Source organism: Citrobacter sp. U14242, from assembly GCF_046555775.1.
In the GTDB taxonomy this organism is placed as follows: Bacteria; Pseudomonadota; Gammaproteobacteria; order Enterobacterales; family Enterobacteriaceae; genus Citrobacter.
The window spans coordinates 172,309-229,979 of the sequence record NZ_JBKGLW010000004.1; the positions used below are offsets into that span (position 1 = coordinate 172,309).

Below are 57,671 nucleotides of genomic sequence, written 5' to 3' on the forward strand. Positions count from 1 at the left end.
CAATCGGTGTTGGCGGGGGTAATGAACATACTCTCTCCGAGAAAGGGTTCTGCTCTCCATACATGCTTAACTGAACGGCATTACGCTATGCGAGGAGCTCATCCGGCTCCCGCAGCCACTCTTTATTCAGCGTCTCACTATCCCCCAGGTAGTCCAGTAACCAGCTCAGTGCAGGCGACGTATCATTCTGTTGCCAGGTCAGGCAACACGCGGCATCCGGGAACGGATTTTCCAGCTGTAACGCCACCCATTTTCCGCTATCGATCCACGGTTTTGCAAAATGCGTCGGTACCATCCCGACACAGAGTCCGGCTGACAAGCAGGTGGCCGAGGATTCCCAGTCAGGAACCACGACGCGTTTTTGGTTGTGCAGCAACCATGTAATACGTTTCGGCAGCGTGCGGGACGTGTCTTCGCGCACCAGCGATGGCCAGTTGCGCAACGTATCGTCACTGAGCGGTCCCGGCATTGTCGCCAGCGGATGATGACTGGCTACCACGCAACTCCAGCTCAACATTCCCATATCCCGGAACGTATAGCGTCCCCCTACCGGAATGGCCTGCGTTGCTCCGATAGCTAACTCCACACGACCGTCCGAAAGCGCGTCCCAGACGCCATTAAACACCTCCTGAAAGACCAGAAGCTCCACATCATCGAAATGGCGGTAGAAATCCACAATCATCTGTCGGGTTCGTTCCGGGCGAACAATATTATCTACCGCAATCGCCAGCTGTCCTCGCCAGCCATTGGCGATTTGTTGACATTGCTGACGGGTGATCTGCATTTTTTTGATAACAGACCGACCTTCTTTTAAAAACCACGCGCCAGCAGGCGTTAATTCCACGTCCCGGTGACGACGTTCAAAAAGAGGTACAGCCAGCCACTCTTCCAGTTGGCGCACAGTGTAGCTTACCGCCGAAGGTACGCGGTGCAACTCCTGAGCAGCCGAACTAAAGCTACCGTTACGCGCCACCGCATCAACAACTTCAAGTGAATATTCCGACCACATGCTCTGCCTGCAAAAAATTTGAAATCAGTAAGCAAATATTAGCGTTTCACAGCGAGAATTACACTCACTACACTCAGCGGCAATGTTCTATTGCTAAAAAGAGAAACGATAATGCAACCAGGAAAAGGGTTTTTAGTCTGGCTGGCAGGTCTTAGCGTGCTAGGTTTTCTGGCAACCGATATGTATTTGCCCGCCTTTGCTGCTATTCAGTCCGATTTACAGACACCCGCTTCTGCCGTGAGTGCCAGCCTTAGTTTGTTCTTAGCCGGTTTTGCCGTTGCACAACTTTTGTGGGGGCCACTTTCCGACCACTATGGTCGTAAACCGATTTTGATGCTGGGCTTATCCATCTTTGCGCTGGGCAGCCTGGGCATGTTGTGGGTAGAAAACGCCACCGGCTTACTGGTGCTTCGCTTTATTCAGGCCGTTGGTGTCTGTGCGGCTTCGGTTATCTGGCAGGCGCTGGTTACCGATTATTATCCTTCACAAAAAGTAAACCGCATCTTTGCCACCATTATGCCGCTGGTCGGATTGTCTCCTGCACTTGCACCGTTATTAGGCAGTTGGATCCTGATACATTTTTCCTGGCAGGCCATTTTTGCCACCCTTTTTGCGATTACCCTGATCCTGATGTTGCCGGCTCTGCGCTTAAAACCAACGGCAAAAGCGCGCGATGATAGCCAGGATAAACTGACGTTCGCTACGCTGCTGCGCTCCAAAGCATACCGTGGAAATGTACTGATTTACGCAGCATGTTCTGCGAGCTTCTTCGCATGGCTGACGGGTTCACCGTTTATCCTTAGCGAAATGGGCTATAGTCCGGCTGTGATTGGTTTGAGCTATGTTCCGCAAACTATTGCATTTTTGATCGGTGGTTACGGCTGCCGCGCGGCACTGCAAAAATGGCAGGGTCGCCAGCTTCTGCCGTGGTTACTTATCCTGTATGCCATTAGCGTTATCGCCACCTGGGCTACTGGCTTTATTCACCACGTTGCGTTGGCTGAAATCCTGATCCCATTCTGCGTGATGGCCATTGCAAACGGGGCAATCTACCCTATCGTTGTCGCCCAGGCGCTGCGTCCATTCCCTCAGGCAACAGGGCGTGCCGCTGCGCTGCAGAACACGCTGCAACTGGGGTTATGCTTCCTGGCAAGCCTGGTCGTTTCGTGGTTAATCAGCACGCCGCTGCTCACCACCACCAGCGTTATGCTGACGACAGTGCTGCTGGCCGCGCTAGGCTACAAAATGCAGTCACAGACTGACAACACATCCTTGCCGGATGAGAGCGCGCAAATTGCGCACGGTGAGTCGCATTAATCATTGTTGCGGGCACTTAATTAGCCCGCTAACAATTATCGGTTGAATAGCCAAAAATTCAGGCCTATACTGATTTTCGGCTGTTAATAAAACGATAAGATTTATAGAGTAACGGGAGCAAGCAGGTTCCCGTTTTCCCATGGATGGTCTTTTCGGCAAGGGTTTCTCCCTTCCTCTGTTCTACGTCGGATTATAGATTCGCGGATTAATTCCGTGAGATTTCTCACAAAGCCCAAAAAAGCGTCTACGCTGTTTTAAGGTTCTGATCACCGACCAGTGATGGAGAAGCTATGAGTTCATCATGTATAGAAGACGTCAGCGTACCGGATGATAACTGGTACCGAATCACCAATGAGTTATTGAGCCGTGCAGGCATTACCATTAATGGCCCGGCACCGGCAGATATTCGCGTTAAAAACCCCGACTTTTTCAAACGTGTGTTGCAGGAAGGATCGTTGGGTTTAGGTGAAAGTTATATGGACGGCTGGTGGGAATGCGATCGGCTGGATATGTTTTTTAGCAAAGTCCTGCGTGCAGGTCTTGAAAGCCAACTCCCCCGCAACTTCAGAGATACGCTACGTATCGCAACGGCTCGTCTGTTTAATTTACAAACCAAAAAACGTGCGTGGGTCGTTGGCAAAGAACACTACGATCTTGGCAACGATCTCTTTACCCGCATGCTTGATCCCTACATGCAATATTCCTGCGCCTACTGGAAAGATGCCGATACCCTGGAATCTGCCCAGCAGGCGAAGCTAAAAATGATTGCCGAGAAATTGCAATTGAAGCCAGGTATGCGCGTACTCGATATTGGCTGCGGCTGGGGAGGCTTGTCCCAGTTCATGGCGTCACAATACGGGGTGAGCGTGACTGGCGTAACGATTTCAGCAGAACAGCAAAAAATGGCGCAGACGCGCTGTGAAGGGCTGGATGTCACGATTTTACTGCAGGACTACCGTGACCTGAACGACCGGTTCGACCGTATCGTTTCCGTCGGTATGTTTGAGCATGTGGGCCCCAAAAACTACAACACCTATTTTGACGTTGTTGACCGCAATTTAAAGCAAGATGGTCTTTTCTTGCTGCATACCATCGGTTCCAGAAAAACCGACAATAATGTTGATCCATGGATCAATAAATATATCTTCCCGAACGGCTGTTTACCGTCAGTTCGCCAGATTGCCAATGCCAGCGAGCCACATTTTGTGATGGAGGACTGGCACAACTTTGGTGCGGATTACGATACCACCTTGATGGCCTGGCACGAGCGTTTCATGACAGCCTGGCCAGAAATTGCCGACAACTATACTGAGCGCTTTAAACGGATGTTCAGTTATTACCTGAATGCGTGTGCTGGCGCATTTCGCGCACGCGACATTCAGCTGTGGCAGGTTGTGTTCTCTCGTGGCGTTGAACACGGGCTCCGTGTTCCGCGTTAGAGGGTATCGCCTGTCGCCCCCGAGCTATCGGGGGCTTTTTATTCTGACTTAAATTCCCGCTTCGCCAGTAACGGTACCCATCGCACTTTCACGCGCAGCCAATACACGTTCAACCGTATCAACAACGGCCTGTGTTTGCGGGTCAATTTCGATATTGACTCGCGCACCCAGTTTTTTCTTGCCCAGCGTCGTACGTTCCAGGGTTTCCGGAATCAAATGCACGCAAAAGCGTGTCGGTGTGACTTCACCTACCGTCAGGCTAATACCGTCAATACCGATAAATCCTTTGTACAGGATGTATTTCATCAGCGACGGATCCTGAACTTTAAACCACACCTGGCGATTATTTTCAGAGGTCAGGATTTTAGATATTTCAGCGGTAGTCATAATATGGCCTGACATCAAATGTCCGCCGATCTCATCGCTGAATTTTGCCGCACGTTCAACGTTGACCAGATCCCCGACTTTCAGGTCACCCAGATTAGTGATACGCAGCGTTTCTTTCATCAGATCGAAGCTTATCTGGTTACCGTTAATGTCGGTCACTGTCAGACAACAACCGTTGTGCGCCACTGATGCGCCGGTCTCCAGCCCATCCAACATGTATTCAGGTAACTCCACTACATGTGTGCGAAAATTCGGTTTTTCATCAATCGACACCAGTTTCGCGGTGCCCTGCACAATACCCGTAAACATACCTGTAACTCCTGAACTCAATTAAGACATCTCTGCTGTGCACAATAGCAGGTGGAAAATCAGGTTGCCAGTAATGCGCCACTGCCGCCTATTTTTTCACTGGAGAAATACGGATTCCTCGCTACAATAGACTGAAATTTCCCCTGCATTTTCTTCTTGCTGCCATATAAGGCGGCTTTTTTAGTCTCTCAAATAACAACAATATAGTGGTGTACACGTGCAAAAGTATGTAAGTGAAGCGCGTCAGTTATTAGCTCTGGCAATTCCGGTGATTCTTGCGCAAATCGCTCAAACCGCAATGGGATTCGTCGATACCGTGATGGCCGGCGGATACAGCGCGACGGACATGGCAGCCGTTGCTATTGGTACGTCCATCTGGCTACCCGCAATTCTGTTTGGCCACGGTCTGTTGCTGGCGCTGACGCCAGTGATTGCGCAACTTAACGGTTCCGGTCGCCGCGATCGTATTGCTCATCAAATACGTCAGGGGTTCTGGCTGGCGGGGATCGTATCCGTTCTGATCATGATTGTGCTTTGGAATGCGGGATACATTATCCGCTCAATGCATAACATTGATCCTGCTCTGGCCGACAAAGCCGTTGGCTATCTGCGCGCGCTACTATGGGGGGCGCCCGGATATTTATTCTTCCAGGTAGCCCGTAACCAGTGCGAAGGTCTGGCCAAGACCAAACCGGCAATGGTAATGGGTTTTCTCGGCCTGTTGGTGAACATTCCGGTTAACTATGTTTTCATCTATGGCCATTTAGGTATGCCGGAACTGGGCGGCATAGGCTGTGGTGTGGCAACGGCGGCGGTATATTGGGTGATGTTTGCCGCTATGCTTTCTTACATAAAACGAGCCCGATCAATGCGCGACATCCGTAATGTCCGTGGCTTCCAGAAACCTGACACCGCGGTGATGAAACGCCTGGTGCAGTTGGGTTTGCCAATTGCGCTGGCACTATTTTTCGAAGTCACGCTGTTTGCCGTGGTGGCGCTGTTGGTCTCCCCTCTGGGGATTGTCGACGTCGCCGGACACCAAATCGCACTGAACTTCAGCTCATTAATGTTTGTCTTGCCAATGTCTCTGGCTGCTGCCGTTACCATTCGTGTGGGATACCGCCTGGGTCAGGGATCAACGTTGGATGCACAGACTGCTGCCAGAACAGGTTTAGGTGTCGGCGTATGTATGGCGATGATGACCGCCATTTTCACCGTCACATTGCGCGAACACATCGCCCTGCTCTACAACAATAATCCTGAAGTTGTCACACTGGCTGCACAGCTGATGTTACTGGCTGCCGTGTACCAGATTTCGGACTCAATTCAGGTTATTGGCAGCGGGATCCTGCGTGGTTATAAAGATACGCGTTCCATTTTCTTTATCACCTTCACGGCGTACTGGGTGCTGGGTTTGCCAAGTGGATATATTCTTGCGCTCACCGATCTGGTCGTCGACCGCATGGGGCCTGCAGGCTTCTGGATGGGCTTTATTATTGGCCTGACCTCTGCCGCAGTGTTGATGATGCTACGGATGCGTTTTCTGCAACGCCAGCCGTCAGCCGTCATTCTGCAACGTGCAGCGCGATAACACTCTAATAGCCGTCGAGTTAAAATGGGCTGGCATGGCAGGCGTTGATTTGTTCTTTGCTGATGGGATGTACCAGGCACAGTTCGCTGGCGTGTAGCATCAGCCGCGACGTCTGTTCCGTGCCAGGCCACTCACGCCCACCATAAAGATCGCAGCCCCAAATCGGATGACCCAAATGCTGACAATGAAGACGTAGCTGATGGGTTCGTCCGGTCTCCGGCATCAGTTGCACCCGCGTCAGGGGCAGTGACCTTCCATCCTTGAGTCGCTTATTGAAGCGCTCAATCACCCGAAAACGAGAACGCGCAGGCTTACCGCTAACTGCGCTAATCGACATCAACGGAAACAGTGCTGGATCTTTGACAATGGCAGCATCAATCACACCTTCATCCTGTTTAAGGTGTCCACATAACAATGCGCTGTACACCTTTGTCACCGAACGCTGGCTGAACTGCTGACAGAGCGCAGCATTGATTGTTTTATTGCGTGCAACGACCATCAGACCAGAAGTACCAAAATCAAGCCGGTGCACCAGCGTGCAGCCCGGGAATATCTGTACCAGTCGATAGTGCACTGAGTCGAGATTTTGCGGATTTTTCCCCGACAGACTCAGCAACCCACTGGGTTTATTGATAAGCAGCAGATGTTCATCCTGGTAAAGGATCTCTATTTCGTCATGGCACGGCGGAGCAACAAAGGAATCAAGAATCGTAGACATCAGACAACCAGACTAAAAAGTGGGGGGGGGGATCATAACGAATTTTCAACCGGCTGGCGAATCAAGCCCGTCCTGCGTCACATTACAGATGAACAACCTGGTTACATCGTTCAACATCCACAGTTGGTAATTCTGCTGAACAGTTCTATAGTCGAGACTGCTTCTCAGTTACAGGATTCACTAATGCGATTTAACGGACTGACCAAAGGTTTCTTCATTTTCATTCTTGCCCTCGTAACCTGGGCGTTTTTCGACGTGTTGTCCCCCTACTTCTCCGCAATCTTGTGGGCCGCAATTCTGACGACTATCTTTAACCCGGTGAAAAACAAACTGCGCAGTGCGCTTGGCGAACGTAACGGTCTGGCATCGTTAATCACTATCGGGATTATCTGTTTGATTGTCTTTATTCCGCTGATGGTGATCCTGTCGTCGTTGGCAATCGAACTGAATGTGGTTTACACCAAGTTGCAGCAAAACAATACGCAGTTTCCGGAAGTGGTCAGTTCTATTCTTTCTTATCTTCCTGACTGGGCCAGAGGATTCCTCGCAGAACACAATCTGGATGATGTCGCGCAGATCCAGAAAAAATTATCCGACATTGCGCTACAGGGCGGACAGTACCTCGCAGGCAGTGCTTTCCTGATTGGTAAAGGAACCTTTGGCTTCGCCATCAGCTTTGGCATCATGCTGTACTTGCTGTTTTTCCTGCTGAAGGATGGACCGTATCTGGTGCGTCAGATTCTGGATTCCTTACCGCTTTCTGATTTTGCCAAACAGCACTTGTTTGCCAAATTCGTGGGTGTCACACGGGCGACAGTCAAAGGCACGGCGGTTGTCGCTGTCGTACAGGGCACGCTTGGCGGCATTGCTTTCGCCATTGTCGACATCGACGGCAGCATTTTGTGGGGCGCACTAATGGCATTTCTCTCGCTAGTGCCTGCGGTTGGCTCGGCGATAGTTTGGGTCCCTGCTGCCATTTTCCTCTTCGCTACCCACCAGCTGTGGCAAGGGCTGTTTATTGTCGGATTTTTCGTCATTATTGTCGGACTGGTGGACAATATCCTGCGCCCGCTACTGGTAGGAAAAGACACAAAAATGCCGGACTACCTGATATTGATTACCACCCTTGGCGGGATGGAGATATACGGTATCAACGGTTTTGTGATTGGCCCGCTGATCGCCGCACTCTTTTTGGCCAGCTGGAATCTGTTCTCCGGACGTGACCATGAGGGCAACGTAGAAGGTATCGATGAAGCGTTCATGGAAGAAGGAAAAAACCCTCCAGATTTATGATGGCATGACGATAACAAGGGGCGGCCTCGGGCCGCCTTTTGTTTTCACGCAAAATCATACGTTTCCTATAATTTCAATCATGCTTATTCATTAATCGTCGCAGAAGGAACGAAAAAGTGCGAATAGCCACAATCACCAACTGGGCTTACAGTGCGACGGTATGTCTGACCATTGCCTCCGGCGTTGTTATGCTGATGGCATCCGGAGCAGACAATACTGAACGTCAGGTGGTAGAGCAGCGGTATAAATTTGATCAGCTAACTGAAGAGGTAGAGCTCGATGCCTGGTCATTGTCCGATTTAGCTCGCGAGTACGTGATCGCTAAAGATCCAGAGGCGCTGAACGCCTATCGCCAGAAGGCGTCGTCGCTAAAAGCGGTTGAGCTGCGGTTAACAAAATTAAAAGACTTCGGCGCGACAGATGAAGAACTGGCGCTGCTGCATGAAGGATTACAAATTGTCGATGCGCTGCAGGAAGAGCAAGCAACCGCGCTCGCCAGTATGGCCCGCGGAGAAACGTCACAGGCTATCGTCCTGCTCTACGGCAAAGCCTATGAACAGGAGCTGGAACGGGCGCAGGTGCGGATAGATCATTTCCGGCAGTTGCTCGATAACCGTGTACGTAACAGCATTGAAGATGCTACCAGGACATCCCGCATACTGCGAACGCTCTCTGAAGTTATGGTCGGATTAACCGCGCTGTTGTTTTTGTTTGTCCTCGGCTTTATTTTGAAACGCCGCGTACTGCGTCCGGTTGTGCGTCTGAGCGACGTGGTTCACCGCCTCGCATCGCAGGATTACGCCGTAGAAACGCCAAACTTTAATCAGATTGATGAGATTGGCGATATGGCACAAGCCATTCGCATTTTTCGCGAGAACGGCCTTGCGCGGCAACGGCTGGAGAAAGAGCGGGATGCCGACTGGGCGATCCGCGAACTGTTGGCTCGTATGACCCAGCGCTTACAGGGCTGCGAAAACTTTGCCGATGTTATCAATGTCGCACAACTTTTTGCTCCGAACATTGCCCCAGGCGTTGCCGGGCGGCTCTACATTCTTGACCGGGAAGCCTGGCACATGCGTTGTGCCGCCGAGTGGCTCTCACCGCAAGGCAAAGCAGACCCTTTCCATCCGGATGAATGCTGGGCCGTGCGCCGTGGGCAAAGTCATCCTCCCGTGCAGGGCGAACCCGATATCGCCTGCTACCACCTGCCTGAGTCGTGTCAGGCTCATACCCTGTGCATACCGTTGATCGCCCAGGGGGAAGCCATCGGCCTGCTCTCATTCCAGAATCTCAGCGACAATTCTGCCCCTTCTCGTGCTTATCTGGAGCTGATGGCCGAGGCACTTGGACTGGCATTAGCCAACCAACGTCTGCGCGATGCACTACTGGAAAAAGCGCTTTATGACCCACTGACCGGCCTGCGCAACCGCCATCACCTTGAAGACACGCTGCGCACCCAGATGAGTCAGGCTGTCCACAACCAGGAACCGATCAGTTGCCTGATGATCGATATCGATCACTTCAAAAGCATCAACGACCGTTTTGGTCATGAGGCAGGTGATGGTGTGATAAAAAGTATTGCAGCAATTATTCAGCGCGTTGTTCACGACCACGGAATGGCCTTTCGCTACGGTGGTGAAGAGTTTCTGGTTCTACTTGCCGGTATGGATGAAGAAGCGGCCAATCGCTTTGCGACGGACATTTACAACGGTGTACGCGAGTTGACGCTCAGCTTTGGCGTTTCTGATATCGGTCACGTTGATGTCTCTATTGGTGTCGCCAGCTACCCGCAGCACGCCCAGAGCGATAACCTGTTACGTGCCGCGGATGTCGCGCTGTATCGTGCAAAAGAGCTGGGGCGTTCGCGCATAGTGAGCTTTGGTATGCTGGAAGCGAGCTAAAAAGCGGTGCGCAAGCCCAAACGGGTACTTCCTAAAATAACCCACCCGAGGAAGTCCCCTCATTAAGTGGTATATTCATCGATAAGTGACTGGTGAGTTTTCTGGATTACATCCTGAATATATGCAGTTGCCTGCTCACCAGGCGCCCCTGCAGGTAATAATCGTATACAGGAATCAAGGCCGGTGTAACTGTCTGTTTTATACTGGCACCAAAGTTTCAAATTATTAGCACGTAAGCGTCTAAATTTGGCTAACTGTATTCGGCCTGGCGGTGAATTTTTGTGCATACTTCTTATTCTGCGCAAACCTGAAAGTACCGTGTTTCTAATTAGTGCACGCTGGGCACAATACAGCATCTGGCTGGCGCTAATCTGAAGCGTTGCACTGGCCTGATTCCAGGCAGCAATATCGATAAGGGGACTATCTCCGAACCAATAGTGATGATTAAGTTCATATAAATTTTGTAGTAAGCGGTAGCCATATTTAAACATTATCCCGTAACGCTGTAATTTCTCGACTTGTTCATACTCATGCCACTGTTCTGCCAGCGCAATCTGCTCAGCAAACTGGCGTTCCATAGCACTGGCATTCTTAATGTGCTGTGCAATAATCCAGGCGCTTGCTTCCTGCAGAGCGCTCTCTGCACCTTCCATACTTACGGCGATTTTATCGTATACGTCGCGATTGCTTATCATCGTACGCAAAAAAGGATCTTTACTCCGTTTTTGATAAGGCGTTCCGTAGCCGTAGGTTCCCGGTAGCAAACTGTCTGCATCGACAAACGCATCGGTAACCACGGTTAATCGGCATTCTGGCAATAAAAAATCATTTGGCGAAACGGTATGCGGATCACGTCCATCGGTAAACAGTTCCAGACCGAGCCTGGAAAAAAATGTAGCAACAAGCTCAGAACAAAATGTGCCTCGCGTTCCTTTATCAAAACGACAGGACTCGATTGCTTGCGCAACATGTTTTGCCAGTAAATGTGGAAAATCGGGTAGCGTTATGGCATCAAGAAGTCTCGGTACAGCAGAGTAGGTTTTATAAAAATCATTTTCCTGTAGATCTTTCGAAGCCTGAATCATCCTGGCGAGATCAATATTTTCGCATGCAGGATGGCGCAATAAAATCCATTCTCTCGGATTTTCGGGGATGCAAATAACCCTTTCAGCAGTGGACTGCCCTCCGGGATACAGACTCATTGGTAATAAGAAAGTAAATCCGACCCCCGATGTATCCGATTCGGCAAGATATAGACTTTCAATGCCTGAATCACCCCCATGAATCCAGATAGCGGCATGAGAGTACGGTCCGCGGCTCGCTTTCACAATTAGTGAGCTGAATGGGCTGTTCCCACAAACTAACAAAACGTCACCTGGACGCAGCTTTTTCTCCCACAGCAATGGCCCACGACTTTGTAATGCCGCAAGATCGAGTTTCACAGGAACTTCTTTATGCATTGTACTTCCTTGTCGAAAGTTATCGCCATGATTAAAAAGGGATTTCCAAACATAACAACGGGTGCCCTACCCGTAAAGCCAAAATGACATTGTCCACCCTGGCCGGGCAGAGTATTACTTTACCTCTACTCCTGGCAGTGATATGTTGATCAGATGAATATAAAACACGATTGCAACGGTTTTAACTACAAACGTTGGTGGCTGCCTTCTTAAAGGCGGTCAGAATGTGTTTATCCATTTTTAAATAACCGCCGAAAGGCGGTTATTTACATTTTGAGACCCCTTTCGGTTTTATACTTAAGGAGTCCTCTATGAATAACAAATCTATCATCCTTACCGGCGACCGCCCTACCGGGCCACTGCATCTTGGCCACTATGTAGGCTCCCTGCGCCAACGCGCGATACTGCAACACGATTATCAGCAGTTTGTTCTGGTCGCAGACCTGCAAGGTCTGACTGACAACGGCAGCAATCCACAAAAGATCCAAAATAACATACCCGAAGTGTTGGCCGATTATCTCGCTGCAGGTATTGATCCTTCACTCACCACCCTTTGTTTACAATCGGCACTACCTGCCCTTGCCGAACTCACCGCGCTGTATATGAATATCGTTACCGTGGCTCGCGTCGAGCGTAACCCAACGGTCAAAAATGAAATTGCGCAAAAAGGTTTCGCCCGTTCGCTTCCGGTCGGTTTCCTGGTTTACCCGATTAGCCAGGCAGCAGATATTACGGCGTTCAAAGCCAGCCTGGTTCCGGTCGGTGACGATCAGTTGCCGATGATCGAGCAAACTAATGAAATCGTACACAAAATGAATAGCCTGTTACCGGCCCCGGTTCTGCATCATTGTAAAGCTATGTTAAGCGAAACCAGCCGTCTTCCGGGTATTGACGGCAACGCCAAGATGTCGAAATCACTCGGTAATACACTGCTCCTGTCGGCAAGTGAAGAGGCTATCCATCGCGCCGTCGGCGCAATGTACACTGATCCTAACCACCTAAAAGTGTCCGATCCGGGGCAAATTGAGGGCAATGTCGTGTTCACCTACCTGGATGCTTTCCACCCGGATAAGGCCAAAGTCGCAGCAATGAAAGCGCATTATCAGCAAGGAGGATTGGGTGATCGGGCATGCAAAAATGAGCTGGAGATGTGCCTGCAAGAGCTCATCGCGCCAATGCGTGAGCGTCGGGCAACCTATATTCAGGATAAAGGTATGCTGATGGCTATGCTTAAAAAAGGAAGCGAGCGGGCCTACGACATCACGCAGCAAACGCTAAGAGAAGTAAAACAAGGATTGGGACTGTCGGTATTTTAATCTGGATTGATGCCCCTCCCGACGGAAAATAACCACCGGGAGGAAGGGCTCTGCCGATGTCTAACAGGTTCTGCTCTGAGGAGTTCGCTATGACCACCTTTTATCAACTAACAGCCACCAGCCTACACGGCCAGTGTATCCCTATGGCTGACTATGCTGGCAAGCTGGTTTTGGTGGTTAATACCGCCAGCCATTGTGGCTTCACGCCACAATATGCAGGTCTGGAAGCGCTTTACAAAAAGTACGCCGCTCGGGGACTGGTGGTCCTTGGCTTCCCCTGCAACCAGTTCGGTAAGCAGGAACCCGGCGACGCCGACGAAATCGCGCAGACCTGCCACGTCAACTACGGTGTAAGCTTCCCGATGTTTGAAAAAGTGGAAGTTAACGGTGCCGCTACGCATCCGGTATTTCGTTATCTAAAAGATGAATTGCCCGGCATGCTGGGGGGACGGATAAAATGGAACTTCACAAAATTTCTTATCGGACGTGATGGCAAGCCGCTAAAGCGTTTTGCACCGTTCACTACCCCGGAGAAAATGGAAACTGCCATCCTTGCTGCACTTGAAATCTAGGTATTCTTGTCATTTGAACCGTCAGCCTGGTGCCAGGAGCGGACATGATGCTATGTATTGATGAGAATTCCGATGCATTCGTGAACGGGATAAACGCCATGACAACCAGTATCCGAATCAGAACGTTATGATTAAACGTCATGTGACCTGTGGCGTAGCAAGCAACCTGTAGAAGCTGACGGAATTGTGTCACGCATAGTGCAAACGTCACGAAACCGCGAAAGAGTTAAGCGCTACCCCGTCTCGCAGTACGTAACTGGCACCTGATGAGTGAGCAGCCAGTGTTCTATTGTTTCGCCAAATATTTCCGCATCAGTGCATTTTGTAGTGTCACGCCACGGCAGACAGGGAAACCTCGTTCCACGATATGAAAGCCGTGTCGTAGAAAGAACGCTTCTGCAGCCATACTGACATTTGAAGTAAGTTCACCTATTCCACGTTGTCTGGCTTCTTCATGAATGCGGTTCATCAGTAGCGTTCCTGTACCCTGTCCCGGGTAGGCTCCCGAGACAAAGAAATGGTCAATGTACCCATTTGGCTGAACATCCGCATATCCCGCGATTTCACCATCCACTTCAACAACAAAGGGACGCAGTGCCTTCATGCGGTTGGCCCACTGTTCCGGGTCAATATCTGATGGGGCCCATGCTTCTATTTGTTCATGTGTGTAGTAGTGGGATGCGAGGGTATGTACAGAAGATAAAAACACGCTGAATAACGAAATTTCATCTCCATTTCTGAACCTTCTGATTTTCATAAAACCTCGTTATGAGCGTGGTGTGTAGAACGATATCATTACTTTTCATAACGTTCTATTTTATAGACTGACCAGGCGATCCCGACATTATCTGCATCGAAGTCTGGATAATCCTGGCTTCTGATCATCTCATATCCAGTTTTGGGTATCGGTTCTGGGTTAAGATGATCGTCTCTCAGTTCTGGCTGTGGTTAATGATATGAATCTCAATCGTTGTTGTTATTTGCTACTGGTCTTCGCTGCAGTCAGCAGCCTTTTTGCCCCACATCCGTTGCTGATATGGGGCCTGCTCGCCAACATATTGACGCTAACTATTTACGGCGTGGATAAAATAGCAGCGCGTAAGGCCTGGCGCAGAGTACCAGAATCTACGTTGCTGGTATTTGGCGTTGTGGGCGGATGGGCTGGCGCCATTGTCGGCCAACAACTCTTTCGCCATAAAACACAAAAGCAGCCCTTTAAAACTTACTTCATCATCAGTGTGATATTAAGTACCTCCGCGATGGTGGCCGTTTATCATTTCTTTCCATTCTCACTTTCCTGAACATCACTGAGGGATAGCGCCAGCACTTTGCAGTTGAGCGTGCCCTGTATTGCTGCGGTAGGTGGGGTACTATTTCCTGGCGAATTACCTGATTTGAGAATTCGGGTATGCACACTGATCGTTCTGGCTGGCATAGCCATTGTTATTTCATCCGATCGAACACAGAGTAAGGAGTCAGCACAGGGATAACGTCGGGAGTCGCAGCACTGTGCTTCCGTGTTTTGACTCCCCCCCACATGCGTCCTGTCACGCCCTTTGCACGAAAAACACGCTGCAAAATCAACAAAATATAATCAACTTGCTTAATTACTCTGCAATCGCGTGAAAACATGCAGAAAAATGCTAATTCCCTCTTGCCTCATTCGGCCTGTGCCGCTAATATTCGTCCCCGTTGTCACCTACAACGTTGCGTTCATAGCTCAGTTGGTTAGAGCACCACCTTGACATGGTGGGGGTCGTTGGTTCGAGTCCAATTGAACGCACCATTTGCGTCCGTAGCTCAGTTGGTTAGAGCACCACCTTGACATGGTGGGGGTCGGTGGTTCGAGTCCACTCGGACGCACCAAATCATATCCTTTTGATTTGGTGCTTATCTACTTCGAAAATTCTCAAACACACTCCTGAAAGTCACCTTATTCTTTTTGCAGGCAAGCAAGATACTTTCGTACCGAAAACACCACAATCTGTGGCGTCACCAGATGCCTTCAAAATCCCTTGTGCAGAGCGTATCATTCATCATCTTCGCATAACCTCTATAGCCCAGAGATCAGATTTCATGCCCTCTTCAATCCCCCTCCTTGCTGCGGGAAGTTTACGACTGGCATTTACCCCATTGCTCAATCAGTTCACCCGCCTTAGCGGCATTGAGGTCAACGTTGGCTATGGCCCGGCAGGGTTGCTACGCGAGCGTATCGAAGGCGGGGAACCGTGCGCACTGTTCGCCAGTGCAAATCGGGCACATCCGCAACGGCTACTGGACACACACCAGGCCGTTTCCACGCATACACTGTGCTGGAATCAACTGGTTCTGGCCACCAACCGGCGCGGTGAATGGCTGGATTTACTACGCGACCCAGCGCTGCGTATTGGCACATCAACACCGGGCTGCGACCCTTCCGGTGATTATACCTGGGCATTTTTCGACAACATGGATGCACTGGAACCGGGTCTTGGACGACAGCTCCGTGCACGCGCCCTGCCACTGGTTGGCGGCCGCGATACGCTCAACATCCCGCCTGGCGAATTGGCAAGCAGTTGGCTTCTTCGCCAGGGGTTGGCCGATCTGTTTATTGGTTATGCGCATTATGCAAAAGCACCCGCTTCACCGTCCGATGTTCGCTACGTTGCTATTCCTGGTGAACAGAACATCTTGTGTGAATACCAACTCGCGGTGCTCGATGCTTCCGAAGAGGTGATGAGACTGGTTACATTTATGCTCGCCCACGGCGGTCAGGCGTTCCTGACCGCCGCCGGATTCTTGCCCGCTAGCGGCGGATCGCAAACAGCGGCGCAATAAACGGAGTCTGATAGTTTTCCACACTGAATTTTCGCAATGGCAGGCCATAGGCCTGGAACAGATTGTCTTCTGTCACAACACCGTCCGTCGGCCCTGCCAGCCATTTTCCCTCAGGAAGCAGCAGCAGCGTATGCGTTGCAATCTGTAAGGCGTGCAACGGATCGTGCGTCGAGAAAAGCACGCTACAGCCCTGTCGGTGTGCCAAATCGCTGATGAGCTGCAGCACGACCTGCTGATTGGCAAGATCCAGCGCTGAACATGGCTCATCAAGCAACAGCGTCTGGCATTCCGTAACCAGAGCGCGGGCAATCATCACCAGTTGCTGCTGACCGCCAGAAAGAGAGCTAAACGATAGAGCAGCGAGATGCGCAATGTTTAGCTGTTCCAGCGCCTGCTCCGCCCGTCGTTGATCCTGACGGCCGGGCTGAGCAAACAATTTTACGTGCTGCGCCCGCCCCATCAACACCACATCGCTCACCGTATAGGGAAACGGCAGATGGCAATGCTGGGCCACAATGCCTATCCCCCCATGAACGTCAATACTCCCGCCCAGTGCGGGTCGCGTGCCAGTTAGCGTATCCAGCAGAGTGCTCTTGCCCAGACCGTTTCGCCCAAGCACCGCCCAGATTTGGCCTTTCTCACACTGAAAAGTGAGGGGGTCAAACAGTGGAGAGCGATAGCCATACCTAAGCTGATTCACGCTGAGCGCAACAGATGTCATTGTTTCCCCCGACGGCTGGTACGAATGAGCAAGAAGGCAAACAGCGGTGCGCCGAGCAACGCGGTGATGATCCCCAGCGGTATTTCCGCATGCATCAGGGTGCGGGCGATATCATCGACCGCAATCATAAAACCGCCCCCCATCCAAAAAGCACACGGGAGCAAGCGACGATGATCAACACCCACCAGCAGCCGCGCAAGATGGGGAATAACCAGCCCAACCCAGGCAATGCTGCCACTGACCGCCACCTGAGCGGCAACTAAAAATGCGCAGCACACCAGCACACTACGCCGCAGCGGGACCACCGCCACGCCCAGCGATTTCGCATCTTTATCATTGAGCGATAACAGATTTATCCGCCAGCGCAACTGGTACAACATCGTCGCTGCAATGGATACCGGGATCGCCAGCAGCAGGACTTTATGCCAGTTAGCCGTTGCAAAACTGCCCAGCAGCCAGAATACGATGTTCGGCAAGGTTTCTTCCGTATCGGCCTGGTATTGAATCAGGCTCACCAACGCAGCAAAAAAACCACTTAAAATAATGCCAGACAAGATCAGCACCAGCGTATTTTCCAGCCCTTGTAAGGCCGCAATGGCATACACCAGAATGAGTGCCGCCAGACCGAAGAAGAAGGTTGACCCCATCATCAGCCACGGCTCAAGACCCAGCAGAATGGCCAGCGTCCCGCCGAAGGCTGCCCCCGAGGTTACGCCTATGATGTGCGGGTCGACCAATGGGTTGTGAAACACCCCTTGCAAGGTAGCGCCGCACAACCCCAGCGCCCCGCCCGCCAGCAACGCCATCAGAATACGCGGTAGTCTGACCGTCCATATCACCTGACTGGCAATACCCTGCGCATCGCCAAAATGGGTGAGTTGATAAAACACTTCACGTAGCGACAGCGGATATTGTCCAAGGCACAGCGAACTGACCCCCAGCACCAACACCCCTGCTATCAGTAATAATTGCAGGGGGAAACCCCGTTTACTTAACAGCATCAGACTGCCAGTTCACACGATAAAAACGTTGATAGTAATCCTGCGCCTGCGCATCCACGTCGACATTTTTATAAGCATCCGGGTAAAGTTTTTTGGCCATCCACAGCTCACCTATTGCCAAAGCTTCCGGCATTGGATAGCCCCAGGCTTTGGCATATTCAGGCATCAGCCACACACGATGATTTTTCACCGCATCAATGCCCTGCCAGTTAGGATCGTTTTGGATCTCCGTGACCACCTGCGGATATCGGTCCTGAACAAAAATCACCTGCGGGTTCCACGCCAGCACCTGCTCAAGCGCCACCTGACGTGCACCTTTCACGCTGGCCGCCGCCACATTTAACCCACCCGCATGTTGCATCATCAGGCCTGTGTATTTCCCGGAACCGTAGGTCATAAGGTCAGGGTTCGCCATATAAATGCGAACCTTTTGCGCTTCCGGTATGGCTGCAACGGGTGCATTGAATTTTGCTCGCGCCGTAAAGACGTAATTGATCAGCGTTTCCGCCTGCGTTTTACGCCCTATCACATCCGCAATCAGGCGGATCCCCTGCTTTAAACCTTCGTTGTAAACCCGCTCTTCATCAGCCATCGTCGGGTTCATTTTATTCTGTTGCCCGGCAAGATCCTGACGTAACGAGATTGCCACCACCGGGATACCGGCATTCTGAATCTGCTGGATCATCTCGGCGGGCGCATAGTTGGCGACAAACACAACCTGCGGATGAATCGCCAGCAGACTTTCAATATTCACGCTGGTGAGATCGCCAGGCGTAGGCAGCGTAGTGATTGTCGGCATAAACCGGGCAAACTCAGGCCCAAGTTGTTTTTTCCAGCTCGACATCACGCCGACGATATCCTGCGCAGCATCCAGTTGCACCAGAATATTCAGCGTCTGGTGTTGCAGCACTACCACCTTATCGACATGGTCAGGGATCGTAACCTGACGCCCAAGCTGATCGGTGATAGTGCGATCCGCCTGTGCGGAAAAGGCAAAAAACATGCTGGCGCAAACCAGCACAAAAGAGCGAAGAGTTAACATAGATACCATCTGAACGGGGAAAAAATCGATATGCATTAAATTATATAACGTGATGACTGGCAACCCATTATCGCCAGACAGGGTATACAGCCACGCGATTCATCACGGCAAATACAGCGTGTAGCCCTGAACTGACCTGCATTTGCCCGTCAGCGCTTGCCGCTTTACCCCTGTGGAGGTAGCCCTGCTAAAATCCGCGTCGCCTGCGCCTCGCTAAGCGAATAATCAAAAAACTGGCGGTAAAAATCGCGGGTTACATTAACCATATCCAGACCGCCAAACCGTGCTGGATGTAGCTTTGACGCGGCCCACAGCAACTGCAACGCGCTTTCGGTTCCGTAGCGATCCCAGGGGAAGACCCCTGCCGGATTGCGCCAGACTTTGCCCTGTTTCACCGCGTTAAGTTCTTTGAACAACGCAGCGTAAGGTGAACTGGCAATATCGCCACATCCCGCCCCGAGAATAATCACCTCCGGCTGCCAATACAGTACCCGCTCAGGTGAGACTTCTTTCATGTTACCGTCCACTTCCCCGGCGACGTTCCGCCCACCCGAGAGCGCAATCCAGGTATCAATCAGCGTGTTTCTACCGTCGACTTTCAGTGGGTTCAGCGACTGAATGTGCAGAACCCGGGGGCGCTGATTTTCCGCTAACGTCGCCGTTTTAGCGCGAACATCCGCAATAGTGCGGGTTAAAAATTGATTATATGCCACCGCCCTGGCGCGAGCCTGGTCCGTGCCCAACACTTCCGCCGTGGTCGTGACTGACTTTTCCATCGAAGGATAATCAGTAAATGCCATTTCCAGCGTCGGGATACCCGCCTGGTTATAGCTCTGCGCCTCCCCCTTGCCCTTTGCGACAAACAGAACGTCGGTATGCAGAGCCAGCAGGGCCTCGCTATTAAATGATGCCCCGCGAATTTGTAAGGCCTGATTAAGCGATGGGTTTATTTTGAACATCCACGGCTGGCTCTGTGGATGGTTGACAGTTGCGACAATCTGACGTCCCGCACCCAGCGTCATCAGCACCGAGTGATGGGCAAACCAGCTATCCGCAATACGTTGAACCTGTGTGGGGACGGTGACAGTGTGACCGGCATCATCCACAACCTGACGCGTGGCCAGGGCGGGAAACGCCAGCCACACACAGAACAACCATGTGTGGCACGTTTTCATCAGCAATCCTTAAAAATCAACCTGAACAGAAATCTGTGCCTGACGTGGTGCACCAAGTTGCGCACTGGCCGCCCCGGCCCCCGTATAACCCGTCAATGCGCCCGGGACAATATTGGTCCAGTAGCGGCGGTCAGTCAGGTTGGTGATATCAAACCGGAAAGTCGTGGGCGTGTTCCACAGTCTGGTGGCATAACGGCTACCAATATCCACCGTGGTATAACTGCTTACCCAGGTATCATTCGCGTTATCGGTAGCCCGACGTCCGACGTAATGCACGTTGGCATCCACATCCAGTCCCTGAACCTGTTTAATGCTATAGACTGCCAGCACATTCGAGGTAAAGCGTGGCAAGCCGACAACCTGCTTACCATCTGCATTACTGGCGGCAGTATTGTGCAGCATGGGATCCAACCAGGCAGCGCCTCCTAACACCCGTAAATTTTCCGTGATATGCCCATCAGCCATCAGTTCCAGCCCACGGTTTTTCTGCGTACCGTCCTGAGCAAATTCACCGTTGTCGTTGGTATAAGCAAAGGGACGTTTTGCTTCAAATAGCGCCGCAGTGAGCAGTAGATCTTTGACAGGCGCATATTTTGCCCCCACCTCCACCTGATGGCTGCGATACGGATCCAGTACGTGTCCTGCGTTGCTGGCCCCGGCCGGTGCGGTATCCCCCTGCTGCAAACTGTCAGCCCAGGTGGTATACAGCGTGATGTTCTCAACCGGTTTATACATCAGGCTGGCGGAGCCGCTCATGCCGTTATCCTTTTGGCGACTGGTTTCATGACCGGATTTGTTATAGTTGCTGACGGTAAACAGGTTTTCGCTACCAGACAGCAACAAACTCCATTGCGGAGTGAAATGCAGCGTATCGCTTAACAGAAATGCATGCTGCGTAGTGGTCGCCGAATGATAGCGATTATTAAAGTCAGGATAAGGCGGGCGCGGATAGTCGGGATGTTGATCAAGTGAAGAATGCCCCAGCGTAAAGGTTCCCCCATTTCTCGGGTTATAGTTTTTCCATACAAATCCACGCATTCCAGTCGCGATATCCTGCGTCAGCCAGCCGGAATCTATGCTGCCGGTCAGGTTCGCTAAATAGCTGTTGATCGTAAAGCGACTGGCCGCTGAATTAGAGGTCGTGGTGGTGTAGTTACCCCGATTATCCGTCAGGGTATTGGTTACCGCCGTCGATTCACGGTCAGCAACCTGGTGCAAGGCCCCCAGATCCAGCATCCAGTTTCCGTCAAAATCATGCTTGATGTGCATGTCCGCGGTGGTCGTTTCATCATCATGGCCGGCATACGACTGACCATACTTACTGTTAGTCGGATCGAATGCCGAAGGAAACTGCACGCCTTTTGCCAGCGCAAAGCTGCCCGGCATGCCTTTTTCATAATAATGGTAATAGCTGAAATTACTCTCCAGAACGGTTTGATCGGTCAGCTGAAAATCCAGGCCCAATCCCGCGTACTGCCGACGAACATGACTATCGGTGGTGTAACTGTGTCCTTCATCATTCATCAGGTTGAGGCGGTACTTCACTCTGTCTCCCGCGTCGATCGGGCCGCTGAAATCCATTGATGCCAGCGTTCCTGACCCTGTACCTTGCCCTACGGTAACCCGGTGCAAAGGCGTATCCTGAGGGCGTTTCGAGACCAGATTAAACATCCCCGCCGGGTTGGCTGGTCCGTACAGTGAACCCGCGATGCCGCTCAGTACGTCTATATTCTGGAACTGTTCTGTCGGATATTCGGTGGTGGAAACAGCATTCAGCCCATCAATCATATGGTTTTGCACCACGCTCCCTTGCATGCCACGGGTTTGTGGTCGCACACCCTCTCCCTGAACGGACGGTATGTAGCGATAAACATCCTTAACATCTTTGATTTGTTGCTGATCAATCACCTTTTTCGACAGTGTTTGTACCGACCACGGAACATCGATTAACTCTCGCTGCCCCAGGCTACCGATCGTCGCCTTTTTTTCAGCCGCCGCAGGCTCCTGCTCGGGAAACGAAGATTGAGCAGGCGCAGAGGCGGTAACGGTAATGGTGTCATCAGCATGGGCCGACAGAACGGTAGCAAGACAAGAAAACGTCAGCAACCCGGAGGCAATTGGGGTGATTTTGCAATTTAACATGTGTTGATTCAATTCGTTAGATAGAAAGACTGGCGGTCGCTAACACAAGCGCCTTCTCTTGCGGGGCACGTTTATTATATTTGTATGATAAATAGAATAGGCCTAATCGATATGTATGTAAATATATAACGAGAGGAGGTGGGTGAATGGGTTACAACAAAAAAGCCGACGGTAATGGCTACTGTCGGCTTTACACACGATCTGTGCTGAACGAGATTACTTCATCGACGTTTTGATTATCTCTAACGCTTTTGCAAACTGATCCTGCGGGATAGTCAGTGGGTAAAGGAAGCGGATCACGTTACCATACTGGCCGCAAGTTAACAGCAGCAGCCCCTGCTCAAGCGCTTTTTTCTGCACGCGCTGTGCGGCGGTGGCACTGGGTTCACCCGTGGCTGCATCACAGAATTCAGCGGCAATCATCGAGCCTAATCCCCGCACTTCGGCAAGTTCAGGACACGCTGCACGCGCATCGGTCAGCACCGCACGCAGTTGCTCGCCAAGCGCTGCCGCACGCTGGCACAGTTTTTCATCACGAATAATATCCAGTACCGCATGAGCTGCCGCAATCGATAGCGGGTTCCCGGCGTAAGTACCACCCAGTCCACCCGGTGCAGGTGCATCCATAATATCGGCTTTGCCTACAACACCCGACAACGGCATCCCCCCCGCAAGGCTTTTCGCCATGGTCATCAGGTCTGCTTTATCAGCATAGTGATCCATCGCAAACAGTTCCCCGGTACGGGCAAAACCACTTTGCACCTCATCGGCAATCATCACGATGCCATGCTCATCGCAGATACGGCGAATTGCCGCGACAAACTCCGCTGGTGCGACAACAAAGCCGCCTTCACCCTGGACGGGTTCGAAGATAATCGCAGCGACCTGGCTCGGATCGATATCCGCCTTAAACAAACGTTCTATCGCTTTAATCGAGTCTGCAGTTGAAACCCCCTGCAGCGCAGAAGGATATGGCGCATGGTAAACGGACCCCGGGAACGGGCCGAAGCCTTTTTTGTATGGCGCCACTTTACCGGTTAACGCCATCGTCATGTATGTCCGCCCATGGAAACCCCCGCCAAAGGCGATAACGCCAGGGCGACCGGTGTGAGCGCGGGCAATTTTAACCGCATTTTCCACGGCCTCAGCCCCGGTAGTAAAGAATGTCGTTTTACGCCTGCCGTCTATTGGCGCAACCGCGTTGATTTTCTCTGCCAGCGACACATAGCTCTCGTAGGGAACAATCTGATAAGCCGTATGGGTAAAGGCTTGCAGTTGCGCTTCAACGGCCTGCACCAGACGCGGATGACGGTGCCCGGTGTTCAGCACGGCAATCCCGGCGGCGAAATCAATATACTGATTGCCTTCAATATCGGTAATCGTGCTGTTTTCAGCCGACTGGGCATAAAAATCACACATCACACCCACGCCACGTGGGGTGGCATCCAGACGACGTTGTTGCAGGTTTTTAGTGTTCATTCTCTATACCTTGTCCATAAACACAATGGGTTGAATTACCCTTTAAATTTAGACGCCATCTGGTACTTTAATCGAGAGCCAAATCGTTTTATTTTAAGGATCCAAATGCGTTCACTTGCCGGAGATGTGATCAAGCATGCATTTAGCCAGCAGACTGACGTTAAGCTGCATCGTCGCCTGTATGCCGCCATCTGTAGCTGCATCCTTGAAGGTAGCCTAAAACCCGCTACACGCATGCCTCCTTCACGCGACCTGGCGAGTGAGCTGGCGTTATCACGGAATACTGTCCTGCGGGTTTACGAGCAGTTACAGGCCGAAGGCTATATCTCCGCGCGCACCAGCAGCGGTACATTTGTGACCGACAGCGTGCTGGATAATCTCGGCCGGGCCCCTAATAAACTTCCGGTTTCACCTGTAACACGTGAAGATCACGCCAGTTTGTCCGTCCGTAGCCTTGAACTGCTAGGGCATGCCAGCGCCAGCCCCCGCCAGTGGGGGGCTTTTATTCCTGGTGTACCGGACGTACATTCTTTCCCGCATCGCACATTGAAAAAGATTCAGGATCGGTTAGCAAGGCGGCTACGCCCGGAGTTTCTCACCTACGACGCCACTGGTGGTTTGATTGAACTGAAAGACGCGCTGGCGGACTATCTGCGCACCGCACGCGGCGTGCGCTGTACGCCAGATCAAATATTGATTACCGAGGGCATTCACCAGGCGTTGGATCTGGTCACCCGCTCTTTGTGTAATCCTGGCGATAATACGTGGATTGAAGAACCCGGTTACTGGGGAATAAAAAACATTCTGCGCATCAATGCGGTCAACTTTTCGGCCATCCCGGTTGATGAACAAGGCATGGTTCCGCCTGCTTGCGTCGAACCGGCGCCGAAACTTATTTTTGTGACACCGTCACATCAATATCCGCTTGGCCCAGTCATGAGCCTTGGCCGACGGCGGCAACTACTCTATCAGGCACGTGAAACGCACAGCTGGATTGTGGAAGATGACTACGACAGCGAGTTTCGTTTTTCCGGCCAACCCATCCCGTCATTGCAGGGACTGGAAGAAGATACTCCGGTTATCTATATCGGCACCTTCAGCAAAACCCTCTATCCGGCACTGCGTCTCGGGTACGTTGTGATACCCAAACCACTTGCCGCTCCACTGATGAAGGTACATAACGATCTCTATCGTGGTGGGCATCTCCTGATTCAGGCGGCGCTGGCTGAGTTTATTCGTGAGGGTTATTATGCGGCGCACATCCGTAAAATGCGCCAGTTATATAGCCGCCGACGACATACGTTAGTAGAGCTCATCATCAACCAGCTTGGTGAGGATTATCTGGGACCTTACAGCAGCAACGCCGGACTACATCTGATTTTACAGCTACCTGCGGGTACTGATGATGGCGCCATTGCCCAACAGGCCAACGCACAAGGTCTTCTGGTTCGCCCACTTTCGCGGTACTACGTGAAAGAAGAAAAACGCAGCGGTCTGCTGCTGGGCTTTGCCAGTATTGAAGAACATGAGATGGCTGCGGCGTTTACCCGACTGGCGGGTATTATCAGAATAAACACCGGGTAAGCACTGCCGGATGGCGGTGCAAGCACCTTATCCGGCCTACAAAAATGCGTAATTCACAGACTGGATAAGCGCAGCGCCATCCGGCAGCATTGCACAAATTAATGTGAAGCTTTTTTAATCCCGGACAGATCTTCCTGGCTTACTTCACCATTACCCTCACCCCAGCTTTTACGCACGTAATTGATCACGTCGCGCATTTCGCTGTCGTTGAGCAACCCACCATAGGCTGGCATCTTGAAGGAGACATTCCCCCGTGTCGTCGGTGTTTCTGCGCCGTGGACAATCACCCTGAACAACGGCGTTGGGTCGTCTACCATCACTAACGGGTTGTGAATGAGCGAAGGTGCATTATCATCGGTCCCTTTCCCTTCCAGACCATGACAGGTCGAGCAGTAGCGGTTGTAGGTCACTTTACCCGCCTCCGGCGAATTCGACCAGGATATCGTAGCGCCTGCCGTACGCGCCAGTTCCGTCTTCGCGCTTTTCAGGCTCAACAGATACTGTGCAATCGCCGTGGCATCTTCGTCCGTCAGATACTGTGTGCTCTGGCTGACGACTTCAGACATCGATCCCGATACTGCAGCATGTTTGCTTTTCCCCGTCAGCAGCAATGATTTTAACTCCTGCTCAGACATCCCGGTTCCCCGCAGCGATGGCGCATACCAGCCGTCGATCATCGCCCCGCTCAGGTACTCAGCATCGGCATTGGTATAGGCTTTTTCGTTCATCGCCATCCCTCTCGGGGTATGGCATGACCCGCAGTGACCCGGACCTTCCACCAGATAAGCACCCCGTTTTACCCGCGCTGCCGTATCATCCGCGTTGTTGTCTTCAAAAGCGGCAGTCGCCGCATCGGTAAACAACCAATTCCAGATATGCAGCGGCCAGCGGGCCGAGATAAGCCAGGGAATAGCGTTCTCTTTATTGGGCTCTGCTGACGGCTTAACATCATGCATGAAGTAGCTATACAGCGCCTGAACATCTGCGTCGGACAGTTTCGAGTAAGAAGGATAAGGCATCGCCGGGTACAGCGGATGACCATCTTTGGCAATCCCCTGGCGCACGGCTTTCTCAAAATCGTCGTAAGAATAGTTGCCGATACCGTGAGTCTTATCCGGGGTAATATTCGTCGAATAGATATCACCAACCGGCGTGGGGAACTTCTTGCCTCCCGCCATCGCCGCTCCGCCTTCCGCGGTATGGCATGCCACACAGTCTGAGATCCTCGCGATGTACTCACCGTGAGATTCAGCGGCAGAGACAGAAGCGGTAAACAGGCAGGCGATTAGAACGGTTACATTACGCATAGATCACCCCATATCCTTGAGTTCATTAACCGCGCGCCATGCCTGATCGATCGCAGCATGAGCATAAGCGCTCCAGTCAGCATCAGAGTTAGCGATGGCAATACGCCCAATAGGTTTACGCGCCCGCTCAATAATCTCCGGCATTTTTTCCATATCGTCGAACAGTGAATTAGCGTAATACGCATAACCATGTGCCCAGCGGTTAACAGTAATGGCCGCGATATCCCGCTGGTTGTCAAAACCGGTTGAACCAAACATTTCCTGCAACTGAGAACGGATCATCTCTTCATGTGCGGCAAACGTGGTCCCCAGCAGATAAGCACGCCCCAAACGGAACTGCTCCCTCGCGGACAGATTACTGCCGGGGTACGTGGGCACATAGACCATATGAATCACCATGGGCTCGTCCGGCGAGGCCGGGTGTTGATATCCGCCGATACTGACCGGATAGTCGAGCTTGATTCGGCTGTAAGGCGCGGCCGGTGAATAAAACTCATGCACACCCAGTTGCTTAAACGCTTGCCAGTTTTTGACCACCACATTGGTGTACACCAGCGGCGCCTTCACGTTCAGTTTGAGATCGGCCTGCTGCTGCTCCGGTGTTTCCGGTACCAGATACGGGATCATCATGTTATAGCCCGCCATAATGGCGTTCTTACCGTGCACGCGATGCATTTTGCCGTCGCGGAGATACGTGACGGCAACGCCCCCCTCCACGTTCGCCGCATTTATCACCGTGCTGTTCAGGCGTAAACGCGTGGCGTTTTCCGGCAGATCGAGCTTTTCATAATGCAATCTGGCGAGAACAGAATCTTCCATGGTATTACCCGGCAGCGCGTCCGGCAGCATGTGTCTGACCAGCAACCGTGCCAGACCCGCATTGCCATCAGGGAAATGATAGACATATGGCTCTTCGAGGTCGGCCAGCGATTCACCGTCCAGCGGCGGCAGCCCTAACGCTTCCATTCCCGGCAATGCGCACGCACGAGCATCACTACCGGAAATACCTTCAATACCGATGGCAAAGAAATCATTGGAACGCTGCTGAAAATAGAGCAGCGCCATTTTGCTTAAACCAACCCTGGTGGAAAGAAACTCACTATAGCTGTGGGTATCCAGCCATTCCGTTTTCTCATCAACCGTCATCCCGGGAAGATAATCAACCGGACGCACGTGCAGATCGGTCAGCGCTTTACGATCTTCCTCACTTAATGGGAAGTCGTTGATAAAGTCTTCGATATTACGGCCATTGAGCCGATCCGGCGGAATATCATCGGATACCGCACGCCCCGGATCGCCGCTGACTATTTTCGTCTCACCAAAATTCTTTTTATCGAAGAAGACGCCGCGACTAAGCTGCCAGTCAGGGTAGAAATTAACGTCAAAACTCTTTTTCAACCGCGTGACGCTTACGCCAACGGTTTCCATCAGCTTATTCACTTCGGGGCTGAAATTATGCGCGGGTGACTGAAAGGCTTCACTCCCGCCATATCCGATAAGTTTTTTGCCTGCGGAGGTGAATTCGTTGCGTTTGGCGTGACCACCAAAATCATCATGGTTATCGAGGATCAGCACCTTGCTGTTTTTCCCGGCCAGCTCATGCCAGAAACAACCCGCGGCCAGTCCGCTGATACCACCGCCCACAATCACCAGATCGTACTCTTCCTCAACGGGCAGAGCGCTTAAATCAAAGTGCTTATGTTCACGGCCTAACGCATGGGCCATTTCAAACGACCCCGGATGATTACCACGTAGCCCCGTTAACGCTGGCGGATAATAACTTCCATCAATAAATTCGTGCCCCTTTCCTGCCGCTCTGACCAGATCCAAAGGGGTCAGTCCCGCAGCGATAGTCACCGCCACGCCGTTGAGAAAATCACGTCGGGTAATTGCCATTAACGTTGTCCTTTTGCCACTGACACATTGTCCTAAAAAACACTACAAATGAGAGGTTCCCCCTCGTAGATACAAGGAGGACACCGCCGACTACTTCACTGGCTTCAGCTCTTCATCCAGTTTTTTAGCGTCATAATAATCACCCTGCCAGGTGATTTTTCCTGCCTTAACATGAATATAGCTAACACCTTCAAATTTGATCGGATTATTTGTCGGCGGGCTTCCCGCCCATTCGCCGCTATTTTTACCCGAGAATTCCCAACGAAATGCCACCGTATCTTCATCAGCGACAGGTTTACCGACCATTTTCCAGGTCAGATCCGGGACCGCCTTAATAAATGCACCGATCACCTCTTTTTCAGCTTTTTCCCGGCCGGTTATCGGCTCCCCTGCGGCAGCATCGTAATAAACGGCATCGTCCGCCAGGTACTGGGCAGCCAGTGGTGCATTATGCGCATTCCATGCTGCCATATACTCTTTTACCGTGTTCAGCGGTGAGCTTTCTGCCAGGCAGAACCCTGAGAACATCACCAATGAAAGTGCTGCTATTTTTAATGTTTTCATCGTATTACCTGTTATTCGGAAATATCACACATGATATGTTTCACCCGGGTATACTCATCGAGCGAATAAGAGGAGAGATCTTTTCCGTAGCCGGATTTTTTGAATCCACCGTGCGGCATTTCGGCGCACAGAGGAATATGAGTGTTAATCCATACTGTGCCGAAATCGAGATCAATACTGAAACGCTGTGCGCGACTGTGATTGCAGGTCCAGACGCTCGCGGCCAGGCCATATTCCACATCATTCGCCTTGTGCAACGCATCTTCATCACCAGAAAACGACTGAATGGTCATTACCGGGCCAAACACTTCGTGTTGAATGGCTTCATCGTGTTGATGCAGACCGGAAATTATCGTCGGCTCAAAGTAGAAACCTGGCCCTGGCCCCGCATGACCACCGGTTTCAATTTTCGCATGTGCAGGTAAACGCTCAATAAACCCCTTCACCTGCTCAAGCTGGTTTTTGCTATTCAGAGCGCCATATAACGCATCCTGATCCTGCGGAGGACCAAACTTGATACTTTTCGTTTTTTGGATCAACTTTTCCAGGAACGTCGCATAAACAGAATCTTCCACCAGGATGCGCGTGGCGGCAGTACAATCCTGTCCGCCATTAAAAAATCCTGCGGTAGTGATGGCAGTAATCGCCTTGTCCATATCTGCATCAGCGAACACGACGGCGGGCGCTTTGCCACCCAGTTCAAGATGGGCCTTTGTCAGGTTAGCTGCTGCTGATGCCGCAACCTGCAGACCCGCGCGTACCGAACCGGTAATCGACACCAATGACGCTGTCGGGTTAGAAACCACCAGTGAGCCAGTACTGGCCTTGCCCAATACGACGTTAATCGCCCCTCGCGGAAACAGCGGCGCGGCCAGTTCTGCCAGCAGCAGCGTACTGACCGGGGTGGTATCGCTCGGCTTTAAAACCACCGTATTGCCTGCAGCAAGCGCCGGTGCAATCTTCCATACTGCCATCATAAACGGGTAGTTCCACGGTGTGACTTGTCCCACTATGCCTAACGGCTCACGACGAATAGTTGAGGTGAACCCGGCGGAATATTCTCCGGCGGCCTTCCCTTCCAGACAACGCGCTGCGCCGGCAAAAAAACGGATCGCATCGCACGAAGCAGCGATCTCTTCTTTTTCGATAAAATGACGCAATTGACCGGTTTCCTGGCTTTGCGCGTTGACCAGTCGTTCAACATTTTTTTCGATCTCATCTGCCAGTTGCAGCAGTGCTTTTTGCCGCTGGGCAGGAGTCGATTTTTTCCAAATGTTAAATGCCGCCGCAGCCGCCGAGTAGGCAAGCTCCACCTCAGTCGCACCAGCATTAGGCGATAACGCGTACGTTTCACCGTCAACCGGACTCACCAGCACAAACGTGTCTTCTGTGTTACCCGCTACATATTGCCCGTTGATAAAATGCTTCAGGGTTCTCATGCCTGTCTCCCGTCAAATAATACATAAAGAAGCTTATGTAATATATATATTGTAAAAATTTTTCAAATGCGCAACATTGACACTATGATAAACCTCGCACTTTTAACTTAAATTTTACATTTTCAGGGTGAGGTTTTTCATCGTCAGCGCGCTGTGCGTTTTGACGTTATCGGGACACACATCCGCCTGTGCAGCGATGTTGCGCGTGGGCATGTAAAATAACGCGGCCATTCTGACCTTTCGTGCCCCGCGGGCATGTGTTAAGAATGGTCGTTGTTTCAGGGAATTGAGTGCAGAAAAGATTATGATTACTCATGCGGTCATATTTGCGCCTATCGGGCAGGTCAGTCGTTCAGACCAGATAGTGCAGCGCCTTTCGAACGCCATTATTACCGGGTTGCTGGAGCCAAAAGAACAGTTGCCCAATGAAACCGATTTGGCAAAGATGATGGGTGTCTCACATATCACTATCAGAGAAGCGCTCAACACGCTTCGGGCTAATAATCTTATCCATACGGTTCGTGGCCGTAATGGCGGGAGCTTCGTTTGCGAGAATATTGATGGCAAAAATAGCGCCCTGCATCCGTTTAAATCGATCAGTACCGATTACCTTTCGGATTTAGGCGAAATGCATTGTGCCATTATCAGCCACAGCGCCAGGTTAGCCTCCAGGCGCATGACCGGGGCGGACATTGCCAAATTTCGCGAGTTTGTAGACGTGCTGAGGAAAGCCGATTCACCTGAACTGATGACTCAGGCCGATATGCGTTGTTTGCTGGCAATTGCGGCCAGCTCTCATTCGGCACGGCTGGCCAATCAGGAGCTTCAGGTCCAGGCCGAGTGGGCATCACTGGTGGCAATACTCTATCGCGCCGACAATATTCATGCGGAAATTATTGCGCTTTATTCGGCGCTGGCTGACGCGCTAGCCGCCCATAACGAGACCGGGTCAGTCCAGTACGCCACGCAGATCATCGACACGTTTACCTATTACCTTATTGAAAAAAAGCTGAAATATAACTCGAACTGACAATCAGTGAAGGCAGGACAGACCATGAGCTCTTCGACATCCTTAAGCGCATTAATCCGTAAAATTAATGATATTACCGTCTCTACCGTAGAGTCTACCGTTGCGCTGGCGAGGAGCATTCACGAGGCCATTGCCGGTGTGCAAAAAGCTTCAGCCGAAGTTGTCCTTGACCCCGCAGTCAGATCAACGGTTCAGCAACACATCAAGAACACACTGAACAACAATCACTACTGTTCAGGCGCAGGTTTCGCCAGCCATATTGAGAGTACAGAAACCACCAAAGAATATTGGCTGCTGGAATGGTGGTATAAGAAAGATAATGGATTGAGTCAGGCACATCTGGATTTGGATCAGGCGACGCAGCAGCGGCTGGATTTCAGAACCTTTGCGTGGTTTAAGCATTCGCCTCCGGCAGGTGAAGCGTATATCCATGGCCCGTATGTCGACTATATCTGTAACATCTCCTACACCCTAACCTCAGCGGTTCCGGTTTACTATCATGATCAGTTTCTCGGCGTCGCCGCCGTCGATCTGCTGGTCAGTCAGATAGAAGCCGAACTGCTCTCCTGCCCTCACCCTGATTATGTCATTCTGACCAATCTGGAAAACCGGATTATCTTTTCCAGTTGGCCGCGCTTTCGTGTCGGTGAATTATTGTCACCTGCGCACAGCACGGTGGTGTATCAAAGCGACTACTTTAGCCTTTATCACTACCAGAAAGAGTCAATCCAAGGCTGAGCGTTACCGGATAAGGATGCCAGCGTCTTATCCGGCTCGTAAAACGGTCGAAATTAAGGGCCCGAAGGCCCTTAGTTTTAGTTATCCTGCCCCATATTGAGCTTCGTGGCGTAGGCAATAGCATCGTTTTCCGGTGCAGCCGAGCGGCCAAACGGTCGGGTAAGGAACATGTAGATCAATCCTGAACCTACCACAATCGCCAGACCAAACAGGACTGTCCAACGATCGATGAAATCACTGCTGTCAGCAGGCTGTGCCAGTAACCAGATCCCACACAGACCGTAAGCTAATGCCAGCACGTTTACAATCACACCCCAACCACCAATCGTCCACTCTCCGGCGGGTTTCCAGCCTTTCAGACGTTGACGCAGTGCGGCCAGTACCACCATCTGGAATGAAATATAAATACCGATAACAGCAAATGCGGTGATACGCGATAAGTTATCTGGCTGGAAATAGACCCAGACACAAATGACAACCGGTAACACACAGCTGACGACCATGGCATTATCCGGCACACCATTTTTAGAAATTTTGGCCATCCACTCACTGCCCGGCAGCATTCTGTCGCGAGAGAAAGAAAAGATAAGACGACTTAATGCCGCTTGCAGAGACAGAATGCACGACAACATCGCGATAATAGCGACGACGATAAAGACCGTCGCACCGGTTTCCCCCAGCGCTTCATTGAGGATTGCCGGGATCGGATCGGCGGTTTTGCCATTCACGATACTCACCAGGTTCGGTGACGCCAGCAGGTAGCCCATGACGGAGATAATGGCGGAGATCGCGCCAAACACGATACTTAAAATCATGGCTACCGGGATTTTTTTGCTTGGATTTTGCACTTCCTCTGCAACGTTACCGCACGCCTCGAAGCCAAAGAACATAAACAGGCCCATCAGCGCGGCGGACATAAAGGCGGTGGAATAACTTCCGTCATGCGCCAGTACCCCCATCGAATCAAAGATGACGGAGAAAGGCTGTGAACGGTGGAAAATCAGCAGGTAAATACCCAACGCAATGACGCTGACGATTTCGCACCAGAAACCAATTTTGGCGACCCTCGCCAGATTCCTGGTCCCGGACATATTGACAGCCATCATCAAGAGCAGTAACAAGACGGAGGTCACCAGCATGGTGGCGGGTGTCTGGCCATAATGAAAGAGTGATTCAACAAATGTTGATGTATATTCCGCGATCGAGGTAATTGTCACCACCAGCGCCCACAGGTAGATCCAGGCGGCGATCCACGCATATTTCTTACCCCACAACCTTCTCGCCCAGGGATACAGTCCCCCGGTGATCGGATATTGAGACGCAACCTCACCAAACACCAGGGCGACCAGCAGCTGCCCACACGCGACGATCAAAATCCACCACACAGCGGGGGGGCCCGCCAACGTCACTGCCAACGCGAACAGCGAATACACAGCGGTGAGCGGCGACAGGTAGGTAAAACCCAACGCAAAATTTGAAATAAGCCCGATCGAGCGGTTGAACTGTTCTTTGCCATCTTTTTGAAAATTATCGTTTTTCTTATCAGGTGTCTGTTCCATATTTCTTTCTCTTTTGTGGAATAGTCGCAGGGTTGAACAATTAATGTATAAAAGATATTAAGTTATATGTATAGTGATTTTGTCGCATATTTGTTAAAACAAATCGCACATCACGTTCCTGAATAAACAAGGACTCGACTCATTTTAATAACAATTAATTAACATAACGAGTGGGTTACGGGAGGTTTTCAGCGTTGGAGGCCTGGACGCTGATGTCGTGCGGGGCACGGGAAACCGAGCACGCTGTTGAGCAGCACCGTCTGCTGCCGGAAAAATACGCTGACCTGGTATAAGAACGTGCTTAGTAGCAATAATCGCTGCTGTTCAGCAACATTTTTGCAATATAATGGAATGATGTTAAACGCTGAACCTGAGCAGGTGAATGATGGAAATTGATCTCGATAATCTGGTCTTTGATGGACTGGAAGAAGCGCAAGAGCGTAATGCTGAACGTCTGGAGGATGCGGACAAAAAAGCGCAGGAAATTATTGCTGATAACGACTGCGGCGATGCCTGCAAAATCTAATGTATGAACCGGCGCAATGCCGGTTTTTTTATAGTCAGCCTGCGCTTCACGCCGTATAACGCAACGCCTCAATTAACTGTGCAAAGGCCGCAGTATGTTGTCTGCGGCTGGGATAGTACAGGTAATAACCGGGAAAAGGTTCACACCAGTCTTCCAGCACTTTTTCCAGTGCTCCCTCTGCAACTGCCTGTTCGACGGTATCTTCCGGTACAAATGCCAGGCCCATGCCCGAAATTGCCGCACTGATACGCGGTGGAAGATTATTAAAAATAAGCTGCCCTTCTACCCGTACGCGGAGATCCTGCCCATTCCTGGTAAACTCCCAGGCATACAGCCCACCGAGGGTCGGCATGCGCATATTGATGCAGTTATGATTCTGTAGATCGTGTGGGGTTTGCGGTTTGCCATGGCGGGCAAAATAAGCGGGTGCCCCCACCACTACCATGCGCCAGTCGGGACCGATCCTGACAGCAACCATATCTTTGGCCACCTGCTCACCGAGCCTGATACCGGCATCATAGCGTCCCGTCACGATATCCGTCAGGCTATTGTCGATGGTCATTTCCACATTGACATCAGGATACGCCTGCAAAAACGGCTGTAGTGCAGGCCAGACGGTCGATTGCAACGCATGTTCCCCGAGCGTCAGACGGATATTACCCGCCACACGCTGGCGAATATCGGTGAGTGCCAGTAGCTCCGTTTCAATGTCATCGAAACGCGGACTGATACTGTTGATAAGCCGTTCTCCAGCTTCGGTTGGCGCGACGCTTCGCGTGGTACGGGTCAGCAGTCTGACATCCAGTCGCTCCTCAAGCCCGCGAATTGCATGGCTTAATGCTGACTGCGAGACCCCTAGCTTCGCTGCGGCGCGGGTAAAACTGCGTTCACGGGCGACGACAATGAGATAATAGAGATCGTTAAAATTATCACGCAGCATACTTGTTCCCAATCCAGACCTGTTTTGATGTATGTTACAGGTCAGAATTGGGATTCAGTAGTATTTCTGATTATTTTGCACACTTCATTCCAGTACATTTCGCGCGTCAGGCGAAGTTCAGCATGTTGTTTTATCACGGAACCACTCCGGATCAATGTTGGCGATATCCACCCCATACAGGCTGGCGACAGGAAGAACGGACTCCACAACACGCTGAAGATTTCGTTCCGCACTATGTTGTGGAGTCTGTGGATGTCGATTCTTTATTCGCAACCAAAGATATTTAACCCCATTCATCTTCTCCGCCTCCTCTGTCTGTTGGACACAACTTATTCCAACGCAGAATGCGTAAAAAATGAAATGCGAATTTTTGCCAACGTTGTGCACTATTTTGCATTTCAGTTTTTCATTATTTTTACCCGTAATTAACACCCCTTTCACTAATATCATTTTGTATATAGATAAGAATTTTTTCTTATTTGGTCACCACCGCAAGTTATGGGAGCGTAAAAAGCACAAACCAAAACAACAGGGATTCAAAGAAAATGATGGCAACGACGATTCACAGCACAAAAAAAACATGGCTGGCACTCAGTGTCCTGCTGGCGTCAGGCATTACCGCGTCATATGCTCAGGCCGATCAACTGGCCGATATCAAAGCCGCAGGCGTGGTAAAAATCGCCACCTTTGACGCCAATCCACCGTTCGGCTCTATTGATGCAAAAACGCATAAGATTGTCGGCTACGACGTTGATTTTGCGGAAGCGCTGGCTAAATCACTTGGCGTTAAACTGGAACTGGTCGCCACCAATCCGGCTAACCGTATACCGTTGTTGCAGTCCGGTAAGGCCGATTTAATCGTAGCGGATATCACTATTACTCCTGAGCGTGCACAGGTTATCGATTTCTCCGCCCCTTACTTTGTTACCGGACAGCAATTCCTTGTCCCGGCAAAATCTCCGGATAACCTTGATGACTACAGCAAGGCCCGTATCGGCGCAGTGAAAGGGACGACAGGTGAGCAGGCGTTGCATCAGCGTTTTCCACAATCACGTGTGCTGGCCTATGATGATATTCCGCTGGCATTAACCGCACTGCGTAATGGTAATGTCCAGGCGATCACCCAGGACAGCACCATTCTGGCAGGGTTGTTAGGTGGTGCGCCGGATAAAGCCGATTTCAAAATTTTGCCTGACCTGTTGAGCAAAGAAGAGATTGGTGTAGGTGTGAAAAAAGGTGAACCTGCGCTGTTAAAGGCCGTGAACGATGAGCTCTTAAAGCTCGAATCTACTGGGCAGGCAGCCAAAATTTATGATGTCTGGTTTGGTCCGCAAACCAAAAATCCACAGCCCCGCGCCTTCAAAATAGAAGCGAAGTAATATGCTCTCAGGCCTTTTTAATCGTCCCGCAGCTTCGGCTGCGGATTTTACGCATTTGCGCCAGGCGCGTGTTGAACTGCGTAATGTCATAAAACACTATGACAATCATACCGTGCTTAACGGCGTCAGCCTGTTGGTTGAACCGGGTGAAGTCGTCACCATTCTCGGGCCCTCTGGCTCAGGAAAATCGACGCTTATTCGCCTGATCAACCAACTGGAGTCACTGAGCGGCGGCGATATTTTTATTGATGACAAACCAATCGGTCAGCTGCGCGGTCCCGCATTGCGTCAGTTACGCAGTCGAATTGGCTTTGTGTTCCAGCAATTTAATCTCTACACCCACCTGACGGCACAGCAGAACATCACGCTGGCGCTGGAATATGTTCACGGTTGGAAAAAAGCCGATGCAGAGCAACGGGCACTTGAACTGCTGGAACAGGTAGGATTGGCCGAGAAAGCCGATGCATATGCTGCCCAACTTTCCGGCGGACAGCAACAACGTGTTGCCATCGCCCGCGCACTGGCCTCCTCACCACAAATCATCCTGTTCGATGAACCCACCTCCGCGCTGGATCCAGAGATGATCGGCGAAGTGTTGCAGGTCATGAAGAGTCTGGCCCATAGCGGTATCACCATGATTGTCGTGACCCATGAAATGCATTTCGCCCGGGAGATTGCCGATCGAGTGGTGTTTATTGATGGCGGCGATATTCTCGAAGTCGCGCCTCCTGAGGCGTTTTTCACTCGCCCTCAGCACCCCAGGACCCAACGTTTTCTGAAAAAAGTGCTCGACCCGTTACACCAGGAGTCATCGTTATAATGCTTGCAATGGACTGGCAGGGGGTGCTGAGCGGGCAACCTCTGCAATGGATAATCTCCGGTTTTCTGACCACGCTTTGGGTCACGTTAGCCGGCGTGGTGCTCGCCACGGTGTTTGCCATCGTTCTGCTCAGCCTGCGCCTGACAGGATATCGCTTTGCGACCACCGTGGTCAGCGTGTGGGTCTCTGTTTTTCGCAATACCCCTTTACTCGTTCAACTGATGTTCTGGTACTTCGCTGCGTGGAATCTCCTTCCTCGCGACGTGATTACGTTCATTAATGCGGAACATTCCTGGTCCATTCTGCCAGGGGATGTCTGGTGGTTAACACCGGAGTTTCTCTGCTCCGCATGGGGACTGGGTGTTTTTACCTCGGCCTTTCTGGTCGAGGAGGTAGCCTCCGGTTTACAGGCTGTGTCTGGCGGGCAACGCGAGGCAGCCATAGCACAGGGGTTTTCGTCATGGGTGACGTTCCGTCACATCCTGCTCCCTCAGGGGCTGGCAAATGCCTGGCAGCCGATCGTGGGGCAATATCTTAATCTGATGAAGCTGTCTTCATTGGCCAGCGGCATTGGTTTTGCCGAACTTACGTACCAGGTGCGGCAAATTGAAAGCTATAACGCCCATGCGTTGGAAGCCTTTGCCGTCGGCACGGCACTCTACCTGCTGACCGGTATTGTGCTGGGGGTGTTGTTAACCCGTCTTGGCCCTGTACCTGCAGCAGGTAAACCGTTGGCGCGTAAAACACGCATATTTCGTTTCAGGAGCCTACTGCATGATCGCTAATATTTCGGTTATTACCGACAATCTGGACTATCTCCTGTGGGGGCGGGTCGCAGAAGGTCAACCGGGGGGCGTTCTGCTCACGCTGTTGATGGCGATTGGCGCAGCGGTACTGGCGCTTCCCGCCGGGATTGCACTCGCCTGCTGTGCCTGGCGTTTTCCTGGAGGGATACGTAAGGGGCTGTTTATCTGGGCTGAGTTTATTCGTGGTATTCCGTTAATCTTCGTGATTTTCTGGATGTGGTATCTGTTGCCCATGCTCACAGGCAGTGATTTACCGGGAGCCATAACCGTCACGCTGGCATTGGCCTGGTTTACCGCCGCCTCGGTGATGCATTCCGTGTATGCAGGCATGACTGCGTTGCCTGGCGGTCAGTATGATGCAGCTGTCGTTCAGGGATTTAGCTCACTCCAGGCGCTCGGGTTAATTCTGTTGCCACAGGTTCTGCGCAACGTACTCCCCTCGCTAACGGGGATTTTTATCGGACTACTAAAGGACACGTCGCTGGCGTTTATCGTCAACGTGCCGGAGCTCACGACGGTTGCGGGTCAGGTTAACAGCCGGGTACAAATTTACCCGGCTGCCATTTTTGTCTTTACCGGACTGGTCTATTACCTGCTGTGCTTTAGCCTGGAGAAGATCACTCAGCGTCGGTTCGCCTTGAAATAGCACCACGGCTCAACATGCCACAAACTGATGGTCTTCGTTGAGCCGATACTTCACCCCTGCACGAATGTTATTCTCCCCCTCAATAGCCACCGCAAAGCGCATTCTCTTACCGTCGTGATAGGCGAGCGCCGCGCATCCGCCGGGGCCGAGGATTATCGAATCGACCACGCCAGTACTGGCAATAACGGTGTTTTCTCCGTTGGCAATGATCTGCACGTTGTCTGCGCAATTGGCGATTTTCGACTCTGCGCCAAAACTGGCTATCTGGGTTAAGTCACCGCTGCAGGCAATACGACTTCTGTCACCCAGCGAACTGATGCGCACCCGCATACCCGTGCTGGCCATTCGTGTACCGCCCCCCACACTACTGATACGTGTGGAATTGCCCGCGATGGCAATACGACCACGCTCACCGGAGCTGGCAACATGGGCGTTATAACCCACACAGCCAATACGTGCGCTGTAGCCTGCACTGGCAATCTGCGCGGCGTACCCGGCGCTGGCGATTTTGATGTTAGCTCCCGCGCTACCTAAGCTGTCGCCATCAGCCGCGCTCGCCAATTGTTTACCGTTGTCGTCTGCCGTCTGCGGGCAGGCAACATTGCCCATCGCACAGATATCCTGCTGGACAAAATTCTCTTCATCCTGCCATCTTGACCAGCCGTATTCCACGAGGCTATTCGCCCAGTCACTGTATCCTTCCTGCTGGAGTGCACGGTGCACCTCCGCATAGCTGCCTCCCTCAGGAAACGCACGCAGAAACCAGCGATACATCACGGGCCCGACGCGCCAGGCCCGTAAGTCACCACGAGTAATCATCATCTCTTAATGCCGGTGATAGCCATCCACCATGCACTTAAAGGTTTCGCCCGGTGTGCGTCCTGTCGTGCAGAGATAAAGATGTCCAAAAATGAAAAACAAGCTCACGATCGCCAGCGCAAAGTGCGCCTGCAGCAACCAGTAACGTACGCCAGGGAACAAATCGCCCACAGCCTGTGGGTACAGGGATAGCAATCCGGAGATCAGCAGTAGCGGCAGCAAACCGTACATCACGCCGACATACGCCGCCTGCTGTAACGGATTGAATTTCGAACGTGTTGATGCCGGGAATGGATGCGCTTCGCCCTGCATAATACCAAACAGGTAGAATCGCGTCTGCCTCTGCGCCCGGCCGATCCAGCCCTGACGCTGAATAATATAATGATGACCGTTCCCCCCAATCAGGTTAATCAGGACAAAACCAATCCAGCAGGCAAGCAGCAAAAAGCCACAGACCTCATGCACAGTCAGCAGGCTTTTCATCACTGGGACACTGACAGCGGTGAAATGGTTTATCAGGCCGCTGGTCAGCAGCAACAGAAATAACAGCGCATTCGACCAGTGCCACAAACGGACAGCTTTTGAGTATAAATAGACCTTCTCTCCGTGTCCTGCAGACGCTTTATTCGCTGAACGAAAGCGCAACATTGCGTGGAGTGCCAGCACCAGCCACATCCCCACCAGCATTAACCCGGCGAAAACCAACCAGACAGGCCAGTAATCCGGCGAAAACATCGGGACGTACTGAGCAAGTTGTGCGTGAAACTGTTCGGCATTCTGCGACGCGTTCATACATTATCCTTTTTAATCAAATGTTGACCGAACCGACGATACAGATGGGGCTTCCCGGCGCCTGCAAGTTGATATTCGTAGTACTTGTTTTCCCGTAACCAGGTCTGAATTTCCGGGCTGTCCTCGCGGCCAAAAATCAACGCATGTTCTGGACAAGAATTGACGCAAATTGGCGGGAAACCTTTCGCCAGGCGTGACTCGGCGCAGAAGTCGCATTTATCCGCCACTTTGGTGTGTGGGTTGAGATAGCGTACCTGATACGGACATGCGCCAATGCAGTAACTGCAGCCGATACAACGAGAGGTGTCGACTCGCACAATCCCGTTTTCATCTCGCCAGGAAGCACCGGTAGGACACACCTCAATACAGGGGGCATCGTCACAATGCTGACAGGACTGACGAAAATAGTGATACAACGTTTCGTTATCGTTATCCGTTACCGGGATATGGGCTATCGATAAACGACTCCCCTGAACAGGAACATGATTCGTTTTCCTGCACGCCCGCGCGCAAATATTACATCCGTTGCACAATGATTCGTCGTGGATCATGACATAACGAACGTCTTTAGTACTCTTCGTACTCGCTAACAGGTTTTGGCCCGGGCCGGTGAAAAAAATCACCGTCCCCATGCCAATGACAAATTTTCGTCGGGTGAAGGACATCGGGTTATCCTCTAATGCTGTGACAGTGATCGTCCACACATTCCATGACATCAACCTGAAAAATTCAGGGGTTCTGATACTGCTCAACCTCAAGCCATTCGCACAGGCCATACGCTTTGCCGTAACTCATAAAGCGCTCGCTAAACAGATAAGGTTCCGCATTCGACGATTCCACAGCGCGTATGTCTGCATAATCAGGATGCGTTTCCATTGCCGTGAGCGCCGCTGTAACCTGCTCAGGTTCAAAGTGGTATGGCGGCTGCGCCAGCATGGCGACCTTATAGGGGCGAGGATACGTTTGGCAGTCAAAACGTACCGCTTCTGCAATGGCACGGCAGATATCATTTTCCACCACCTGCACACACATCTCGGCGTAGTTTGCCGTCATGGTTTGCGTCGAGTAGAAGTAGGTATCCTCTGAGCCCTGGATACAGGTAATATCTGCGTCGGATACGTGCTGACATATCGCGTCCAGCAGCGTAGCCAGGTCACTTTCAGGAACCGAATAAGGTGGCAACAAAAACACACTGCGTGCCACCAGTTGACCTGACGCAGAATGCTGGCGGATAAAATCCGCCACTATCGACTCCGCCGTTACGGGCTCTTCGACCTGCGATGCGTTGCTGGGCTCTATGGCCGGGTGTAACGCCTGTAGCCATTGCCTCTTTTGGCTATCCACCTCATCAGGAAGCGCCATGCACGCTTCCTCATCGGCGACCAGAGCGTTGCTCACGTTAGTCATCTTGCGTTCCTTACGCCGGCAACAGATTGTGTGCAGCCAGGTCGGCTGCCACATCCTCAAGGCCGAGTCGGTGAAGGGTGTCGCGAGTTGGGCAGCCTAACGCCGGGTCCCAGCCCATTTCCTGATAGAACATGGTAAGCGACTGACGCATATCTTCCCGGTCCATCTTGTCGGTCCCTTCGGTAAAGACCGGGATCTTCGGATCTTTATCGAACACCCAGGAGCAGATCAGGTCGTGCTCATTACGCATATCCATGGTTTGCATCAACTTGACTGTATAAGCACGATGCAGGGTAAAAATGCGCTCCGCCGCCAAATCCAGACTAGCCTGAGTCGTTTCATCCCCCGTTACGGCCTGGAAGAATTTCGCTTCCAGATCGAGATCTCCGCGATAGTTTCGACTCTTCAGTGGCGAGACCGTCATTGGCCAGACCCAGTTACACAGCGTAACCGCATTGTGCAGACAGACTTTCAGCAGCGTCCATTTGGCGTATTTGATTTTGGCGGCATTAATCGGGGTGTAGTTTTTGGTTTCATCGTATGCATCCTGTGAACCAAACAGTTCGCCCGCCACTTCGCGCTGTAGCGCCAGCGGTAAACCGGAGCCGATAAAGTTGATATGGGTATGTGTCATACAGTCGCGGTTGAACATACAGTTGGTGATCGCCCCCACCTGCGCCGAGGCTTCGTTCGCATGGTGAACAGGGAAACCAAACGGCGACCACAGTTTATTCTTCGCGTAACCCCAGTACTCTTCGCCTAAATTCCAGCGTTCTGCAATCGCATAGGAGCCATCTGCCAGGTGGCTGAGTTCACCCACGCGGTGCGCCAGTCGATAGTAGAAATCCTTGATAAAGTTCGGATCGCCTGCTTCCAGTTGATCCCAACGGATCTCTGCATACTCTGTTGCAGGTAACACCCGCTTAAAGACGCCTTTGGCGTAGCAGTACGTAAAGTCACGATGTAACTGACCGTAGTTACACCAAATGCCATAATCATCGAACAGGTTCAGGCCAACCAGGTTCCCTACGACGCGCCCATCGTCTTTATCGTCGAAATCTTTCGGCCCATTCGGAAAAATAGTGGTATGTACAAAGTTCGCCACGCAGGTATTCCCGCCGGTACTCGGCACACCAAAGTCTTTCACACGGGGAACATTGAGTTGCGACATACAGCGAATTGGACATGAATGGCAGCCACTCATTTTGACGGTGTACTTCTCAGCGGCCGGGCCGAGATCAAATACGGATTTATGGGTACGAAAACCGACAGTATTCTGGTTTCCCGGCGGAATTTCCCCCGTTTCGATTGGCCCTCCTTCCGCAGCGCCCCAGAACAGCCCTTTGCGAGCCGTCCAGCGCGAATTAGGTGAAGAGTATTCAGCCCAGGCCTGCGGCGTGCTCGGCACAACATGGTTATTGTTGGCGCCGATAAGTTCGGTCATCATGTAGTCATTAAGCCGCTTCATCTCTTTGCGATCGGCAATATTGACCCCTTTGGTCCCTTCTACCGCGATGGCCTTCAGGTTTTTCGACCCCATGATTGCGCCAGTGCCGGCCCCGCCGCTGTGGTTACGGCTGTTAATCATGCAGGAAAGCGGAACGAGATTTTCACCCGCCTGACCAATAGCTGCAACGCACGTTTCCGGACTGGTGATACGGCAAATTTCTTCGGTGGTTGCGCGCGTACCCTTACCCCATATGAAGTCCGCTTTTTCGATGCTGACCTTATCGTCTTTGATGTTGATCCAGACCGGAGAAGGTGATTTCCCTTCGATAATAATGGCGTCGTAACCCGCGAATTTCATTTGTGCGGCAAAGAAACCGCCCATATGGGCATCGACCACTAAATTGCCTTTGGTAAATGTCGATAATGAGGTGATATTGACGCGAGAACTGCAGGGGGCGCCCGAACCGGTTAGCGGCCCGGTCGCGAAAACCAGTTTATTTCCTTCATCAAAAGGTTTGGTGCCTGGCTGGACTTCGTCGTACATAATTTTATAGCCAAAGCCCATCCCACCGACAAATTTCTTAAATTTACTGGAATCTTCAACGGTGATATTACCCGTGGAGAGATTGACCCGTAAAATATTACCTGTCCAACCATTAGCCATCATGTTTTCCTTTGCAAGAAGGTCCGATAGATATACTCGCCACCTTTCAGGCAGTTCTTTTATTCAAAAACTGCAATTTTTCTGGCAATAAATGACGCGTATCAGGCAGCCCTGCTATCCATCAAACAGTAATATCTTTCCACTCAATAATTTTTAATGCCCCAGTCGGACAAGCATTAGCGCATTCCCCGCATAAAACACATTTTGAGGATTTCTTCGTTACGGTATTAACAGTCGCCATCATCCATGGGCAGGCCGTGGTACAGGCACTGCAGCCAATACAGCGTTTATGATCTACGGCAATGCAACCGTCTTCCTGTTTCCAGGTAATTGCGCCAATCGGGCAGACTTTCATGCACTGGGGATCTTTACACTGACGGCAAGTGTCTGCGGTGTAGTTTAAATCGCCGTACAACCCGCCACCGGACCCGACTCCATCATCGCCAAAGAAGTAGTTTCGATGAATTTTGATGCGGGAAAAGAAGGTGCCAACAGCGCCATCGTTATAATTAGTACAGGAAATTTCACAGCGGTGGCAGCCAGTACAGCGGGCTCGTTGAGTCACCAGCACCCCTTTCGGCGTATTGATAAGTCCGACGGTGCCGCTATCGATATCTTCCTGCTTACACCCCAAAAGGGATAGCAGCGCGGGGGCAATAGTTAATCCTGCCAGCCCCTTCCCTGATATACGCAGAAACTCAAGCCGCGTTAAACCACAATCTAAAAATGGACGATCAACCTGGTTCATTTATTTCGCATCCTCTTCGCAAACGCTGTAGTAGCAACAGATCCAGGCTAATTTTAATGAATGCAGATCAGGTCAAATCGGCCATAAATGTTGCCAACAACACGTGAATTTTTGCCCTAACCTGATCGCACAGATGACGGTGGTTAAACTGAATCAATCCATACCCTAAACACGGGTATAATCCTTTAGGGTTAGGCGGATAAATAATGTGGTTATTCCCCCCCTGTAACCTTGATCGTTATCAATTAAAAATCGGAAGGGAAATAATTAATGTGGAGTGATATTTATTATCATTAAGCGAGATTGAAATAATATTTCATATGCACGATAAATATTTGGGAGTACAATCACAAATACCGTGTTATATACCACTCGATATATAATGAAATATATAACGAAATTTGTAATTTTAGTGACCAAACTAAATTATATTTATTGGAAGATAACGAAGATTAAAATAAGAGGACGGCAGAATATTTCTACCGACCTCTTTTATGGATTAACCGGCCAATGCTTTGATCACCGTCTCAATAGCCTGTTTTTCTAACTCACTGCGCTTCACACGCTGATTGGCGAGGGTTGTTCTCAGTACACCAGCAATGACGATATGCTTAGGCTCTTGCCCCAGATCGCGCATTTCCAGCACTACTTTACCGACTACTCTGCACATCTCGCGGTACAGCTCGTCGTCTTTGGTCTGATTTCCCATATTCACCCGCTCGTCATTAACTCAAACCCACAGCATATATCACTCTGGTGAATTAGACAAAATCCAATGAAAATCAAACAAATGTCACAATTTCACTGGATCCGCTGAAGTCGATTTACCAGCCCGGCAAGGCTTCCGGCCTGCATTTTTTCCATCACCCGCGCCCGATGCACTTCAACCGTGCGAACGGCAATATTCATGGCATCGGCTATTTCCCGGTTTATCAATCCCTTTGCAACCAGATTCGCCAGTTCTCGTTCCTTCGGTGTAAGTTGCTGATAGCAAGCAACGATTTCCTGTCGCGAAAAAGCCGCTACCGAGGCCTGCAAAGCATTTTCCAGCGCAGCCTGTAGCGGTGAGGCTGAAACCGGCTTCTGTAAGAAATCAACGGCTCCGCGCTTCATTTGTTCAACCGCCATGGGCACATCACCATGCCCGGTCAGGAATACCACCGCCAGGGTGCTCTCGCGCTGACGCATTGCTTCATGCACGGCATGTCCATCCAGTACCGGCATGCGCATATCCAGCAGCAATACGCCGACCTGGTGCAGATCGGCCTGAGCCAAAAACGCGCCACCCTGCTCCCAGCAATGCACCTCATACCCCATACTTTCCAGTAAAAATGCACAGGCCTGAGTTACAGCTACATCGTCATCCAACAAATGAATTATTGCCACGACGCCCTCCTTCCTGTGTTTGCTTAAATTGTAATGTCACCACGACGCCGGCCAGACCGTCAGGCGCGGGGTGATTTTTGATACTAATATCGCCATTTGCATAGCGAACCAGTCGCTGACAAATGGCCAGCCCGAGTCCCATCCCTTCCTTGCGGGTGGTCATAAAGGGCTGGAATGCCTGATACAGCTGCGCATCGTCGATCCCTCCGGCGTTATCCTGCACCAGGATGCGCACACCATGTTCCTCACTGCACGCTGAGAACCACACCGTTTTAGCCCCCGCCTGGGCCGCGTTTAGTACCAGATTAGCCAGAACCTGCTCCAGCAAAACGGTCGGCAGTGTCACCGTGAGCGAATTGTCGACCTGCGTTTGTAACGCTACCGTCGGGAATTGCTGTGCCATGCGTAATAACTGCCAGACATGATGGATCGCATCATGAACGTTAATGGGCTCCCAGTCATCGGTCATCACCGGATTTCCCTGAGCCTGACTGACCCACTGACGTAAATTGCGTAGCGTATCGGCGCCCCGCTGTGCCTGCACGTCAATCTGTTCAAGGGCGGGTAACAACGGATGCTGCTGATCCTGGCCGCGCAGACGAATCAGGCAGCCCTGTGCATAGTGACGGATAGCCGAAAGCGGCTGGTTGAGTTCATGAGCAAATCCGGATGTCATCTCTCCCAGCACACTCATTTGACGCGCGGTTTCCAGCGCCTGTTCCTGTTTGCGCAACAGCACATTATTACGCTCAAGCAGTCTTCCGCGTCGGCGGACCAACAGCATGACCCAGATGTAATTGAGCGTCAGCAACAACAGGACGATACCCGCCGCCCCCATGACCAGACGATGTTGAATAAACCAGCTTTTAACATCCAGCCAGAGTTGGCGCTGCTGTGGGTGCTGGCGGACATCGCGCAGCAAGGCTTCTACTTCGCGGGTCGAGGCCGGCGCGCCCCAACGAAAGACGGCGTTTTGTGGCGCGTTAAACAGTACCCGCGTCACGCGATCGGCCAGTTCATCACTGACCGCGGGCAATGCAGCAAACGACCAGTCAGGATAGAGCGGCGTGCTGGTTACGCAAGGAATTGACGTTGGATAGGTAATCACGGCCCTAAAGTCCGCTTTGCGGATTAGCCCTTCTTCGTCCATTTTTTCCAGCAGACACACAGGCACAATCACCGCCTGAACCGCTTTTTCGCGTAATAAATACAGCAAGGCATCAGCAGGAAAGCCGGTAAACGTCAGACGTAAATCACGCTCAGGGCGCAAACCAGCATCGCTGAGTGCTTTGTACCCCAACAAATAACCGCCAAATGCCTGGGCATCAATGGCACCTACCGTTTTACCAATCAGATCGTGTGCATTCGCAATCCCACTGTCGCGTCTGACGAGGACAGCACTGCCAATCACGTTGCTGGTTGCCTTTCCGCCACGTGTGGAACGTAATGATGCCAGCCAGCGCAGCGCGGCATGGCTGTTTAGCTGCACGAATTGTGCAGGATTGGTGACCACAAACTGGACTGTTCCACGGTTAACCGCCTCCTGCATCTGCTGAAGATCCAGCGGTTGAATATGAAACTGTTCACCCGGGATTTGCTGATTTAACAGGGTTTCCAGCGGTTGCCAGTGGGTACGTGTAGAGACCTCTCCACGCATCGCCAAAACACCCACATTCCACGAACCTGCCCATGCCACGGTGTTTAGCATCCACACGGAGGCCAATACCGTCAGACATCGAACGACGTTACATCCCACTGAATTATCCCTGTCAATGATGTTGTTTTAGATCAACAACAAGCCGGGTATGTGGTTAACCACAATAGAGCTACCCCCGCCACGATTTTTACACTGTAAATCATTGAGATTCTTTATTCATCACACGCAAATCAACGGCGTGACCAATGTTTCGTTGTTGCATCGTGACGGGAGAAAATATGGACAGCAGTAAACGGCAGTTTCTCCAGCAACTGGGCGTCCTGACCGCTGGCGCATCACTGGTTCCCCTGGCACAGGCCCAGTTTCCTTTTTCGCCTGAACGGCATGAAGGATCGCCCCAGCACCGCTATGGCATGCTGGTCGATCTGCGTCGGTGTATCGGCTGCCAGGCCTGCACCGTGAGTTGCGCGATTGAAAACCAGACGCCGCAAGGTGAGTTTCGTACCAACGTTAATCAGTATCAGGTGCAACTTGAAGGCCAGCAAAGCGTCACCAACGTCCTGCTGCCGCGCCTGTGCAACCATTGTGATAACCCCCCTTGCGTGCCGGTGTGTCCGGTGCAGGCCACCTTTCAGCGCGAAGATGGCATTGTGGTTGTCGACAACACACGCTGTGTTGGCTGCGCCTACTGTGTGCAGGCCTGCCCATACGATGCACGGTTTATCAACCATGAAACGCAAACCGCCGATAAATGCACTTTTTGCGTTCATCGACTGGAAGCGGGCCTGCTCCCGGCCTGCGTCGAGTCGTGCGTTGGTGGCGCGCGCATCATCGGTGATATCAAAGATCCACACAGCCGGATTTCTCAAATGCTGCATCAACATCATGACGCCATCAAGGTCCTGAAACCGGAAAATGGCACCTCGCCACACGTGTTCTATCTGGGCCTGGATGAGGCCTTTGTAACACCATTAATGGGGCGTGCCCAGCCCGCGCTTTGGCAGGAGGTTTAAATGAACCCTACCCTGATTATCGAAGAGGTTCTGACGCATCCACAGGACGTAAGCTGGTTACCCTGGGCGGTGCAATATTTCTTTTTTATCGGCATTGCCGCCTGCGCCGCACTGTTTGCCTGCGTGCTCCACTGGCGCAAAAAGGAGAGGCCGGAGTTAGAAAACCTCACGCTGCTGGTCGCCCTGACCTGCGCGATTACCGCGCCGTTGGCACTGACGGCTGATTTACACCAGACGGCACGCGTCTGGCATTTCTATGCCTGGCCGACACCGTGGTCATGGATGCCGTGGGGGGCGCTATTTTTACCGCTGTTCACCGGGTTTTTAGGGTTATGGTTTATCGCACAGCACGTTAAGCGATTAACCGCGAAAAGTTACAGCGTCACAAAATGGTTAGCCGTGGGAAGTGCGCTGTCGGCCATTGGACTGTTGGTCTATACCGGTCGCGAGGTCTCTATTGTCGAGGCGCGTCCGATCTGGTTCAGCTACGCCTTCCCGGTAGCGATGTTCCTCAGTGCCCTGCAAACGTTCCTTGCCCTGCTTATCGCCACGGTGAAAAACGCAGGGACAACATTACCGCGCAAGCTGGCATGGGGGCAGATTGTCACGCTGTGCGCACTGGCTATCGTAGTGGTGATGTGGGCAAGTGGCGACACGCTATCGGGGTCAGCGATTCGCCAGTGGCTGGATGTAGCGACTTCTGCGCGGCATTACGCCATCGGTTGGATTGCACTTTGGGTTACCTCACTGGGCCTTTGCGCCCTGGTGTTACGCCATCCGTTATCACTGCCATTACGTATTTTGCTGGCAATAAGTGCAATGGCATTGTGCTGGCTGATGCGCTGGACATTACTCATTCAGGTACAGACCGTGCCGAAATATAACGCCCAGTTTAACCCCTATACCCTGCCCGGTGGCACTGATGGCTGGCTGGCTATTCTTGGCACTTTTGGCCTGTGGGTCGCACTGATCATTATGGTTCGTGAAGCCCTGAACGCGATCGCAAGGAGAATGCAACATGGCTAATTTAACCCGTCGTCAGTGGCTTAAAGTGGGCCTTGCCGTAGGTGGTATGGTAACTTTTGGTCTGAGTTATCGGGATGTGGCAAAGCGTGCGATTGATGGTTTGCTGAACGGAACCTCGGGCAAAATTACCCGCGACCGTATCTTTGGTAACGCCCTTATCCCCGAAGCCAATGCCCAACCGCGCTGGCAGCAGAACCCGCAGCAGGTGATCTCCATGACGCAGTGCTTCGGCTGCTGGACGCAATGTGGCGTGCGTGTCCGTGTTGATAACGAACAAGGCAAAGTATTGCGTATTGCGGGCAACCCGTACCATCCACTATCTCACGAACACCACATTGACTCCTCGGTTCCCTTTGCCACTGCGATGGAACAACTGGCGGGTGAAACCGGCCTCGATGCCCGCTCCACCGCCTGTGCTCGCGGTGCGACGTTACTTGAAGGCCTGTACAGCCCACTGCGTATTCTGGATCCAATGAAACGCGTGGGTAAACGTGGGGAAGGCAAATGGCAGCGCATCAGCTTTGAGCAACTGATCAAAGAAGTGGTGGAAGGCGGCGATCTGTTTGGCGAAGGCCACGTTGACGGTCTGCGAGCGATCCACGATCCCGATACACCGATTGATGCCCGACACCCCGGTTTCGGCCCAAAATCCAATCAGCTACTGGTCACTAATACCAGTGATGAAGGACGTGATACATTTTTGCGTCGCTTTGCTCTGAACAGTTTCGGCAGCAAAAACTTTGGTGCACATGGTGCGTACTGTGGTCTGGCTTATCGCGCCGGATCTGGCGCGTTGATGGGCGATCTGGATAAAAATACCCACGTAAAACCCGACTGGGATAATGTCGAATTTGCGTTGTTTATGGGGACGTCTCCAGCACAATCCGGCAACCCGTTTAAGCGCCAGGCTCGCCAGCTCGCCAGTGCCCGTTTACGTGATGACTTCCGCTATGTTGTGGTCGCACCAGCCCTGCCGCTAACGACAGTGCTTGCCGACGATCGTGGGCACTGGCAGCCCGTACGCCCAGGGACGGACTCCGCACTGGCAATGGGGATGATCCGCTGGATAATCGAAAAGCAGCGCTATAACGCTGATTACCTGGCTGTTCCTGACGTACAGGCCATGAAGCAGGCCGGGGAAAAAAGCTGGACCAACGCCACCCATCTGGTCATTACCGATGAAATTCCAACGCTCGCCGGTCAGCATTTAACGCTGGCGCATTTACGCGCAGACGGCGCCAACGAACCAACAGTCATTAACGAAGCCGGCGAGATCGTCGCCGCCAGCAGTTGCCAACGTGCCCAGCTGTTCATCTCCCGTGAAGTCACGCTGGCCGGGGGGCAAACCGTCACGGTAAAAAGTGGCTTCCAGTGTCTGAAAGCGTCCGCTGAGAAACTGTCAATGGCGCAATACAGCCAGCAGTGTGGCGTTTCTGAGGCAGACATTGGCGCGCTGGCCGATGCGTTCACTCGTCACGGACGGAAAGCGGCAGTGATCACCCACGGCGGGATGATGGCAGGTAACGGTTTTTATAATGCCTGGTCGGTGATGATGCTCAATGCGTTGATCGGGAACCTGAGCCTCGAAGGCGGCGTGTTCGTCGGCGGCGGTAAGTTCAACGGTGCAACTGACGGCCCGCGCTACAATATGGACAGTTTTGCCGGGAAGGTGAAACCTAAAGGTCTGAGCATCGCCCGCAGCAAGACAGCCTATGAGTCTTCCGAAGAGTACCGCAACAAAGTCGCCGCCGGGCAATCGCCCTTCCCGGCCAAAGCCCCCTGGTATCCGTTTGTCGCAGGCCAGCTTACCGAATTACTGGTTTCAGCACTGGAAGGTTATCCGTATCCGCTAAAGGCCTGGATCTCCAACATGACCAACCCGTTTTATGGGATTGCGGGCTTACGCGGTGTGGCAGAAGAAAAGCTAAAAGACCCTGCGCGTTTGCCGCTGTTTATCGCTATTGATGCGTTCATGAACGAAACAACCGCACTTGCGGATTACATCGTACCGGACACGCATAACTTTGAAAGCTGGGGATTCAGCGCCCCATGGGCCGGTGTCGCCAGTAAAGCCACCACCGCCCGCTGGCCTGTCGTTGCGCCTGCCACCAGCAGGACCGCCGACGGTCAACCGGTATCCATGGAGTCGTTCTGCATCGCGGTGGCAAAACGCATTGGCCTCCCCGGTTTTGGTGACAATGCCATTACCGACCCGCAGGGGAACCCGTATCCGCTTAACCGCGCCGAAGATTATTATCTGCGACTTGCCGCCAACATTGCCTTTATGGGCAAAGCGCCGGTTGCAGAGGCACGGGAAGATGATATCGCACTGACCGGGGTGCAACGAATCTTGCCGGTAATGACCCAAACGTTAAAAGCCGATGAGGTGAGTCGCGTGGCGTTTATCTATTCGCGCGGTGGCCGTTTTGCACCAGACAACAGTGGTCGGGTCGATAACCGCGTCGGCAATGCGTGGGAAAAACCGTTGCAAATATGGAATGCGGATGTCGCTGCACACCGTCATGCGATTACCGGCGAACGCTACAGCGGCTGTCCGGCCTGGTATCCTTCGCGGCTTTCTGACGGGCGTTCAGTAGAGGAACTATTCCCTGAGCAGGAATGGCCGCTGAAGTTGATTTCATTTAAATCGAATACCATGTCCAGCGCGTCGGCCGTGATCCCTCGGCTGCATCATCTTAAGCCGGTCAATCTGGTGGCGCTTAACCCGCAGGACGGCAAGCGCTATGGTTTATCTCACGGCGATACCGTTCGCATCACCACGCCGGGTGGGCAGGTTGAAGCGCAAATCAGCTTACTGCATGGCGTAATGCCAGGGGTAATCGCGATTGAGCATGGCTATGGACATAAGGAGATGGGCGCTGCGCAGCATACGCTCGACGGTGAGCCGATGCCGTTTGATAAAAAGATAAAGTCGGGAATCAATATCAACGATCTGGGTTTTGCGGATCCGACACGAAAGGTTGCCAACACCTGGCTGGATTGGGTTTCAGGAGCCGCTGTGCGTCAGGGGTTGCCAGCGAGGCTTGAACGAGTGTAACGCGGGTGCCGGATGACAACGCTAACGCGTTTTACCCGGCCTACAGGACAACGTAGGCCGGGTAAGCCAAAAACGGATCAGTTATTAACCGGAATAACCGCGCCTTTATATTTGGTGCGGATCCAGTCCTGGATCTCTTTTGAGTGCAGCACATCAACCAGTGCCACGATATCCTTTTTCTTCTCATCACCGCGATGAACGGTAATGATATTGGCATACGGGTTGTTTTCACCGCTTTCTACGGCAATCGGATCTTTCACCGGATCCAGCCCGGCGTCGATTGCGTAGTTGGCGTTAATCACAACCGCATCCCCTTCTTCATTGTTATACATCTGCGGTAACAGCGCTGCTTCAACGTTAGGTAAGAACTTCAGCTTTTTCGGGTTCTCTACGATGTCGCTAATGCGCGCCGTCACTTTATCCACACCCGGCTTCAGCTTGATCACGCCCTCTTTTTCAAAAATCGACAGAATACGACCTTCTTCAGATACCGCATCACGCATGATCACCTTGCCACCTTCCGGCAGATCCTTCAGTGACTTCACCTTTTTCGAATAGATACCAATCGGCTCGATATGAATCGCCCCTGCGCTGACGAAATCGTAGGATTTGTCGCCAGCATGATCTTTAATCACGCTATTCAGGTACGGGATATGCTGGAAATAGTTTGCATCAATCTCACGACCCGCCAGGGCGGTGTTCGGCAGAATGTAGTCCTGGAATGGTTTAATCTCCAGGTCTATCCCTTGCTTCGCCAGAATCGGCCTGGCCTGCTCAAGGATCTCCGCATGGGGTACGTTTGACGCGCCAACGGTCAGCGTATCAGCCCAGGAAGCAAAGCTCAGGGCGCTTAAGGTTGCTGCTGCGAGTAATGTCAGTGATTTTTTCATGATGATGGTTTCCGTATTTTATTAGCGTTTATCTAACAGAGAGGTGATCACATCGCCGCAAAGCTGAATGATGAAGACGATGAGCAGAATCGTTACCGTCGCCACCAGCGTGACGTCGCTGTGGTTGCGCTGGAATCCTTCCAGATAAGCCAGGTTCCCTAAACCACCGGCACCAATCACCCCCGCCATCGCGCTGTAGCTAACCAGTGCAATCAGCGTCACGGTGATCCCGGACACCAGAGCGGGTGAGGATTCCGGCAGTAAAACCCGAAAAACAAGCGTAGTCAGACGTGCGCCCATCGAGCGCGTCGCTTCAATAACGCCTTTATCTACTTCACGCAGGGCGATTTCGACCAGGCGTGCGTAAAAAGGTGCAGCCCCCACAATCAACGCGGGCAACGCGGCATTCGCACCGAGAATGGTGCCAACGATCGTTTTGGTAAAAGGTATTAGCAACACGATCAGAATGATGAACGGGATCGAGCGGAAAATATTGACCACCAGCGAGATCGCGCTATACAAGGCGCGGTTCTGGAATAGTCCACCGCGAGCGGTCAGGAACAGCGCCAGCCCGAGTGCAATCCCAAGGACAAACGTTGCTGCGCCAGAAAATGCCGTCATATAGAGCGTTTCCTGGGTCGCTGCCAGCAGTTGGTCCCACTTCAGGTGGGGAAACAGATCTTCAGGCATGTTGAATCACCTCGCCTTCAATGTCGCTGTGGCGCAGGTCGGCCAGAATATTGTTAAGTTGTTCTTCGCTGGCCACGACGTGCACCCATAGCTGACCGAACACGCCATGCGCAGTTTGCGTCATCTTGCCGTGCAAAATGTTAAACGGCAGGCCATAACGCAGGGTTAATTCTCCAACAACCGGTCGGTGAGTGCGCTGCCCGGTAAAGGTTAACTTGATCACGACACCGCCCAGTTCGCTTGCCAATTGCGGATTAAACGCCTCCTCTTCGGTGTATTGGCTCACCTGCCGGACAAACTGTCGGGTAATCGGCTGCAGTGGATGGGTAAAGACAGTCAGTACATCGCCCTCTTCAACCACCCTGCCGTTTTCCATCACCGCTACGCGATCACAGATTTTGCGCACCACATGCATCTCGTGAGTGATCAACACAATGGTCAATTGGAAGCGACGGTTAATATCGAGCAGTAACTCCAGAATCTGGTCGGTAGTTTGCGGATCAAGAGCTGACGTCGCCTCGTCACAGAGCAGTACATCAGGATTATTCGCCAGCGCGCGGGCAATCCCCACACGCTGCTTTTGGCCGCCGCTAAGCTGCGATGGATACGCATTTTCGCGACCGCTCAGACCGACAAGAGTAATCAGCTCAGCCACTCGCGCCTTAATCATCGCTTTCGGCGCACCAGCAATTTGCATAGAGAAAGCGATATTTTCACTGACGGTGCGTGACCACAGTAAATTAAAGTGTTGAAACACCATGCTGATTTTCAACCGTGCCTGCCGCAGCGATTCCCCACGTGCGGCAGAAATATCGTGGCCGTTAATGGTCACGCTGCCGGACGTGGGCTTCTCAAGACCATTCAGCAGGCGAATCAAGGTGCTCTTCCCTGCACCACTGTAGCCAATGATCCCGTAAATCTGCCCCTGCTCAACCGTCAGGTTGACATCATCGACAGCGGTAATGGAAAGCCTGCCTGGCGTAAACACTTTCGAAATATTTTTCAGGACAATCATGTCGTTTGGGTATCCGCTGCTGCTTCGTTGTTATTCTGCTAGTGCTTTTGGCTGTTTAGCAGTATGGATGTCCAAATGAGTGTAATCAGCGAGATGATGTTTTAAAATGAATTAAAACGAATTTGATATAACTTTTAGAAATATGAAGACAGTCGAGCCGGGATGACCGAATAACATTCAACTGAGAGGACCAATGCAGGTTGTTGCGCAACAAACCTCGACGGTGGACAACCTCTTTATCCATACCGATGAACAAATTAGTGAATATTTCCTGTGAAACTGCACAGAACTCTTTTGAAACGCTGTTTCCATTTTCCTTTTTGATAATTTTCAGCGTATAATGCGCGCCAATTGTCTCTTGAATGGTTTCAGCACATTGACCTGTAAAACTCAACGACTACAAAACTCACCATCCCGTTGGGCTGAAACGCAAGCACACATTCCTCTGCACGCTTTATCGATGTCACCTATTCTTAGAGCGAGGCATCACAACTTTCGTAACTCAGGTTTAGCTTTCCATCCGTGCGCGATGGAAGCCAGATTTCCATATCCTTCTCAACTTAAAGACTAAGACTGTCATGAAAAAGACGAAAATTGTTTGCACCATCGGCCCAAAAACCGAATCCGAAGAGATGTTATCCAAAATGCTGGACGCGGGCATGAACGTCATGCGTCTGAACTTCTCCCACGGTGATTATGCAGAACACGGTCAGCGCATCAAGAATTTGCGCAACGTCATGAGCAAAACCGGTAAAAAAGCCGCTATTCTGCTCGACACCAAAGGTCCGGAAATCCGTACCATTAAGCTGGAAGGCGGTAACGACGTTTCTCTGAAAGCGGGCCAGACCTTCACTTTCACTACCGACAAATCTGTTGTGGGCAACAACGAAATTGTTGCTGTTACCTACGAAGGCTTTACTAAAGACCTGTCTGTCGGCAACACCGTACTGGTTGATGATGGCCTGATTGGCATGGAAGTTACCGCTATTGAAGGTAACAAAGTTATCTGTAAAGTGCTGAACAACGGCGATCTGGGCGAAAACAAAGGCGTTAACCTGCCAGGCGTTTCCATTGCCCTGCCAGCACTGGCTGAAAAAGACAAACAGGACCTGATCTTCGGTTGTGAGCAAGGCGTTGACTTCGTTGCGGCATCCTTTATCCGTAAGCGTTCTGACGTCGTTGAAATCCGTGAGCACCTGAAAGCACACGGCGGCGAAAACATCCAGATCATCTCTAAGATTGAAAACCAGGAAGGCCTGAACAACTTCGACGAAATCCTCGAAGCGTCCGACGGCATCATGGTTGCTCGCGGCGACATGGGTGTTGAGATCCCGGTTGAAGAAGTTATCTTCGCGCAGAAGATGATCATCGAGAAATGTATCCGTGCACGTAAGGTCGTTATCACTGCGACCCAGATGCTGGATTCCATGATCAAAAACCCACGTCCGACCCGCGCTGAAGCCGGCGACGTTGCGAACGCCATCCTCGATGGCACCGATGCCGTTATGCTGTCTGGTGAATCCGCGAAAGGTAAATACCCGCTGGAAGCTGTGACCATCATGGCCACCATCTGCGAACGTACCGACCGTGTGATGACCAGCCGTCTGGACTTCAATAATGACAGCCGTAAACTGCGCATCACTGAAGCAGTGTGCCGTGGTGCTGTTGAAACTGCAGAAAAACTGGATGCTCCGCTGATCGTCGTGGCAACCCAGGGCGGTAAATCTGCACGTGCGGTGCGTAAATACTTCCCGGATGCCACCATCCTGGCGCTGACCACCAATGAAACGACCGCTCGCCAACTGGTGCTGAGCAAAGGTGTCGTTGCACAGGTTGTTAAAGAAATCACCTCTACTGATGATTTCTACCGTCTGGGCAAAGAAGTGGCTCTGGAAAGCGGTCTGGCACAGAAAGGCGACGTCGTTGTTATGGTTTCCGGCGCACTGGTTCCGAGCGGCACGACCAATACGGCATCTGTTCACGTGCTGTAATAATTCCATCGCGAATTAATTTGCTTAAAAAGCGCCCTTGCGGCGCTTTTTTATTTTTTTGATAGCCACGATGAATAAAAAATCAAATCGGATTTCACTATCTAATCCGAGATTATCTAAGATGAATCCGATGGAAGCTTTCT

52 protein-coding genes and 2 tRNA genes are annotated in these 57,671 nt (G+C 51.8%); 24 read left to right on the forward strand and 30 right to left on the reverse strand.

Annotated elements, in window-relative coordinates:
- Positions 1–85 precede the first annotated feature (85 nt).
- Complete coding sequence (gene punR, locus ACLJXE_RS07925) at positions 86–1,009, reverse strand: DNA-binding transcriptional activator PunR (protein WP_410750569.1); 924 nt, start codon at positions 1,007–1,009, stop codon at positions 86–88.
- 111 nt (positions 1,010–1,120) lie between these two features.
- Between punR and punC the strand changes: the two genes are divergently transcribed.
- Together punC and cfa are read left to right on the forward strand one after the other, a co-directional pair.
- The gene (gene punC, locus ACLJXE_RS07930; RefSeq protein ID WP_286630367.1) at positions 1,121–2,326 is read left to right on the forward strand and encodes a purine nucleoside transporter PunC; all 1,206 of its coding nucleotides are present in this window, start codon (positions 1,121–1,123) and stop codon (positions 2,324–2,326) included.
- Positions 2,327–2,616: 290 nt separating this feature from the next.
- Positions 2,617–3,765, forward strand: coding sequence for a cyclopropane fatty acyl phospholipid synthase (gene cfa / locus ACLJXE_RS07935; RefSeq protein WP_286630368.1), 1,149 nt, complete (start codon positions 2,617–2,619; stop codon positions 3,763–3,765).
- A gap of 48 nt (positions 3,766–3,813) precedes the next feature.
- Here cfa and ACLJXE_RS07940 read toward each other — a convergent pair whose 3' ends face one another.
- On the reverse strand, positions 3,814–4,461 hold the full coding sequence (locus tag ACLJXE_RS07940; RefSeq protein WP_286630369.1) for a riboflavin synthase subunit alpha: 648 nt from the start codon (positions 4,459–4,461) through the stop codon (positions 3,814–3,816).
- A gap of 217 nt (positions 4,462–4,678) precedes the next feature.
- On the opposite strand from ACLJXE_RS07940, the gene mdtK reads away from it, so the two are divergent.
- Positions 4,679–6,052, forward strand: a complete 1,374-nt coding sequence (gene mdtK / locus ACLJXE_RS07945) for a multidrug efflux MATE transporter MdtK (protein WP_410750570.1) — start codon at positions 4,679–4,681, stop codon at positions 6,050–6,052.
- A 19-nt stretch (positions 6,053–6,071) separates the two neighbouring features.
- On the opposite strand, the gene ACLJXE_RS07950 is transcribed toward mdtK, so the two are convergent.
- Positions 6,072–6,770, reverse strand: coding sequence for an RluA family pseudouridine synthase (locus ACLJXE_RS07950; protein ID WP_410750571.1), 699 nt, complete (start codon positions 6,768–6,770; stop codon positions 6,072–6,074).
- Positions 6,771–6,953: 183 nt separating this feature from the next.
- Between ACLJXE_RS07950 and ACLJXE_RS07955 the strand changes: the two genes are divergently transcribed.
- Complete coding sequence (locus ACLJXE_RS07955) at positions 6,954–8,063, forward strand: AI-2E family transporter (protein ID WP_410750572.1); 1,110 nt, start codon at positions 6,954–6,956, stop codon at positions 8,061–8,063.
- Between the two features lie 116 nt (positions 8,064–8,179).
- Positions 8,180–9,964: a diguanylate cyclase gene (locus ACLJXE_RS07960; RefSeq protein WP_286630373.1), complete on the forward strand. Its 1,785-nt coding sequence runs from the start codon at positions 8,180–8,182 to the stop codon at positions 9,962–9,964.
- A 62-nt stretch (positions 9,965–10,026) separates the two neighbouring features.
- Here ACLJXE_RS07960 and ACLJXE_RS07965 read toward each other — a convergent pair whose 3' ends face one another.
- On the reverse strand, positions 10,027–11,424 hold the full coding sequence (locus ACLJXE_RS07965; RefSeq protein ID WP_410750573.1) for a hypothetical protein: 1,398 nt from the start codon (positions 11,422–11,424) through the stop codon (positions 10,027–10,029).
- Positions 11,425–11,735: 311 nt separating this feature from the next.
- On the opposite strand from ACLJXE_RS07965, the gene trpS reads away from it, so the two are divergent.
- Both trpS and ACLJXE_RS07975 read left to right on the forward strand, forming a co-directional pair.
- On the forward strand, positions 11,736–12,740 hold the full coding sequence (gene trpS / locus ACLJXE_RS07970) for a tryptophan--tRNA ligase (protein WP_410750574.1): 1,005 nt from the start codon (positions 11,736–11,738) through the stop codon (positions 12,738–12,740).
- 89 nt (positions 12,741–12,829) lie between these two features.
- Positions 12,830–13,312 carry a glutathione peroxidase gene (locus ACLJXE_RS07975; RefSeq protein WP_410750575.1) on the forward strand — a complete coding sequence of 161 codons (483 nt, stop codon included), beginning with the start codon at positions 12,830–12,832 and terminating at the stop codon, positions 13,310–13,312.
- 286 nt (positions 13,313–13,598) lie between these two features.
- Here ACLJXE_RS07975 and ACLJXE_RS07980 read toward each other — a convergent pair whose 3' ends face one another.
- Positions 13,599–14,069, reverse strand: a complete 471-nt coding sequence (locus ACLJXE_RS07980) for a GNAT family N-acetyltransferase (RefSeq protein WP_410750576.1) — start codon at positions 14,067–14,069, stop codon at positions 13,599–13,601.
- Between the two features lie 199 nt (positions 14,070–14,268).
- Between ACLJXE_RS07980 and ACLJXE_RS07985 the strand changes: the two genes are divergently transcribed.
- The 4 genes from ACLJXE_RS07985 (at position 14,269) to ACLJXE_RS08000 (ending at position 16,129) form a co-directional block, all read left to right on the forward strand.
- Positions 14,269–14,613: a DUF1294 domain-containing protein gene (locus ACLJXE_RS07985; RefSeq protein ID WP_410750577.1), complete on the forward strand. Its 345-nt coding sequence runs from the start codon at positions 14,269–14,271 to the stop codon at positions 14,611–14,613.
- 408 nt (positions 14,614–15,021) lie between these two features.
- Positions 15,022–15,098: transfer RNA gene (locus ACLJXE_RS07990), tRNA-Val, on the forward strand.
- 3 nt (positions 15,099–15,101) lie between these two features.
- Positions 15,102–15,178: transfer RNA gene (locus ACLJXE_RS07995), tRNA-Val, on the forward strand.
- Positions 15,179–15,388: 210 nt separating this feature from the next.
- Positions 15,389–16,129, forward strand: coding sequence for a substrate-binding domain-containing protein (locus ACLJXE_RS08000; RefSeq protein WP_410750578.1), 741 nt, complete (start codon positions 15,389–15,391; stop codon positions 16,127–16,129).
- Here ACLJXE_RS08000 and ACLJXE_RS08005 read toward each other — a convergent pair.
- The 6 genes from ACLJXE_RS08005 to puuE form a co-directional block, all read right to left on the reverse strand.
- Positions 16,098–16,850, reverse strand: coding sequence for an ABC transporter ATP-binding protein (locus tag ACLJXE_RS08005; protein ID WP_286630380.1), 753 nt, complete (start codon positions 16,848–16,850; stop codon positions 16,098–16,100). The two genes, ACLJXE_RS08000 and ACLJXE_RS08005, sit on opposite strands and share 32 nt — an antisense overlap.
- Positions 16,847–17,851, reverse strand: a complete 1,005-nt coding sequence (locus tag ACLJXE_RS08010) for a FecCD family ABC transporter permease (RefSeq protein WP_410750579.1) — start codon at positions 17,849–17,851, stop codon at positions 16,847–16,849. The genes ACLJXE_RS08005 and ACLJXE_RS08010 overlap by 4 nt, the downstream gene beginning before the upstream one ends.
- The gene (locus tag ACLJXE_RS08015) at positions 17,838–18,893 is read right to left on the reverse strand and encodes an ABC transporter substrate-binding protein (protein ID WP_286630382.1); all 1,056 of its coding nucleotides are present in this window, start codon (positions 18,891–18,893) and stop codon (positions 17,838–17,840) included. The genes ACLJXE_RS08010 and ACLJXE_RS08015 overlap by 14 nt, the downstream gene beginning before the upstream one ends.
- Positions 18,894–19,057: 164 nt before the next feature.
- Positions 19,058–20,068, reverse strand: a complete 1,011-nt coding sequence (locus ACLJXE_RS08020) for an ABC transporter substrate-binding protein (protein ID WP_410750580.1) — start codon at positions 20,066–20,068, stop codon at positions 19,058–19,060.
- A 9-nt stretch (positions 20,069–20,077) separates the two neighbouring features.
- On the reverse strand, positions 20,078–22,210 hold the full coding sequence (locus ACLJXE_RS08025; RefSeq protein WP_410750581.1) for a TonB-dependent receptor: 2,133 nt from the start codon (positions 22,208–22,210) through the stop codon (positions 20,078–20,080).
- A gap of 216 nt (positions 22,211–22,426) precedes the next feature.
- A complete protein-coding gene (gene puuE, locus ACLJXE_RS08030) occupies positions 22,427–23,689 on the reverse strand; it encodes a 4-aminobutyrate transaminase (protein ID WP_410750582.1) in 1,263 nt (420 codons plus the stop codon).
- A gap of 105 nt (positions 23,690–23,794) precedes the next feature.
- Here puuE and ACLJXE_RS08035 point away from each other — a divergent pair, with 105 nt between their 5' ends.
- A complete protein-coding gene (locus ACLJXE_RS08035; RefSeq protein ID WP_286630386.1) occupies positions 23,795–25,273 on the forward strand; it encodes a PLP-dependent aminotransferase family protein in 1,479 nt (492 codons plus the stop codon).
- Positions 25,274–25,371: 98 nt separating this feature from the next.
- Here ACLJXE_RS08035 and ACLJXE_RS08040 read toward each other — a convergent pair whose 3' ends face one another.
- From ACLJXE_RS08040 to ACLJXE_RS08055, 4 genes are all read right to left on the reverse strand, one after another.
- A complete protein-coding gene (locus ACLJXE_RS08040) occupies positions 25,372–26,580 on the reverse strand; it encodes a c-type cytochrome (protein WP_410750583.1) in 1,209 nt (402 codons plus the stop codon).
- A gap of 3 nt (positions 26,581–26,583) precedes the next feature.
- A complete protein-coding gene (locus ACLJXE_RS08045; protein WP_410750584.1) occupies positions 26,584–28,476 on the reverse strand; it encodes an NAD(P)-binding protein in 1,893 nt (630 codons plus the stop codon).
- Between the two features lie 90 nt (positions 28,477–28,566).
- Entirely contained in the window at positions 28,567–29,040 is a 474-nt protein-coding gene (locus ACLJXE_RS08050) for an ester cyclase (protein ID WP_410750585.1), read from the reverse strand.
- Positions 29,041–29,051: 11 nt separating this feature from the next.
- On the reverse strand, positions 29,052–30,479 hold the full coding sequence (locus tag ACLJXE_RS08055) for a gamma-aminobutyraldehyde dehydrogenase (protein ID WP_410750586.1): 1,428 nt from the start codon (positions 30,477–30,479) through the stop codon (positions 29,052–29,054).
- A gap of 304 nt (positions 30,480–30,783) precedes the next feature.
- On the opposite strand from ACLJXE_RS08055, the gene ACLJXE_RS08060 reads away from it, so the two are divergent.
- Together ACLJXE_RS08060 and ACLJXE_RS08065 are read left to right on the forward strand one after the other, a co-directional pair.
- The gene (locus tag ACLJXE_RS08060; RefSeq protein WP_410750587.1) at positions 30,784–31,509 is read left to right on the forward strand and encodes a FadR/GntR family transcriptional regulator; all 726 of its coding nucleotides are present in this window, start codon (positions 30,784–30,786) and stop codon (positions 31,507–31,509) included.
- 24 nt (positions 31,510–31,533) lie between these two features.
- Positions 31,534–32,247, forward strand: coding sequence for a cache domain-containing protein (locus ACLJXE_RS08065; protein ID WP_410750588.1), 714 nt, complete (start codon positions 31,534–31,536; stop codon positions 32,245–32,247).
- A gap of 77 nt (positions 32,248–32,324) precedes the next feature.
- On the opposite strand, the gene ACLJXE_RS08070 is transcribed toward ACLJXE_RS08065, so the two are convergent.
- Positions 32,325–33,806 (reverse strand): APC family permease, encoded by a 1,482-nt coding sequence (locus ACLJXE_RS08070; RefSeq protein WP_286630392.1) that lies wholly within the window; start codon positions 33,804–33,806, stop codon positions 32,325–32,327.
- Between the two features lie 385 nt (positions 33,807–34,191).
- Here ACLJXE_RS08070 and ACLJXE_RS08075 point away from each other — a divergent pair, with 385 nt between their 5' ends.
- Positions 34,192–34,332 (forward strand): hypothetical protein, encoded by a 141-nt coding sequence (locus tag ACLJXE_RS08075; RefSeq protein WP_003832695.1) that lies wholly within the window; start codon positions 34,192–34,194, stop codon positions 34,330–34,332.
- A gap of 46 nt (positions 34,333–34,378) precedes the next feature.
- Here the strand turns inward: ACLJXE_RS08075 and ACLJXE_RS08080 are convergent, their stop codons facing one another.
- Both ACLJXE_RS08080 and ACLJXE_RS08085 read right to left on the reverse strand, forming a co-directional pair.
- Complete coding sequence (locus tag ACLJXE_RS08080; RefSeq protein ID WP_286630394.1) at positions 34,379–35,272, reverse strand: LysR family transcriptional regulator; 894 nt, start codon at positions 35,270–35,272, stop codon at positions 34,379–34,381.
- 117 nt (positions 35,273–35,389) lie between these two features.
- A complete protein-coding gene (locus tag ACLJXE_RS08085; protein WP_410750589.1) occupies positions 35,390–35,569 on the reverse strand; it encodes a hypothetical protein in 180 nt (59 codons plus the stop codon).
- Between the two features lie 248 nt (positions 35,570–35,817).
- Here ACLJXE_RS08085 and ACLJXE_RS08090 point away from each other — a divergent pair, with 248 nt between their 5' ends.
- The 4 genes from ACLJXE_RS08090 to ACLJXE_RS08105 are packed head-to-tail and all read left to right on the forward strand — an operon-like array spanning position 35,818 to position 38,923.
- Complete coding sequence (locus tag ACLJXE_RS08090; RefSeq protein ID WP_410750590.1) at positions 35,818–36,651, forward strand: ABC transporter substrate-binding protein; 834 nt, start codon at positions 35,818–35,820, stop codon at positions 36,649–36,651.
- A gap of 1 nt (position 36,652) precedes the next feature.
- Complete coding sequence (locus ACLJXE_RS08095) at positions 36,653–37,471, forward strand: amino acid ABC transporter ATP-binding protein (RefSeq protein WP_286630396.1); 819 nt, start codon at positions 36,653–36,655, stop codon at positions 37,469–37,471.
- Positions 37,471–38,256 (forward strand): amino acid ABC transporter permease, encoded by a 786-nt coding sequence (locus tag ACLJXE_RS08100; protein WP_410750591.1) that lies wholly within the window; start codon positions 37,471–37,473, stop codon positions 38,254–38,256. Before ACLJXE_RS08095 ends, ACLJXE_RS08100 begins: the two co-directional genes overlap by 1 nt.
- Positions 38,246–38,923: an amino acid ABC transporter permease gene (locus ACLJXE_RS08105; RefSeq protein WP_410750592.1), complete on the forward strand. Its 678-nt coding sequence runs from the start codon at positions 38,246–38,248 to the stop codon at positions 38,921–38,923. Before ACLJXE_RS08100 ends, ACLJXE_RS08105 begins: the two co-directional genes overlap by 11 nt.
- Before the next feature lie 9 nt (positions 38,924–38,932).
- Here ACLJXE_RS08105 and ydhT read toward each other — a convergent pair whose 3' ends face one another.
- The 9 genes from ydhT to ttrS form a co-directional block, all read right to left on the reverse strand.
- Positions 38,933–39,745, reverse strand: a complete 813-nt coding sequence (ydhT, locus tag ACLJXE_RS08110; protein WP_286630399.1) for a protein YdhT — start codon at positions 39,743–39,745, stop codon at positions 38,933–38,935.
- Positions 39,746–39,748: 3 nt separating this feature from the next.
- Positions 39,749–40,534 (reverse strand): thiosulfate reductase cytochrome B subunit, encoded by a 786-nt coding sequence (gene phsC, locus ACLJXE_RS08115; protein ID WP_410750593.1) that lies wholly within the window; start codon positions 40,532–40,534, stop codon positions 39,749–39,751.
- The gene (locus tag ACLJXE_RS08120; RefSeq protein ID WP_286630401.1) at positions 40,531–41,199 is read right to left on the reverse strand and encodes a 4Fe-4S dicluster domain-containing protein; all 669 of its coding nucleotides are present in this window, start codon (positions 41,197–41,199) and stop codon (positions 40,531–40,533) included. The genes phsC and ACLJXE_RS08120 overlap by 4 nt, the downstream gene beginning before the upstream one ends.
- Before the next feature lie 64 nt (positions 41,200–41,263).
- The gene (locus tag ACLJXE_RS08125; protein WP_410750594.1) at positions 41,264–41,941 is read right to left on the reverse strand and encodes a YdhW family putative oxidoreductase system protein; all 678 of its coding nucleotides are present in this window, start codon (positions 41,939–41,941) and stop codon (positions 41,264–41,266) included.
- A gap of 10 nt (positions 41,942–41,951) precedes the next feature.
- Positions 41,952–44,054: an aldehyde ferredoxin oxidoreductase gene (locus ACLJXE_RS08130; RefSeq protein ID WP_410750722.1), complete on the reverse strand. Its 2,103-nt coding sequence runs from the start codon at positions 44,052–44,054 to the stop codon at positions 41,952–41,954.
- 121 nt (positions 44,055–44,175) lie between these two features.
- A complete protein-coding gene (locus ACLJXE_RS08135; protein ID WP_005122832.1) occupies positions 44,176–44,802 on the reverse strand; it encodes a ferredoxin-like protein in 627 nt (208 codons plus the stop codon).
- 499 nt (positions 44,803–45,301) lie between these two features.
- Entirely contained in the window at positions 45,302–45,511 is a 210-nt protein-coding gene (gene fumD, locus ACLJXE_RS08140; RefSeq protein WP_003029345.1) for a fumarate hydratase FumD, read from the reverse strand.
- Positions 45,512–45,603: 92 nt separating this feature from the next.
- Positions 45,604–46,188 (reverse strand): tetrathionate respiration response regulator TtrR, encoded by a 585-nt coding sequence (gene ttrR, locus ACLJXE_RS08145; protein ID WP_410750595.1) that lies wholly within the window; start codon positions 46,186–46,188, stop codon positions 45,604–45,606.
- The gene (ttrS, locus tag ACLJXE_RS08150; RefSeq protein WP_410750723.1) at positions 46,163–47,896 is read right to left on the reverse strand and encodes a tetrathionate respiration histidine kinase TtrS; all 1,734 of its coding nucleotides are present in this window, start codon (positions 47,894–47,896) and stop codon (positions 46,163–46,165) included. The genes ttrR and ttrS overlap by 26 nt, the downstream gene beginning before the upstream one ends.
- Before the next feature lie 227 nt (positions 47,897–48,123).
- Between ttrS and ttrB the strand changes: the two genes are divergently transcribed.
- From ttrB to ttrA, 3 genes are read left to right on the forward strand one after another with little or no spacing between them, the layout of a single operon-like run.
- Positions 48,124–48,858, forward strand: a complete 735-nt coding sequence (gene ttrB / locus ACLJXE_RS08155; RefSeq protein ID WP_410750596.1) for a tetrathionate reductase subunit TtrB — start codon at positions 48,124–48,126, stop codon at positions 48,856–48,858.
- Complete coding sequence (gene ttrC / locus ACLJXE_RS08160; RefSeq protein WP_410750597.1) at positions 48,859–49,884, forward strand: tetrathionate reductase subunit TtrC; 1,026 nt, start codon at positions 48,859–48,861, stop codon at positions 49,882–49,884.
- On the forward strand, positions 49,877–52,942 hold the full coding sequence (ttrA, locus tag ACLJXE_RS08165; protein ID WP_410750598.1) for a tetrathionate reductase subunit TtrA: 3,066 nt from the start codon (positions 49,877–49,879) through the stop codon (positions 52,940–52,942). Before ttrC ends, ttrA begins: the two co-directional genes overlap by 8 nt.
- A 77-nt stretch (positions 52,943–53,019) precedes the next feature.
- Here the strand turns inward: ttrA and ACLJXE_RS08170 are convergent, their stop codons facing one another.
- From ACLJXE_RS08170 to ACLJXE_RS08180, 3 genes are read right to left on the reverse strand one after another with little or no spacing between them, the layout of a single operon-like run.
- A complete protein-coding gene (locus ACLJXE_RS08170; RefSeq protein WP_286630406.1) occupies positions 53,020–53,832 on the reverse strand; it encodes a MetQ/NlpA family ABC transporter substrate-binding protein in 813 nt (270 codons plus the stop codon).
- A gap of 21 nt (positions 53,833–53,853) precedes the next feature.
- The gene (locus ACLJXE_RS08175; RefSeq protein ID WP_286630407.1) at positions 53,854–54,522 is read right to left on the reverse strand and encodes a methionine ABC transporter permease; all 669 of its coding nucleotides are present in this window, start codon (positions 54,520–54,522) and stop codon (positions 53,854–53,856) included.
- Positions 54,515–55,537, reverse strand: a complete 1,023-nt coding sequence (locus ACLJXE_RS08180; RefSeq protein WP_410750599.1) for a methionine ABC transporter ATP-binding protein — start codon at positions 55,535–55,537, stop codon at positions 54,515–54,517. The genes ACLJXE_RS08175 and ACLJXE_RS08180 overlap by 8 nt, the downstream gene beginning before the upstream one ends.
- Positions 55,538–55,913: 376 nt before the next feature.
- On the opposite strand from ACLJXE_RS08180, the gene ACLJXE_RS08185 reads away from it, so the two are divergent.
- Together ACLJXE_RS08185 and pykF are read left to right on the forward strand one after the other, a co-directional pair.
- The gene (locus ACLJXE_RS08185) at positions 55,914–56,108 is read left to right on the forward strand and encodes a hypothetical protein (RefSeq protein WP_245163452.1); all 195 of its coding nucleotides are present in this window, start codon (positions 55,914–55,916) and stop codon (positions 56,106–56,108) included.
- A gap of 7 nt (positions 56,109–56,115) precedes the next feature.
- Entirely contained in the window at positions 56,116–57,528 is a 1,413-nt protein-coding gene (pykF, locus tag ACLJXE_RS08190) for a pyruvate kinase PykF (protein ID WP_137383325.1), read from the forward strand.
- The last annotated feature ends 143 nt before the right edge of the window (positions 57,529–57,671 follow it).

Bases quoted from the DNA above. Each gene is read 5' to 3' on its own strand.
- punR (WP_410750569.1), bottom strand. From the start codon at position 1,009: ATGTGGTCGGAATATTCACTTGAAGTTGTTGATGCGGTGGCGCGTAAC.
- punC (WP_286630367.1), top strand. From the start codon at position 1,121: ATGCAACCAGGAAAAGGGTTTTTAGTCTGGCTGGCAGGTCTTAGCGTG.
- cfa (WP_286630368.1), top strand. From the start codon at position 2,617: ATGAGTTCATCATGTATAGAAGACGTCAGCGTACCGGATGATAACTGG.
- ACLJXE_RS07940 (WP_286630369.1), bottom strand. From the start codon at position 4,461: ATGTTTACGGGTATTGTGCAGGGCACCGCGAAACTGGTGTCGATTGAT.
- ACLJXE_RS07950 (WP_410750571.1), bottom strand. From the start codon at position 6,770: ATGTCTACGATTCTTGATTCCTTTGTTGCTCCGCCGTGCCATGACGAA.
- ACLJXE_RS07955 (WP_410750572.1), top strand. From the start codon at position 6,954: ATGCGATTTAACGGACTGACCAAAGGTTTCTTCATTTTCATTCTTGCC.
- ACLJXE_RS07965 (WP_410750573.1), bottom strand. From the start codon at position 11,424: ATGCATAAAGAAGTTCCTGTGAAACTCGATCTTGCGGCATTACAAAGT.
- trpS (WP_410750574.1), top strand. From the start codon at position 11,736: ATGAATAACAAATCTATCATCCTTACCGGCGACCGCCCTACCGGGCCA.
- ACLJXE_RS07975 (WP_410750575.1), top strand. From the start codon at position 12,830: ATGACCACCTTTTATCAACTAACAGCCACCAGCCTACACGGCCAGTGT.
- ACLJXE_RS07980 (WP_410750576.1), bottom strand. From the start codon at position 14,069: ATGAAAATCAGAAGGTTCAGAAATGGAGATGAAATTTCGTTATTCAGC.
- ACLJXE_RS07985 (WP_410750577.1), top strand. From the start codon at position 14,269: ATGAATCTCAATCGTTGTTGTTATTTGCTACTGGTCTTCGCTGCAGTC.
- ACLJXE_RS08000 (WP_410750578.1), top strand. From the start codon at position 15,389: ATGCCCTCTTCAATCCCCCTCCTTGCTGCGGGAAGTTTACGACTGGCA.
- ACLJXE_RS08005 (WP_286630380.1), bottom strand. From the start codon at position 16,850: ATGACATCTGTTGCGCTCAGCGTGAATCAGCTTAGGTATGGCTATCGC.
- ACLJXE_RS08010 (WP_410750579.1), bottom strand. From the start codon at position 17,851: ATGCTGTTAAGTAAACGGGGTTTCCCCCTGCAATTATTACTGATAGCA.
- ACLJXE_RS08015 (WP_286630382.1), bottom strand. From the start codon at position 18,893: ATGTTAACTCTTCGCTCTTTTGTGCTGGTTTGCGCCAGCATGTTTTTT.
- ACLJXE_RS08020 (WP_410750580.1), bottom strand. From the start codon at position 20,068: ATGAAAACGTGCCACACATGGTTGTTCTGTGTGTGGCTGGCGTTTCCC.
- ACLJXE_RS08025 (WP_410750581.1), bottom strand. From the start codon at position 22,210: ATGTTAAATTGCAAAATCACCCCAATTGCCTCCGGGTTGCTGACGTTT.
- puuE (WP_410750582.1), bottom strand. From the start codon at position 23,689: ATGAACACTAAAAACCTGCAACAACGTCGTCTGGATGCCACCCCACGT.
- ACLJXE_RS08035 (WP_286630386.1), top strand. From the start codon at position 23,795: ATGCGTTCACTTGCCGGAGATGTGATCAAGCATGCATTTAGCCAGCAG.
- ACLJXE_RS08040 (WP_410750583.1), bottom strand. From the start codon at position 26,580: ATGCGTAATGTAACCGTTCTAATCGCCTGCCTGTTTACCGCTTCTGTC.
- ACLJXE_RS08045 (WP_410750584.1), bottom strand. From the start codon at position 28,476: ATGGCAATTACCCGACGTGATTTTCTCAACGGCGTGGCGGTGACTATC.
- ACLJXE_RS08050 (WP_410750585.1), bottom strand. From the start codon at position 29,040: ATGAAAACATTAAAAATAGCAGCACTTTCATTGGTGATGTTCTCAGGG.
- ACLJXE_RS08055 (WP_410750586.1), bottom strand. From the start codon at position 30,479: ATGAGAACCCTGAAGCATTTTATCAACGGGCAATATGTAGCGGGTAAC.
- ACLJXE_RS08060 (WP_410750587.1), top strand. From the start codon at position 30,784: ATGATTACTCATGCGGTCATATTTGCGCCTATCGGGCAGGTCAGTCGT.
- ACLJXE_RS08065 (WP_410750588.1), top strand. From the start codon at position 31,534: ATGAGCTCTTCGACATCCTTAAGCGCATTAATCCGTAAAATTAATGAT.
- ACLJXE_RS08070 (WP_286630392.1), bottom strand. From the start codon at position 33,806: ATGGAACAGACACCTGATAAGAAAAACGATAATTTTCAAAAAGATGGC.
- ACLJXE_RS08075 (WP_003832695.1), top strand. From the start codon at position 34,192: ATGGAAATTGATCTCGATAATCTGGTCTTTGATGGACTGGAAGAAGCG.
- ACLJXE_RS08080 (WP_286630394.1), bottom strand. From the start codon at position 35,272: ATGCTGCGTGATAATTTTAACGATCTCTATTATCTCATTGTCGTCGCC.
- ACLJXE_RS08085 (WP_410750589.1), bottom strand. From the start codon at position 35,569: ATGAATGGGGTTAAATATCTTTGGTTGCGAATAAAGAATCGACATCCA.
- ACLJXE_RS08090 (WP_410750590.1), top strand. From the start codon at position 35,818: ATGATGGCAACGACGATTCACAGCACAAAAAAAACATGGCTGGCACTC.
- ACLJXE_RS08095 (WP_286630396.1), top strand. From the start codon at position 36,653: ATGCTCTCAGGCCTTTTTAATCGTCCCGCAGCTTCGGCTGCGGATTTT.
- ACLJXE_RS08100 (WP_410750591.1), top strand. From the start codon at position 37,471: ATGCTTGCAATGGACTGGCAGGGGGTGCTGAGCGGGCAACCTCTGCAA.
- ACLJXE_RS08105 (WP_410750592.1), top strand. From the start codon at position 38,246: ATGATCGCTAATATTTCGGTTATTACCGACAATCTGGACTATCTCCTG.
- ydhT (WP_286630399.1), bottom strand. From the start codon at position 39,745: ATGATGATTACTCGTGGTGACTTACGGGCCTGGCGCGTCGGGCCCGTG.
- phsC (WP_410750593.1), bottom strand. From the start codon at position 40,534: ATGAACGCGTCGCAGAATGCCGAACAGTTTCACGCACAACTTGCTCAG.
- ACLJXE_RS08120 (WP_286630401.1), bottom strand. From the start codon at position 41,199: ATGTCCTTCACCCGACGAAAATTTGTCATTGGCATGGGGACGGTGATT.
- ACLJXE_RS08125 (WP_410750594.1), bottom strand. From the start codon at position 41,941: ATGACTAACGTGAGCAACGCTCTGGTCGCCGATGAGGAAGCGTGCATG.
- ACLJXE_RS08130 (WP_410750722.1), bottom strand. From the start codon at position 44,054: ATGGCTAATGGTTGGACAGGTAATATTTTACGGGTCAATCTCTCCACG.
- ACLJXE_RS08135 (WP_005122832.1), bottom strand. From the start codon at position 44,802: ATGAACCAGGTTGATCGTCCATTTTTAGATTGTGGTTTAACGCGGCTT.
- fumD (WP_003029345.1), bottom strand. From the start codon at position 45,511: ATGGGAAATCAGACCAAAGACGACGAGCTGTACCGCGAGATGTGCAGA.
- ttrS (WP_410750723.1), bottom strand. From the start codon at position 47,896: ATGCTAAACACCGTGGCATGGGCAGGTTCGTGGAATGTGGGTGTTTTG.
- ttrB (WP_410750596.1), top strand. From the start codon at position 48,124: ATGGACAGCAGTAAACGGCAGTTTCTCCAGCAACTGGGCGTCCTGACC.
- ttrC (WP_410750597.1), top strand. From the start codon at position 48,859: ATGAACCCTACCCTGATTATCGAAGAGGTTCTGACGCATCCACAGGAC.
- ttrA (WP_410750598.1), top strand. From the start codon at position 49,877: ATGGCTAATTTAACCCGTCGTCAGTGGCTTAAAGTGGGCCTTGCCGTA.
- ACLJXE_RS08170 (WP_286630406.1), bottom strand. From the start codon at position 53,832: ATGAAAAAATCACTGACATTACTCGCAGCAGCAACCTTAAGCGCCCTG.
- ACLJXE_RS08175 (WP_286630407.1), bottom strand. From the start codon at position 54,522: ATGCCTGAAGATCTGTTTCCCCACCTGAAGTGGGACCAACTGCTGGCA.
- ACLJXE_RS08180 (WP_410750599.1), bottom strand. From the start codon at position 55,537: ATGATTGTCCTGAAAAATATTTCGAAAGTGTTTACGCCAGGCAGGCTT.
- pykF (WP_137383325.1), top strand. From the start codon at position 56,116: ATGAAAAAGACGAAAATTGTTTGCACCATCGGCCCAAAAACCGAATCC.